Source organism: Gemmobacter nanjingensis, from assembly GCF_014652195.1.
Taxonomy (GTDB): domain Bacteria; phylum Pseudomonadota; class Alphaproteobacteria; order Rhodobacterales; family Rhodobacteraceae; genus Gemmobacter; species Gemmobacter caeni.
Genome location: NZ_BMYI01000005.1, coordinates 54894 through 110810, shown reverse-complemented (window position 1 = coordinate 110810; position 55917 = coordinate 54894). Strand labels below are relative to the sequence as shown.

56 protein-coding genes (2 of these 56 running past the window's edge) are annotated in these 55917 nt (G+C 65.8%); 19 read left to right on the top strand and 37 right to left on the bottom strand.

Features of this window, described 5'->3' with window-relative positions:
* Window positions 1–201, top strand: the end of a protein-coding gene (locus tag IE126_RS10655; protein WP_054302435.1) for an SDR family NAD(P)-dependent oxidoreductase. It extends 603 nt beyond the left edge of the window; only the last 201 of its 804 coding nucleotides appear in the window; its start codon lies off the left edge, out of view; the stop codon is at window positions 199–201.
* Window positions 202–204: 3 nt separating this feature from the next.
* Here IE126_RS10655 and IE126_RS10650 read toward each other — a convergent pair whose 3' ends face one another.
* Window positions 205–594, bottom strand: coding sequence for a hypothetical protein (locus IE126_RS10650; protein ID WP_189380945.1), 390 nt, complete (start codon window positions 592–594; stop codon window positions 205–207).
* A 115-nt stretch (window positions 595–709) separates the two neighbouring features.
* On the opposite strand from IE126_RS10650, the gene hemF reads away from it, so the two are divergent.
* Both hemF and IE126_RS10640 read left to right on the top strand, forming a co-directional pair.
* On the top strand, window positions 710–1570 hold the full coding sequence (hemF, locus tag IE126_RS10645) for an oxygen-dependent coproporphyrinogen oxidase (protein ID WP_189380944.1): 861 nt from the start codon (window positions 710–712) through the stop codon (window positions 1568–1570).
* Window positions 1571–1572: 2 nt separating this feature from the next.
* Window positions 1573–1911 (top strand): hypothetical protein, encoded by a 339-nt coding sequence (locus tag IE126_RS10640; RefSeq protein WP_189380943.1) that lies wholly within the window; start codon window positions 1573–1575, stop codon window positions 1909–1911.
* A gap of 32 nt (window positions 1912–1943) precedes the next feature.
* On the opposite strand, the gene IE126_RS10635 is transcribed toward IE126_RS10640, so the two are convergent.
* From IE126_RS10635 to panB, 5 genes are all read right to left on the bottom strand, one after another.
* Window positions 1944–3149 (bottom strand): aminotransferase-like domain-containing protein, encoded by a 1206-nt coding sequence (locus IE126_RS10635; protein ID WP_189380942.1) that lies wholly within the window; start codon window positions 3147–3149, stop codon window positions 1944–1946.
* Between the two features lie 86 nt (window positions 3150–3235).
* Window positions 3236–4138, bottom strand: coding sequence for a DMT family transporter (locus IE126_RS10630; protein WP_189380941.1), 903 nt, complete (start codon window positions 4136–4138; stop codon window positions 3236–3238).
* Window positions 4139–4142: 4 nt separating this feature from the next.
* The gene (gene hemE / locus IE126_RS10625) at window positions 4143–5186 is read right to left on the bottom strand and encodes a uroporphyrinogen decarboxylase (RefSeq protein WP_189380940.1); all 1044 of its coding nucleotides are present in this window, start codon (window positions 5184–5186) and stop codon (window positions 4143–4145) included.
* Window positions 5187–5278: 92 nt separating this feature from the next.
* The gene (panC, locus tag IE126_RS10620; RefSeq protein ID WP_189381044.1) at window positions 5279–6118 is read right to left on the bottom strand and encodes a pantoate--beta-alanine ligase; all 840 of its coding nucleotides are present in this window, start codon (window positions 6116–6118) and stop codon (window positions 5279–5281) included.
* Entirely contained in the window at window positions 6115–6954 is an 840-nt protein-coding gene (panB, locus tag IE126_RS10615; protein WP_108128961.1) for a 3-methyl-2-oxobutanoate hydroxymethyltransferase, read from the bottom strand. The genes panC and panB overlap by 4 nt, the downstream gene beginning before the upstream one ends.
* Before the next feature lie 175 nt (window positions 6955–7129).
* Here panB and IE126_RS10610 point away from each other — a divergent pair, with 175 nt between their 5' ends.
* Complete coding sequence (locus IE126_RS10610; protein WP_189380939.1) at window positions 7130–7480, top strand: cupin domain-containing protein; 351 nt, start codon at window positions 7130–7132, stop codon at window positions 7478–7480.
* A gap of 158 nt (window positions 7481–7638) precedes the next feature.
* Here IE126_RS10610 and IE126_RS10605 read toward each other — a convergent pair whose 3' ends face one another.
* The 5 genes from IE126_RS10605 to IE126_RS10585 all read right to left on the bottom strand — a co-directional run bounded on the left by IE126_RS10605 (window position 7639) and on the right by IE126_RS10585 (window position 13111).
* Window positions 7639–8601, bottom strand: coding sequence for a phosphotransferase enzyme family protein (locus tag IE126_RS10605; RefSeq protein ID WP_189380938.1), 963 nt, complete (start codon window positions 8599–8601; stop codon window positions 7639–7641).
* Window positions 8598–9875, bottom strand: coding sequence for an aspartate aminotransferase family protein (locus IE126_RS10600; protein WP_108129029.1), 1278 nt, complete (start codon window positions 9873–9875; stop codon window positions 8598–8600). The genes IE126_RS10605 and IE126_RS10600 overlap by 4 nt, the downstream gene beginning before the upstream one ends.
* A gap of 67 nt (window positions 9876–9942) precedes the next feature.
* Window positions 9943–11433 (bottom strand): tripartite tricarboxylate transporter permease, encoded by a 1491-nt coding sequence (locus IE126_RS10595; protein WP_108128963.1) that lies wholly within the window; start codon window positions 11431–11433, stop codon window positions 9943–9945.
* A gap of 8 nt (window positions 11434–11441) precedes the next feature.
* Window positions 11442–12056 (bottom strand): hypothetical protein, encoded by a 615-nt coding sequence (locus IE126_RS10590; RefSeq protein ID WP_054302447.1) that lies wholly within the window; start codon window positions 12054–12056, stop codon window positions 11442–11444.
* Window positions 12057–12178: 122 nt separating this feature from the next.
* Window positions 12179–13111: a tripartite tricarboxylate transporter substrate binding protein gene (locus IE126_RS10585; protein WP_189380937.1), complete on the bottom strand. Its 933-nt coding sequence runs from the start codon at window positions 13109–13111 to the stop codon at window positions 12179–12181.
* 119 nt (window positions 13112–13230) lie between these two features.
* On the opposite strand from IE126_RS10585, the gene IE126_RS10580 reads away from it, so the two are divergent.
* The 4 genes from IE126_RS10580 to IE126_RS10565 all read left to right on the top strand — a co-directional run bounded on the left by IE126_RS10580 (window position 13231) and on the right by IE126_RS10565 (window position 17591).
* Window positions 13231–14022 (top strand): IclR family transcriptional regulator, encoded by a 792-nt coding sequence (locus tag IE126_RS10580; RefSeq protein WP_158640679.1) that lies wholly within the window; start codon window positions 13231–13233, stop codon window positions 14020–14022.
* An 89-nt stretch (window positions 14023–14111) separates the two neighbouring features.
* The gene (locus IE126_RS10575; protein ID WP_189380936.1) at window positions 14112–15587 is read left to right on the top strand and encodes an aldehyde dehydrogenase family protein; all 1476 of its coding nucleotides are present in this window, start codon (window positions 14112–14114) and stop codon (window positions 15585–15587) included.
* Window positions 15572–16234, top strand: a complete 663-nt coding sequence (locus IE126_RS10570) for an HAD-IA family hydrolase (protein WP_108128968.1) — start codon at window positions 15572–15574, stop codon at window positions 16232–16234. Before IE126_RS10575 ends, IE126_RS10570 begins: the two co-directional genes overlap by 16 nt.
* A 4-nt stretch (window positions 16235–16238) precedes the next feature.
* Window positions 16239–17591, top strand: coding sequence for an aminotransferase class III-fold pyridoxal phosphate-dependent enzyme (locus tag IE126_RS10565; protein WP_108128969.1), 1353 nt, complete (start codon window positions 16239–16241; stop codon window positions 17589–17591).
* 54 nt (window positions 17592–17645) lie between these two features.
* On the opposite strand, the gene IE126_RS10560 is transcribed toward IE126_RS10565, so the two are convergent.
* Window positions 17646–20126 (bottom strand): FAD-dependent oxidoreductase, encoded by a 2481-nt coding sequence (locus IE126_RS10560; RefSeq protein WP_189380935.1) that lies wholly within the window; start codon window positions 20124–20126, stop codon window positions 17646–17648.
* 217 nt (window positions 20127–20343) lie between these two features.
* Between IE126_RS10560 and IE126_RS10555 the strand changes: the two genes are divergently transcribed.
* A complete protein-coding gene (locus tag IE126_RS10555) occupies window positions 20344–21117 on the top strand; it encodes an SDR family NAD(P)-dependent oxidoreductase (protein WP_189380934.1) in 774 nt (257 codons plus the stop codon).
* On the opposite strand, the gene IE126_RS10550 is transcribed toward IE126_RS10555, so the two are convergent.
* The 15 genes from IE126_RS10550 to IE126_RS10480 form a co-directional block, all read right to left on the bottom strand.
* On the bottom strand, window positions 21114–21869 hold the full coding sequence (locus IE126_RS10550; RefSeq protein ID WP_158640680.1) for an IclR family transcriptional regulator: 756 nt from the start codon (window positions 21867–21869) through the stop codon (window positions 21114–21116). The two genes, IE126_RS10555 and IE126_RS10550, sit on opposite strands and share 4 nt — an antisense overlap.
* Window positions 21870–22022: 153 nt before the next feature.
* A complete protein-coding gene (locus IE126_RS10545) occupies window positions 22023–23264 on the bottom strand; it encodes a Tm-1-like ATP-binding domain-containing protein (RefSeq protein WP_054302456.1) in 1242 nt (413 codons plus the stop codon).
* Window positions 23265–23809: 545 nt separating this feature from the next.
* The gene (locus tag IE126_RS10540) at window positions 23810–25489 is read right to left on the bottom strand and encodes a hydantoinase B/oxoprolinase family protein (RefSeq protein ID WP_170120553.1); all 1680 of its coding nucleotides are present in this window, start codon (window positions 25487–25489) and stop codon (window positions 23810–23812) included.
* Window positions 25486–27513, bottom strand: a complete 2028-nt coding sequence (locus IE126_RS10535) for a hydantoinase/oxoprolinase family protein (RefSeq protein WP_189380933.1) — start codon at window positions 27511–27513, stop codon at window positions 25486–25488. The genes IE126_RS10540 and IE126_RS10535 overlap by 4 nt, the downstream gene beginning before the upstream one ends.
* Entirely contained in the window at window positions 27514–28209 is a 696-nt protein-coding gene (locus IE126_RS10530; RefSeq protein ID WP_189380932.1) for an ABC transporter ATP-binding protein, read from the bottom strand.
* Entirely contained in the window at window positions 28196–28918 is a 723-nt protein-coding gene (locus IE126_RS10525; RefSeq protein WP_189380931.1) for an ABC transporter ATP-binding protein, read from the bottom strand. The genes IE126_RS10530 and IE126_RS10525 overlap by 14 nt, the downstream gene beginning before the upstream one ends.
* Window positions 28906–29841, bottom strand: coding sequence for a branched-chain amino acid ABC transporter permease (locus IE126_RS10520; RefSeq protein WP_189380930.1), 936 nt, complete (start codon window positions 29839–29841; stop codon window positions 28906–28908). The genes IE126_RS10525 and IE126_RS10520 overlap by 13 nt, the downstream gene beginning before the upstream one ends.
* A complete protein-coding gene (locus tag IE126_RS10515) occupies window positions 29838–30713 on the bottom strand; it encodes a branched-chain amino acid ABC transporter permease (RefSeq protein ID WP_189380929.1) in 876 nt (291 codons plus the stop codon). Before IE126_RS10515 ends, IE126_RS10520 begins: the two co-directional genes overlap by 4 nt.
* A gap of 41 nt (window positions 30714–30754) precedes the next feature.
* Entirely contained in the window at window positions 30755–32044 is a 1290-nt protein-coding gene (locus IE126_RS10510; protein WP_108128979.1) for an ABC transporter substrate-binding protein, read from the bottom strand.
* An 85-nt stretch (window positions 32045–32129) separates the two neighbouring features.
* Entirely contained in the window at window positions 32130–33506 is a 1377-nt protein-coding gene (locus IE126_RS10505; protein WP_189380928.1) for a hypothetical protein, read from the bottom strand.
* Window positions 33503–34084: an amino acid synthesis family protein gene (locus tag IE126_RS10500; RefSeq protein WP_108128981.1), complete on the bottom strand. Its 582-nt coding sequence runs from the start codon at window positions 34082–34084 to the stop codon at window positions 33503–33505. The genes IE126_RS10505 and IE126_RS10500 overlap by 4 nt, the downstream gene beginning before the upstream one ends.
* Window positions 34077–34913 carry a UPF0280 family protein gene (locus IE126_RS10495; RefSeq protein WP_189380927.1) on the bottom strand — a complete coding sequence of 279 codons (837 nt, stop codon included), beginning with the start codon at window positions 34911–34913 and terminating at the stop codon, window positions 34077–34079. Before IE126_RS10495 ends, IE126_RS10500 begins: the two co-directional genes overlap by 8 nt.
* The gene (locus IE126_RS10490; protein WP_189380926.1) at window positions 34913–36352 is read right to left on the bottom strand and encodes a 6-hydroxynicotinate reductase; all 1440 of its coding nucleotides are present in this window, start codon (window positions 36350–36352) and stop codon (window positions 34913–34915) included. The genes IE126_RS10495 and IE126_RS10490 overlap by 1 nt, the downstream gene beginning before the upstream one ends.
* Before the next feature lie 118 nt (window positions 36353–36470).
* Entirely contained in the window at window positions 36471–39125 is a 2655-nt protein-coding gene (locus IE126_RS10485) for a molybdopterin-dependent oxidoreductase (RefSeq protein ID WP_189380925.1), read from the bottom strand.
* Window positions 39122–39955 (bottom strand): FAD binding domain-containing protein, encoded by an 834-nt coding sequence (locus IE126_RS10480; RefSeq protein WP_189380924.1) that lies wholly within the window; start codon window positions 39953–39955, stop codon window positions 39122–39124. The genes IE126_RS10485 and IE126_RS10480 overlap by 4 nt, the downstream gene beginning before the upstream one ends.
* Before the next feature lie 161 nt (window positions 39956–40116).
* Between IE126_RS10480 and IE126_RS10475 the strand changes: the two genes are divergently transcribed.
* Window positions 40117–40539, top strand: coding sequence for a MarR family winged helix-turn-helix transcriptional regulator (locus tag IE126_RS10475; protein WP_229825397.1), 423 nt, complete (start codon window positions 40117–40119; stop codon window positions 40537–40539).
* Here the strand turns inward: IE126_RS10475 and IE126_RS10470 are convergent.
* Window positions 40523–41398: an SDR family oxidoreductase gene (locus IE126_RS10470; RefSeq protein WP_189380922.1), complete on the bottom strand. Its 876-nt coding sequence runs from the start codon at window positions 41396–41398 to the stop codon at window positions 40523–40525. The two genes, IE126_RS10475 and IE126_RS10470, sit on opposite strands and share 17 nt — an antisense overlap.
* A 176-nt stretch (window positions 41399–41574) precedes the next feature.
* On the opposite strand from IE126_RS10470, the gene IE126_RS10465 reads away from it, so the two are divergent.
* The 3 genes from IE126_RS10465 (at window position 41575) to IE126_RS10455 (ending at window position 44439) form a co-directional block, all read left to right on the top strand.
* The gene (locus tag IE126_RS10465; RefSeq protein WP_229825395.1) at window positions 41575–43053 is read left to right on the top strand and encodes an AMP nucleosidase; all 1479 of its coding nucleotides are present in this window, start codon (window positions 41575–41577) and stop codon (window positions 43051–43053) included.
* A gap of 146 nt (window positions 43054–43199) precedes the next feature.
* Window positions 43200–43487, top strand: a complete 288-nt coding sequence (locus IE126_RS10460) for an HU family DNA-binding protein (protein WP_054302470.1) — start codon at window positions 43200–43202, stop codon at window positions 43485–43487.
* 76 nt (window positions 43488–43563) lie between these two features.
* Window positions 43564–44439 (top strand): DMT family transporter, encoded by an 876-nt coding sequence (locus IE126_RS10455; RefSeq protein ID WP_189380920.1) that lies wholly within the window; start codon window positions 43564–43566, stop codon window positions 44437–44439.
* Here IE126_RS10455 and IE126_RS10450 read toward each other — a convergent pair.
* Window positions 44436–45044 carry a glutathione S-transferase family protein gene (locus IE126_RS10450; RefSeq protein ID WP_189380919.1) on the bottom strand — a complete coding sequence of 203 codons (609 nt, stop codon included), beginning with the start codon at window positions 45042–45044 and terminating at the stop codon, window positions 44436–44438. The genes IE126_RS10455 and IE126_RS10450 overlap by 4 nt on opposite strands.
* A gap of 68 nt (window positions 45045–45112) precedes the next feature.
* Between IE126_RS10450 and IE126_RS10445 the strand changes: the two genes are divergently transcribed.
* Window positions 45113–45814 carry a helix-turn-helix transcriptional regulator gene (locus IE126_RS10445; RefSeq protein ID WP_189380918.1) on the top strand — a complete coding sequence of 234 codons (702 nt, stop codon included), beginning with the start codon at window positions 45113–45115 and terminating at the stop codon, window positions 45812–45814.
* 39 nt (window positions 45815–45853) lie between these two features.
* Here IE126_RS10445 and aroC read toward each other — a convergent pair whose 3' ends face one another.
* From aroC to IE126_RS10425, 4 genes are read right to left on the bottom strand one after another with little or no spacing between them, the layout of a single operon-like run.
* A complete protein-coding gene (gene aroC, locus IE126_RS10440) occupies window positions 45854–46954 on the bottom strand; it encodes a chorismate synthase (RefSeq protein WP_108128990.1) in 1101 nt (366 codons plus the stop codon).
* Window positions 46955–47012: 58 nt separating this feature from the next.
* Window positions 47013–47951, bottom strand: coding sequence for an OmpA family protein (locus IE126_RS10435; protein WP_108128991.1), 939 nt, complete (start codon window positions 47949–47951; stop codon window positions 47013–47015).
* Window positions 47952–47953: 2 nt separating this feature from the next.
* Complete coding sequence (locus IE126_RS10430) at window positions 47954–48664, bottom strand: GNAT family N-acetyltransferase (RefSeq protein ID WP_108129032.1); 711 nt, start codon at window positions 48662–48664, stop codon at window positions 47954–47956.
* Window positions 48665–48675: 11 nt separating this feature from the next.
* On the bottom strand, window positions 48676–49395 hold the full coding sequence (locus IE126_RS10425; RefSeq protein ID WP_054302475.1) for a competence/damage-inducible protein A: 720 nt from the start codon (window positions 49393–49395) through the stop codon (window positions 48676–48678).
* A gap of 107 nt (window positions 49396–49502) precedes the next feature.
* Between IE126_RS10425 and map the strand changes: the two genes are divergently transcribed.
* Window positions 49503–50312 carry a type I methionyl aminopeptidase gene (map, locus tag IE126_RS10420; RefSeq protein WP_054302476.1) on the top strand — a complete coding sequence of 270 codons (810 nt, stop codon included), beginning with the start codon at window positions 49503–49505 and terminating at the stop codon, window positions 50310–50312.
* A 12-nt stretch (window positions 50313–50324) separates the two neighbouring features.
* Here map and msrB read toward each other — a convergent pair whose 3' ends face one another.
* From msrB to IE126_RS10400, 4 genes are all read right to left on the bottom strand, one after another.
* Window positions 50325–50762: a peptide-methionine (R)-S-oxide reductase MsrB gene (gene msrB, locus IE126_RS10415; protein ID WP_054302477.1), complete on the bottom strand. Its 438-nt coding sequence runs from the start codon at window positions 50760–50762 to the stop codon at window positions 50325–50327.
* Window positions 50763–50897: 135 nt separating this feature from the next.
* Window positions 50898–51272, bottom strand: coding sequence for a hypothetical protein (locus IE126_RS10410; RefSeq protein WP_054302478.1), 375 nt, complete (start codon window positions 51270–51272; stop codon window positions 50898–50900).
* A gap of 13 nt (window positions 51273–51285) precedes the next feature.
* Window positions 51286–52059: a DUF6478 family protein gene (locus IE126_RS10405; RefSeq protein WP_054302479.1), complete on the bottom strand. Its 774-nt coding sequence runs from the start codon at window positions 52057–52059 to the stop codon at window positions 51286–51288.
* 133 nt (window positions 52060–52192) lie between these two features.
* Window positions 52193–52828, bottom strand: coding sequence for a cation transport ATPase (locus tag IE126_RS10400; RefSeq protein ID WP_229825394.1), 636 nt, complete (start codon window positions 52826–52828; stop codon window positions 52193–52195).
* A gap of 164 nt (window positions 52829–52992) precedes the next feature.
* On the opposite strand from IE126_RS10400, the gene accD reads away from it, so the two are divergent.
* The 4 genes from accD to IE126_RS10380 form a co-directional block, all read left to right on the top strand.
* Window positions 52993–53907 carry an acetyl-CoA carboxylase, carboxyltransferase subunit beta gene (gene accD / locus IE126_RS10395; RefSeq protein ID WP_054302481.1) on the top strand — a complete coding sequence of 305 codons (915 nt, stop codon included), beginning with the start codon at window positions 52993–52995 and terminating at the stop codon, window positions 53905–53907.
* Between the two features lie 61 nt (window positions 53908–53968).
* Complete coding sequence (locus IE126_RS10390; protein WP_189380917.1) at window positions 53969–55246, top strand: bifunctional folylpolyglutamate synthase/dihydrofolate synthase; 1278 nt, start codon at window positions 53969–53971, stop codon at window positions 55244–55246.
* A complete protein-coding gene (locus tag IE126_RS10385; RefSeq protein WP_054302483.1) occupies window positions 55246–55686 on the top strand; it encodes a hotdog fold thioesterase in 441 nt (146 codons plus the stop codon). Before IE126_RS10390 ends, IE126_RS10385 begins: the two co-directional genes overlap by 1 nt.
* A 60-nt stretch (window positions 55687–55746) precedes the next feature.
* Window positions 55747–55917, top strand: partial view of an AEC family transporter gene (locus IE126_RS10380; protein ID WP_189380916.1) — the 5' portion only. It continues 756 nt past the right edge of the window; the window shows 171 of its 927 coding nt (coding positions 1–171); it begins with the start codon at window positions 55747–55749; the stop codon falls past the right edge of the window.

The window sequence follows — 55917 nt, the reverse complement described above, 5'->3', positions numbered from 1 at the left end:
CAGGCCGCCCTGAAAGATACCCCCGACTACCGGGAGGCGATCACCGCGGGCACGCCCATGGGTCGCATTGCCGCCGCCAGCGAACTGGCGGAAACGGTGCAGTACCTCGCCTCCGATGCCTCCGGCTTCATGACCGGGCAGGTGCTGACGGTGGATGGCGGGCGCAGCCTCGTCGATGCGGTAACAGCCCCCGCCCACTGATCCCTATTCGGGATACTGTGCCTTGCAGGCCGCGACCGAACTGCTGCTCTGCCTGACAAGCGCATCGCGCTTCGTCCGAAGCTGCCGCAGCTTCACCGCTTCGGCATCCAGATCAATGGCTTTCGGCCGCGTGCGCGTCACGTCGATATCATCCAGACACATCTGCGGTGGTGCGGGCTTGCCCTTCTCGTCCACGCCACCCGGCCCACAGGGCCGCCAGCGCGTCACCGTCGTGACGTAGGTTTCAATGGCATAGCCACGGCGCAAATTCTCTTCGGTTTCGGTGATCAGCCGCTCCACCACGCGCTGATCGCGGGTGACCTGGCGGATGCATTGCTCTTGCGGCGTGCCACAAGCCGCCAGCAGCGGCAGCAGGATCAGCAGACGTTTCATCACGCACTCCACTCTTTGCGCCAGCCTATCAGCGCCCGCCCGCACGGGAAATCCGATTCTGGCAGCCTGCGGACGAAGTTGATAGGAAGGGGCCGACCGCAGCGGAGAGCAGCCGATGACCGAGGATTTCGAAACCCGCAAGACACGCGCGGCAGACTGGTTCCGCAGCCTGCGCGACGAGATCGTGACCGCCTTCGAGGCGCTGGAAACCCGCTTTGGCGGCGATGCGGCGGGCCGGTTCGAGGTCACCCCCACCACCCGCGACAGCGGCGGCGGCGGGTTGATGAGCGTGATGCGCGGCGGCACGGTCTTTGAAAAGGTCGGCGTCAATATCTCCACCGTCCATGGCAGCCTTGGCGCGCGCGCGCAAAAGGCCATGGCGGCGCGTGGTGTGCCCGGCATGGCGGAAGATCCGCGCTTCTGGGCCAGCGGCATCAGCCTCGTGGCCCATATGCAGAACCCGCACACCCCGGCGGTCCACATGAACACCCGGATGTTCTGGACGCCCCATGCCTGGTGGTTTGGCGGTGGTGCCGATCTGAACCCCTGCATCGAATATGCCGAAGACACCGCGCATTTCCACGCCGCCCTGCAAGCCGCCTGCGATGCGCATGACGCGGGCTATTACCCGCGTTTCAGGGCCTGGGCCGACGAGTATTTCTTCATCCCCCACCGGGGCCGGGCGCGCGGGGTCGGCGGCATCTTCTATGACGATCTGAATACCGGCGACTGGGAGGCTGATTTCGCCTTCACCCGCGCAGTGGGTGCCACCTTCCTGCCCGCCTTCCTGCCGGTGACGGAACGCCGCCTCGGCACGCCTTCCAGCGCGGACGACCGCGAAACCCAACTCCGCCACCGCGGTCTCTATGCCGAATACAACCTCGTCTATGATCGCGGCACCAAATTCGGGCTGGAGACCGGACACAACGCCGATGCCGTTCTGATGAGCCTGCCCCCCGTCGCGAAGTGGTATTGAACATGACCGGCATTGTGGTGAAAGCGGCTTATGCGACCGTGGCGGAAGAGGACGGGCTGATCTTCGTGGGCTTCGTCGATGCGCGTGACGAAAGCTATGCGCTGTTCCGTCAGCCCAAGACCGGCGGCGCGCTCTGGTTCGAGGTGAATGACGAAGATTTCGGCGCCGAGGATGCCATCGAAACCGCCAGCCTTGGCCCGGACGGCCTGGCGCTGACCCTGCGCCCGACATCCGCCGGGCGCTTCGGCTATGCCAGCGCAGTGACGATCCGTCTGAAGAATTGCGAAGACGCTGAACCGGCGCTGAACCGCCTGCGTGGCATGGGGGTTCCCGGCCTGTGAAGCAAAGGGGGCTGTCTGCCCCCCGCGCCCCGTCAGCCGCGCAAAAGACGGCCGAGGCGGGCGATGCCCTCGTCGATTTTCTCTTCCTTCGCACAAGAAAACGACAGCCGCAGCGTATTGCGGTTTGACCCGTCCGCGTGGAAAGCGCCGCCGGGCACGAAGGCCACACGCTCTTCCGCGATGGCACGGGCCAGCAGGTCGGCGCCGTCCATGCCTTCGGGCAGCGTCAGCCAGATGAACATGCCGCCTTCGGGCCGGGTGAAGCGCACGCCTTCCGGCATCTCGCGATCCAGCGCCGCCAGCATCCGGTCACGCCGTGCGCCATAGGTGGCGCGCAGTCTGGCGACATGGCTGTCAAAGAGTTCGCGTGCCACGCGATCCGTGACGATCTGGCTCATCGTCGCTGAATGCAGGTCGGCCGCCTGTTTCATCAGTACCAGCCGCGAGATTACCTCGCGCGCGCCACAGACCCAGCCCACGCGCAGACCCGGCGCCAGCGTCTTGGAGAAAGAGCCGCAATAGATCGTGCGGGTATTTTCGATCCCGCCGGAGCGCTCGATATCCAGTGCAAGGATCGGCGGGATCGGTTCGCCATCGTAGCGCAGGAACTGATAGGCGCCGTCCTCGATCACCGCGACGCCCAGCGCTGCTGCCTGATCCAGCAGTGCCTCGCGCGCGGCGCGGGTCAGCGTCTCGCCGGTCGGGTTGCAGAAATCAGCGGAAAGATAGGCGAATTTCAGAGCCCCGCCAGCCTCGCGGGCCTCGGCCTTCTGCGCCTCGGGATCGGCGTTGGAGCCGGGGTCCAGCCGCACATACCGCGGCTCATAGGCGTTGAAAGCCCCCAGCGCGCCCAGATAGGTGGGCCAGGTAACCATTGCAGTGTCACCGGGTGACAGCATCAGTTTGCCCAGGTAATCCAGCGCCTGTTGCGAGCCCGAGGTGATGAGAATGTTCTCGGCCGTGCAGGGCACGCCGATCTTGCCCATTTCGGCCGCGATCCAGTCGCGCAGCGGCTTGTAGCCTTCCGATACCGAATATTGCAGCGCGGCTGCGGCCTGACTGTCGGCCATGACATCGGCAAAGGCGCGGGCGAAGGCATCAGCCGGGAACAGGGCCGGATCGGGAATCCCGCCGGCGAAGGAAATGATGTCGGGCTGGTCCAGCAACTTCAGCAGTTCCCGGATTTCCGACGCCTTCATTCTCGTGCTGCGGGTCGCCAGCACGTCGCTCCACTGCATGTCATCCTCCCTGACGCGATTCGGGGCGGAGGGTGCGCCTGACCGGCATACAAGTCAACAAGGCTGACCTGAATTGTGATCATGTTTCAGGGCGAGACCCGCATCAGCAAGGCAACCCCCAAAAGCAGCACGCCGATACCCGCCATCTGGCGCGGTGTGACGCGCTGGCGGAAGGCGAAGCGCGCGACAGCCAGAGCAAAGACCACTTCGGCCAGCGCCAGCGTCCGCACATTGGCAGCCGAAGTCAGCGAGAAGGCGATGAACCAGAAGGCCGAGGCCAGCGCGCCCAGAAATCCCGCCGCTAGCGAAGGCAGCCACTCGCGCAGGCTGCCCGCCAGCGCCGGGCGGTCGCGCAGCGCCAGCCACAGGCCCAGCACGCCGGTCTGGATCGCGAGTGACAGCACCAGCGTTGTCAGCGAGCGCGCCAGAAAGCCGCCCTCTGGCAGCGCGGTGATCCCACCACGAAAGCCGATGGCCGCCATACCGAAAGCCAACCCCGCCAGCAGACCCATCGCGGCGGGGCCAAGGCCCGTCAGCATGGCGCGGCCCGCGCCGGGCTTCAGCGTCAGGATCAACACCCCCACCACCGCGACACCGATGGCGCCCAGCATCGGCGCGGTCAGCGGGTCGCCCAGCATCGCCCAGCCAACCAGCGCGACCAGAACAGGTTCAACCTTCAGCCAGGCGGTCGTAATGCCGAAGCCCTGGGTCCGCATCACCTGCAACATCAGCGCGGTTGCGGCGATCTGTGCCAGCGATCCCATGGCCGTAAAGCCGATGGTACGCAGGGTCAGTGCGGGCAACGGCTCGCCCGACCACATGAGCGCGAGCCACAGGAACAGCGCGGCAAAGGGCAGACCGAACAGGAAGCGGACATTGGTCGCGCCCAGAGTGCCCAGACGCGCGGTCAGCCCCGACTGCGCGGCATTGCGCCCGGTCTGTGCCAGCGCCGCCGCCAGACCGGCCCAGGCCCAAAGCGGCAGGGCCATCGCCTTATGCCCCGCGAATGGTGTCGATCATCAGCCGCACATTCTCGGGGTCGGCATCAGGGGTGATGCCATGGCCGAGGTTGAAGATATGCGGGCCATTGCGGAAGGCCTCGACCACATGGCGGGTTTCGCGCACCAGCGCCTCGCCACCCGTCACCATATGGCCGGGGGCGAGGTTGCCCTGCACACAGCCATCGACCTGCACATGCGCGGCCCCCCATTCCGGGGTGACAGAGTTGTCCAGCGCCACGCAATCGGCGCCGGTGGCGCGGGCGAAACCGATATAGCCCTCGCCCGCCTCGCGCGGGAAAGCGATGATCGGCAGGCCGGGGTGGCGCGATTTCAGTTCTGCGATGATCCGTGCGGCGGGCTTCACCGCGAAGTCGGTGAAATCGTCGTCCTTCAGGCTGCCCGCCCAGCTGTCGAACAGCTTCACCACTTCGGCCCCGGCCTTCACCTGTTCCGACAGATAGTCGATGGTCGCTTCGGTGATCAGGTCGATCAGGCCCTGAAAGGTCGCGCGATCCGCCGCCTTCAGCGCATGGGCCGGACCCTGATCCCTGGTGCCGCGCCCGGCAATCATGTAGGTCGCCACCGTCCAGGGTGCACCGGCGAAGCCGATCAGCGTGGTTTCGCGCGGCAGGTCGCGCGACAGACGCCGCACGGTTTCATAGACCGGCGACAGCCGGTCATGGATGGCCGATGCGGGTTTCAGCGCCGCAAGCTCCGCCCCCGTGGTGATGGTGGACAGGCGTGGCCCCTCGCCGGTTTCGAACCACAGATCGGCGCCCAGTGCCTGACAGATCAGCAGGATGTCGGCGAACAGGATCGCCGCGTCAAAGCCATAGCGGCGAATGGGTTGCAGCGTGACCTCGGCGGCGAGTTCCGGGTTATAGCACAGCGACAGGAAATCCCCCGCCTCAGCCCGTGTCGCACGATATTCCGGCAGATAGCGCCCGGCCTGCCGCATCATCCACACCGGCGGCACCGGCAGCACCTCGCCCCTGAGGGCCCGCAGGATCAGCTTGTCGGTCTTGGCTTCGGTCATCTCGGGCGTCCTTTCCAGTTGCCCCTGACTTGCCCGGCAGGCGGGCGAAGTCAAGCGCGGCAGGGTGCCGCCCCTTTCGGCCCGGCGAACCGTCAGACCGGGATATTGTCGATCAGCCGGACATCACCGATGGTCGCCGCCACCAGAAGCCGCGCGGGTTGCGCGACCGATGTCGCGGGCTCCAGCATCGCCGCCGTGCGCAGTTCCAGATAATCCACGTCCGAAAACCCGGCGAGCCGCAGATCAGCCACCGCCTGCGCCAGAACCGGCGCGACCTCGGCCCCGCCCCGCAGGGCCTGCGCGGTTTTCTGGAGGATACGATGCAGCGCAGGCGCCTGCGCCCGGCTGAGGGGATCCAGCCGCACATTGCGCGACGACATAGCCAGACCATCAGGCTCGCGGATGGTTTCGCAGCCCACCACCTCGACCGAAATGTTCAGGTCGGCAACCAGCCGCTTGACCACCTGCAACTGCTGCCAGTCCTTCTGGCCGAAATAGGCGCGATCCGCCTGCGTCATGCCGAAAAGCTTGGTGACAACAGTCGCCACCCCCTCGAAATGGCCGGGGCGGCGTTCGCCTTCCAGCGGGGCGCTGACACCATTGACGATGACCTGCGAGGCAAAGCCCGCCGGATACACCTCATCCGGGCCGGGCGCGAACAACACGTCCACACCTTCCTCGGCCAGAAGGGCGGCGTCGGCAGCCTCGGTCCGGGGGTATTTCGCCAGATCCTCGGGGTTGTTGAACTGGGTCGGGTTCACGAAAACCGTGACGATCACCCGATCACAGCCGCGTTTCGCCGCCCGCACGAGGCTCAGATGCCCTTCATGCAGCGCGCCCATCGTGGGCACCACGCCGACCTGACGGCCATCGGCCTTCCAGCCGCGCACCCGTGTCCGCAACTCGGCGACAGTCCTGAGAATTTGCATCAGCCTTGCGCCCCCTTGGCCGGCAGAACATCGGCGAAGGCGTGCTCCGGCCCCGGAAAGGCCCGGTCGCGCACTTCGGCGGCATAGGCGGCCACCGCCTCGTCGGCGGTTTCACCGAAATTGGCAAAACGCTTCACGAATTTCGGGCGGAAATCGGTGAACATGCCCAGCATGTCGTCGACCACCAGCACCTGCCCGTCACAGCGCACCCCAGCGCCGATGCCGATGGTCGGGATGGTCAGCCGCTGAGTGATGCGCGACGCAAGCCCCTCGGGCACCTTTTCCAGCACGACCGAGAAAGCACCGGCCTCCTGCACCGCCACCGCATCCGCCATGACCTTCTCGGCCTCGGCGTCCCGGCCCACCACCTTGTAGCCGCCCAGCGTGTTTACCGCCTGCGGTGTCAGCCCGATATGCGCCATCACCGGCACGCCGCGCGACGTCAGGAAGGCGATGGTTTCCGCCATGTGCTGCCCGCCCTCCAGCTTCACTGCCGGGGCGCCGGTTTCCGCGATCAGCCGCGCCGCATTGCGGAACGCCTGCTGCGGGCTTTCCTCATACGATCCGAAGGGCATGTCGATCACCGCCATGGCCTTGGTCAGGCCGCGCACCACTGCCCTGCCATGCAGGATCATCATGTCCATCGTGACACCGATGGTCGATGGCAGGCCATGCAGCACCATGCCGAGGGAATCCCCAACCAGCGCCACATCGCAGTGACGGTCGACGATTCGCGCCATGGGCGTCGTATAGGCGGTCAGCACCACGAGGGGCGTGCCCCCCTTGCGCGACTGGATGTCGGCAGGCAGTACCGGGCGCAGAGGGCTTGATGCGCTCATGTCTCTCTTGCTCTCCCTCAAGAGGAACGTTGACCCCCTGTATAGCCGCCGCCCCTGTGCCGCGCCAGCGAAACATGCCCGCCGCGCCGCAGCAGAAATCCGGCTTGACCAAAGCACATGACGCGAGGCCAATGACGGGGCCACCAATTGCGCAAAGACCCGTCAGAGGACATCCATGAACCACCTGTTCAAATTCGACCGCACCGACATCACCCCCGAAACCGAGCGCCCGGACGCCGAAATCGTGCTGGCGGGCGATCCCGTCCACACGACCTGGAGTATGGAAGAGCGTGAGGACGAAGGCATCTACAGCGGCATGTGGCAGACCACGCCGGGCAAGTGGAAAGTGTCCTACGAGGAATGGGAATACGTTTATATCCACGAAGGCGTTTCGATCCTGACCGACACCGAAGGCAAGGCCATCACGCTGCGCGCCGGTGACCGCTGGCTGATCCGTCCGGGGTTCGAGGGCACCTGGGAATGCGTGGAAACCACACTGAAGGATTATGTGATCGTCATGCCGTAACAGGCGAAGGGCGGGCCGTAAGGCCCGTCCTTGTCACGGAAGGCCACTTGTTTCCGATGCGGAGGCAACGCCCACTTCGGTCGGTTGCACAAGGGATTTGAACCGCCCCGCAGGGCAGTGCCATGACATCCGCGGTTCCGGCGCCGGACCGGCGCATCTCAGGTCAGGTCTGCCGATACCGGAAACGCGTTGTGGTCCCGCAGACAGGCCGAACAAAGCACCCGCGCCTCGTCGATAAAACGAGTGTTTCGATCCGCGCCTCCGGGTTCCTGCATCCGTGGGACGATCCAGCCGACATAGGTTGCCGCCCTCAGCGCGATGAACAGGTCGATCAGCCCAAGATCCAGGGGCTTTCGGGCAAGGTAACCTGCCAGCAACGCGTCTTTGAGCGCGGGATAATCGGGTTCGCCCAGCGTCTTGAGCAGCACCGTCGCCAGATCGAACTGGCGGAAACCATAGCCCCCGTCATCGAAGTCAATCATCCGCACGACCGGACCATCGAGAAGGACATTCTCGCGCACGAGATCGGCGTGGATCAGGCCAAATTCGGGCGCGGCCGCAGACAGGCACTGCCGCGCAACTGCGCGGAAGGCATGAAAGATGGCCCGCGTCTGGTCATCCAGCGTCGGGTTTTCCCAGAACCTGCCCCAGACTGGCGCATCGCCCAGAAGCCCGTCGAAATCCCAGTGGCAGCGGCGAAAGCCCGGCGGCACCTGCCAGGCATCACAGGCCAGATGGAGCCGGGCAATCTCGGCCCCGAGCGCGCGGAAGGTTCCGGGCCGGTCGGGCAGATCCAGCGGAATGCGGCTTTTGCCCAAGGGGGTCCCCGGAAGCCAGGTCACCACATCCGCGAACCCTTCCCCGGCCCGTTCCAGCAGGCGACCGGACCGCGAGGGCAGCGGTGCGGGCACGCTGAGCCCTGCCCTGTCCATCGCGTTCAGCCAGTCAAGCTCTGACCGGAGTTCGACTTCATCGCGGTAGCCGGGGCGCTTGATCCGCAGTGCATACCGCGCTGCCGGTGTGGTGATGCGATACACTTGGTTTTCGCGCCCGGCGACAAAGACGCAATCCGCTTCCTGCAAGCCCCAAAGTGCGAGGGCCTCGCTGACGCGATCGGTCATGCTATCACCGGCGTTTCGGTCAGCACCTCGTCCAGCGTGGTCATCAGCAGATCCAGATGTTCCGCGCCGAAGGGCATGGGCGGCCGGATTTTCAGCGTGTTCTTGTGGCGACCGAGCTTCGACAGGATGATGCCCCGCTGACGCATCTTGTTCACAACAAGATCGGCATAAGCCGCCGCCGGGGTTCTTTCCTGCCGGTCCAGCACGAATTCCGCACCAAAGACCATTCCCGACTGGCGCACATCGCCGATGACAGGATGCCTGCCCGCCAGCTCGACGAGCCTTTGCTGTGCAAGCTGGCCGATCCGCGCCGCATTGGCCTGAAGGTTACGCTCCTGCAATTCGTCCAGCACCGCCATGGCAGCCGCGCAGCTGACGGGATTTCCACCGAATGTGTTGAAATAGCGGAAGGACTTGCGGAAACGCGCCATGATCTCGGCCGTCGTCACCAGACCCGCGACCGGATGGCCATTGCCCATCGGCTTGCCCATGGTCACCACATCGGGCGTCACCCCCTGGCGTTGATGCGCCCAGAAATGGCTGCCCGAGCGGCCAAAGCCGGATTGCACCTCGTCGCAGATCAGCAGGCCCCCGGCGCGGCGCACTGCCTCTGCCGCCGGGCGCAGCCAGCCCTCGGCCTGTGTCGGGAAACCTTCGTTCAGGAACAGCGGGCAGACGATCAGGGCTGCAAAGCCGATGCCCGACCGCTCCAGATCGTCGATCGCCTCCTGCACCTTCGCCGCGAAACGCTGCCCGTCCGGGTCGGCAATACGGTAACTGTCAGGCGCCTCGACATGGCGAAGATACTGACCAAGGCCAAAGCCCACCTCCGGCACATTGCTTTTCGACAGGTGGCTGACCAGCGTGGTGTTGCCGTGATAGGTGGCGTCGGTCGCGACGATTCCGCGCTTGCCCGTCATCGCCTCGGCCATACGCAGCGCGATATCATTCGCTTCGGACCCCGTGCAGGTCAGGATCGCTGTTTCGAGGGGGTCCTCACAGGTGGCGGTCAGCCGCTCGACATAATCGAGGATGCCTTCGTGCAGATAGCGGGTATGGGTATTCAGCGTGGCCGCCTGCTTGCAGATCGCCTCGACCACGCGCGGGTTGCAATGGCCGACATGGGGGACGTTGTTATAGCAATCGAGGTATTTGCGCCCCCCGGCATCCCACATCCAGACGCCCTCGCCCCGGACGATATGTACCGGATCGTCATAGAAGGTCGAAACATTCGGCCCGAGAAGGGCACGGCGGCGGGCAACAAGGTCGGTCATGGCATGGGCTTTCGCAGGCAGGTTCGGGCGCGCGGGCACTGACTGGATCAGGCGCCCGCGCATGAGGTCAGACCGGGGTGGCGTTGCGCTTCCTGCGCAGGCTGGTCCAGCCGAAGATCAGCAGGGCCCCGACGGCAAGGCCGATCAGTGTGGCCGAGATGGGGCGCTCGAAGAACACCATCATGTCCCCGTTCGACAGGCTCAGCGACTGTGCAAAACGCCATTCGAACAGCGGCCCCAGCACCAGCCCGATCACCATGGGGAAGGCAGGGATGTCATTGCGGATCATGATGCGCCCGACGATAGCGAAGACAATCATGATCAGCGCATCGCTGACGCGATAATTCTGCGTGTATGACCCGATCAGGGCCAGGATCATCACACAGGCCCCAATGAAGCGCGGGTTAAAGTTGGCCAGTTTCGTGATGTATTTCGTTGCGAACAGAAGGATCACGAGGATCAGGATGTTCGCAAGGAAAAGCGAGGCATAAAGGCCGCTTACGAAATCGGGATGGTCAACGAACAGCCGCGGGCCGGGAACGATGTTGTGGATCATGAAGACGGTCAGAACCATCGCCATCAGCGGGTCGGTCGGCATCCCCAGCGACAGCAGCGGGATCATCACGGTCGAAGTGCAGGCCGAGATGGAGCTTTCGGAAGCGATCAGCCCTTCCGGCGCGCCTTTCCCGAACGTCTCTGGCTTTTTCGAAAGGCGCTTCGTGATCGAATAGCTCAGGAACTGCGCCCCGAACTCGCCGACACCGGGCAGAAGGCCCATCGTCAGACCAAGGCCGACCGACCGGCCCAGAACCTTGGGATAGCGCAACGCCTCCAGCAGGCCGCGGAAACGGTTGGAATATTCCATGTTCACCGTCGGCCCCTTGCGGGAGGGCGAGGTCAGCAGGACAAAGCCCTGGCTCATGGCGAAAAGGCCGATGACGACCGGGACAAGCGGCACACCGCCCAGAAGCCAGCCCTGATCAAAGGTGTAGCGCTGCGTGCTGAACACGCTTTCCATACCCACCGTGCCAAGGAACATGCCGAAACCCAGTGACATGACCGCCCCGCCAACCTGATTGTAGTGGGCAAGGATCACCGAAGCGATGGCCAGAACGGCGATGGCCACATATTCCGGCGGGCCGAAGCTGGCCGCGACACCTGCAAGATAAGGGGCCAGAAACACCAGCGCCATGACCGAACAGATACCGCCGATGAACGAGGATGAATAGGCCAGCGACAGCGCACGATGCGCCTCGCCCCGCCTGGTCATCGGATAGCCGTCATAGGTTGTCAGCACGTTGACGGGTGTGCCCGGCACCTTGATGAGGATGGCCGGAATGGCCCCGCCGTACCAGGCGCCGCCGTAACAGCCCAGCAAGAGCGTGATGCCCGCCAGCGGTTCCAGTTGCAGCGAGAAGGGCAGCAGGATTGCCATGGCACCTGCGGGTTCAAGCCCCGGAATCGCGCCGACGGCAATGCCGCAGATCGCGCCGAGAAACAGGGCCAGAATGATCTGGATGGTCAGAATATGTTCGAAGCCGGCGATGACACTGTCCACGGGGAACCTCAGAGGTAAATGGCGACGGACCGGACGAACCAGTCCGGGAAGAACGCCGGGTAAAGCGGAGCCATCGGGAACCACACGCCCATCAATACGCGGAAGACCAGCACAACAAGAACGACGAACAGCGCGGCCTTCAGCTTCCATGCCGTGCTGCGCAGCCCCGCCATCCAGATCACCACCTGCATGAAGATGAAGGACGGCAGCGCAAAGCCGCCCCAGCCGACAGCAAAAAGATAGACGATGAATGCGGCTGAATACTTCAGCGCCGGACCAAGCGCGCCAAAAGCCCAAAGCGACTTCTGCCGGAAATCGGCACCGAACCCCGCAGCGCGGCCCGCACGGACCCAGCGCAGCGCCTCGAAGCCGCCCGCCGCGACGGTGATGGACAGCGCAAAGATCGGCCAGGTGGCAGGCTCGACCCACCACCCCTTGTGCATGGGGGCCGCGCGGGTCGCGACCGGCACCAGCAACAGCAGAATGCCCGCGAGGATGACGAAGACGAGCGCGATCAGCGATTGTGCTTCAGGATGGACGAATTCGGTGTGCTCCGGGTCGTCCGGCAAGGGCACACCATGCGGCACGGGCTCGAACCCCGATGCCCCTGGATCGGTGGACATGGCATCTCCATTGCGGCCAGCGGCCGCGCAGCCTGCTTTGCGGGTGGGAAAGGCGGGGCGTTTTCACGCCCGGCAACCTCCATATCTGCCAGGCCGCGCGAAGCGCCCGGCAGCATGTCACATTATTCCTGCATTTCCTTCACCAGCGCCTCTGCCGCGTTGTAGTCGGCATCAATGCGCGCCTTGGCATCGGCAGCACCCATCCAGTAGACACCTGCCCCGGTATTCTTCGCGACATCCTGCGCCTTTTCCGAAGCCATCGCCTTCTCGGCCACCGCCGCCAGCTTGTCGATGATGTCCTGCGGCGTTCCCTTCGGCACGAAGAGACCGTTCCACAGCGTGATGTCGAGGCCCGGCACCTGTTGGGACAGCAGCTTGACATCAGGCGCCAGGGAAAGCGGCTGGTCGGTATAGGCCGCAACCACCTTGACCTGATCGAGGCAGGGCAGAACCAGCGCCATCGACGTCGCCATCACATCGACATCCCCCGATTGCAGCAGCGTGCAATCCAGCAGGTCCGCCGGTGTATCAGCCGCAAACGAGAACCCCAGCCGCTTGGCCGCGGCGAAAGTCGCCATGGTGGGCACCACGTCATAGCCGAAATGCCCCAGTTTGACCGGGTTGTCCTTCGCATAGGCGGCAAGGCTCGCCATGTCGCTGTAAGGCGCATCCCCCCGCGCGACCAGCGCGAACGGATAGGTCAGGAAGATCCCCACGGGTTCAAACGTGTCCCGGTTATACGTCGCGACCTGCTTGATGACATGCACGGTGGGCACGTCGATCACGAAAGATCCCACGGTATAGCCGTCGGGCGTGGCCTGGGCCACGAAGGTCGCCCCCTCCACCGCGCCGCCACCGGGCCGGTTGACCACCTTGGCCGGAACGCCGGTTTCGGTGGTGAATTCATCCGCGATGATGCGGGTCAGCTGGTCCTCAAGATCACCCGGCGGCCAGGGCACGACCATCGTGACGGGGCGTTCCGGGTATTCAGCCAGCGCAGGCGCCGCAAAGGCGAAGGCCGCCAGACCTGCCAGAAACAGTTTCGTGGTGTACATCGTCGTCTCCCTGTGGTTTATTATTGACACCGACGGTTCAATGCTATTGATTGAGGTCTGGTCCGTCAACGAATTTGATGCCGTCCAGATGCCCGTTTTTGACGGGAAGGGAGCTCTCCATGTCCAGCACAGTTGCCAAAGCCCTGTCATTGCTCGATTTCTTTTCAGAATCCGAACCCGAGATCGGACTCTCGGAACTTGCCCGCCGGTCCGGCGTCGACAAGGCGACCGTGCATCGGATGCTGGTGGTGATGTGCGATTACGGGTTGCTGGAAAAACGTGGCGACGCACGGCTTTACCGCCTGGGCGCGGGCGTGCTGCGTCTGGCGCGGGTGCGAGAAACGGCTTTTCCAGTTTCCTCCGTCTTCCAGCACTCCCTTGATTCGCTCTCTGCGGCCCTTGGCGAAACGGCGCATGCCTCCCTTGTTTCCGGTCGCGCCCTTGCAACCATCGGGGTCAGCGAAAGCAATCGGGGCAGCCGCGTCTCGCTGGTGGCGGGGGAGATTCTGCCGCTTCACAGCACGGCGTCGGGCCTTGTGGTTCTGGCCTTCGCGCGCCCTGACTTTGTTGATCGCGCCCTGTCGGAGGCTTTGCTGGCCAAGACCTCACGAACCATCACGGACTCCAGCATTCTCAAGGCCCGCCTGCAGGAAGTGCGGCTGACCGGCTATGCCGAGGCCGACCAGACCAACGAGGATGACGTCTACGGCATTGCCGTCCCCGTCTTCGACACGGATGGAACTCCGGCGGGCGCGGTCGCCGTTGCCGTGCCCGCGCACCGCATGACCAGCGACCTGCGCCGTCAGACCATCGCCGCCCTGTTTGGCGAGGCGGAGAAGCTGAACTACGGCATCGGCGGGCGTCCGTCAGCCGAGTTTCGCGCAGCCGCAGCGCGCTTTGCCCAGTCCTGACGCCCCGCAACGCAACGTGCTGTTGACCCGTCACGATGATCGGTGCATGATAAACACCATTGGTGTAAATAAAGAACCGATGAGCCCTCATGACCTCGATTGAAAGCCTTCGCCGTTCGCCGCTCGCGCCGTTCTTGCACGTCATCAACGGCAAAAGGCAGCCCGCCTCGGATGGCGGCACGCGTATTGTCCGGTCGCCCATCGACGGCTCGGTCCTGACAACCTGCGCCAATGGCACCGCAGCGGATGCGGAAGCGGCCATCGCTGCGGCCCGCACAGCCTTTGACGACGGGCGCTGGTCGGATCTGTCTCCCGCCGCGCGAAAGAAGATCCTTCTTCGCTGGGCGGACCTTATCGAGGCGCGAGCGCTGGAAATGGCGGTTCTGGGTGTACGCGAGAACGGAACTGAGATCGGCATGGCGCTGAAGGCCGAGCCGCATTCGGCGGTGGCCACGATCCGCTATTATGCCGAGGCAATCGACAAGCTGACCGGCGAGGTCGCGCCGACCGACCCCGCCTTCCTTGGCCTTGTCCATCGGGCGCCCGTGGGCGTGGTGGGGGCCATCGTGCCATGGAACTTCCCGCTGATGATCGGCGCCTGGAAATTCGGCCCCGCTTTGGCGGCTGGCTGCACCATGGTCCTGAAACCTGCTGAAACCGCTTCGCTTTCATTGCTGCGCGTGGCCGAACTGGCGCTTGAGGCAGGCATGCCCGCCGGGGTCTTCAATGTCGTGACCGGCGAAGGGGCCATCGTCGGCGCCGCTATCGCATCTTCCATGGATGTTGACGCACTGGTCTTCACCGGCTCCGGCCCGACAGGACGCAGGCTGATGGAGGCCTCGGCACGGTCGAACCTCAAGCGCGTCTACCTGGAACTGGGGGGCAAGTCGCCGAATATCGTCTTCGCCGATGCGCCCGATCTGGACGAGGCGGCGAAAGTCTCGGCCCAGGGTATCTTCCGCAATTCGGGCCAGGTCTGCATTGCCGGGTCGCGCATCCTGGTCGAGCGCAGTATCCACACGGCCTTTGTCGAAAAACTGGCCGCCCATGCCGCCGCAATCAAGGTTGGCGATCCTCTGGACAATGCGACGCAGGCGGGGGCAGTGAACTCTGAACGGCAGCTGCTTCAGAACCTGGCTTTCGTCGACGAGGCGAAGGCAAACGGACGGAATGTCATCGGCGGTGCGCGTCTCTTGCAGGAAACCGGCGGCTACTACATGGCGCCTGCCATCGTCGCGGATGCAAGGCCCGAAGACCGCGTGTTCCGGGAAGAGGTTTTCGGCCCGGTGGTAACCGTGACGCCGTTCGACACAGAGGCCGAAGCCATCGCCCTGGCCAATGATTCGACCTATGGGCTGGCCGCGGCGGTCTGGACATCGAACCTGTCGCGCGCACATCGGATGGTGCGCAAGATCCATGCGGGCCTTGTCCATGTGAACACCTATGGCGGCTCCGACCTGACGGTGCCGCTGGGCGGCGTGAAGCAATCCGGCAACGGCCATGACAAGTCACTGCATGCCTTCGACAAATATCTCGATCTGAAAACCGTATGGGTAAAGCTGTGAGCCGCGCACTGGTGCTCGATTTCGGCGGGGTCATCTCGAAGACCCTGTTCGAGACGCATGCGCTTTCGGAGGCGGCTCTCGGCCTCGCCCCCGGCACGCTGGTCTGGCGAGGGCCGTTCGATCCCGGTCAGGACGCTCCGTGGCGGGCGATGCAAGCCGGCGAAATCACCGAACGCGATTACTGGGCGCTTCGGATGCGCGAGACAGGCGCATTGGTGGGCGAGCACTGGACCGAATTTCCGCAATTCGTGGGCCGTTTGCGGGGGGCGGATCCTGCCGCCGTCATCCGGCCCGAAGCGCTGGAAACCATCCGGGCCGCACAGGCAGAAGGTTTCCGCCTTGCGATCCTGTCCAACGAGCTGGACCTGTTCTACGGCAGGGATTTCCGCACGAAGTTGCCGTTTCTCGCGGACTTCGACCTGATCGTGGATGCGACCTATACGGGCATCCTGAAACCTGACCCGCGCGCCTTCCACCTTGTGACCGAAGGGCTTGCCTTGCCCGCCGATGCCTGCGTCTTTGTCGATGATCAGGCCAGAAACCTGCGCGGCGCGGCAGAGGTGGGCATGCCCCATGTCCATTTCGATGTCACCAAACCGGGCGACAGCTATGCGCGCGCCCTTTCCCTGTTACGCCAAGGAGATTGACCCCATGAAAGACTCCAATTTCCTCAAGGAAAACAACGCACGCCGTCTCTGGCACCCGATGACGCATCCCGCCGACAGCCTGGCCAATCCGCCCGACATCATCGTCGAGGCAGAAGGGGTGGAGATCATCGACATCGACGGGCACCGGACAGTCGATGCGGTGGGCGGGTTGTGGAACGTCAACCTTGGCTATTCCTGCCAGCCGGTGAAGGACGCCATCACCGCGCAGCTGGGCCGCCTGCCCTATTATTCGATTTTCCGCGGCACGACGAATGACAATGTCATCGAACTGGCCGAGATGCTGGCCGAGTTTTTCGCGCCGGACGGCCTGTCCCGCGCTTTCTATACCTCGGGCGGTTCGGACGGGGTCGAGGTCGCGCTGAGGCTGGCCCGGCAGTATCATAAGATCCGGGGCGAGGCGGGGCGCGTGAAGTTCCTCAGCCTGAAGAAAGGCTATCACGGCACGCATACGCTTGGCGCTTCGGTGAACGGCAATGCCAACTTCCGCACTCAGTACGAGCCGCTGATGCCGGGCTGCTTCCATATTCCGGCGCCCTACACCTATCGCAACCCGTTCAACGAAACCGATCCCGCGCGGCTGGCGCAGTTTTGCCTTGCCGCCATCGAGGACGAGATCAAGTTTCAGGATGCCTCGACCATCGCCGCCTTCATCATGGAGCCGGTGCTGGGCGCGGGCGGCGTGATCCCGCCGCATGAAAGCTTCATGCCCGGTGTGCGGGCGCTGTGCTCGAAATACGGCATCCTGCTGATCGCGGACGAGGTGATCACCGCCTTCGGCCGGACGGGCAGCAAGACCGGGTCGCGCCACTGGGGGGTGCAACCCGATCTGCTGGTTTCCGCCAAGGCGATCACCAACGGCTATTTCCCTTTCGGCGCGGTGATGATCTCCGACGCGGTTGCCGAGGTTTTCGAGAAGGATACTACCGGCAAGGGCGCGATCGGGTCGGGCTATACCTACTCGGGCCATCCGGTCGGGGCGGCGGCAGCGGTCGCCTGCGTGCAGGAGATCGAGCGCCAGCAGATCCACCTGAATGCCGGAGCGCGGGGCACCCAGCTTTTCGCCGGGCTTCAGGCGCTGATGGCGCGGCACCAGATCATCGGTGATGTGCGCGGCGGGCACGGCCTGATGTGCGCGCTGGAACTGGTAGCCGACCGGGCAAGCAAGGCCCCGGTCGACAAGAAGATCATTGGCAAAGTGCACCGCGCCACTTACGAGGCCGGGGCGATGGTCCGTGTATCCGGCAACAACATCATCCTCTCGCCACCGCTCGTGGTGACCGAAGCAGATGTGGCCAAAATCCTGTCCGCGCTCGAAGCGGGCTTCTCGTCACTGTAATCGCGCCTCCGGGCCAGAACAAAGGCCCGCCCTGCAAAGGGCGGGCCTTTCGCGTTACCCGCGCATCCTCGCGCCCTGTGGATCGTAGAACGGCGCCAGCCCGACCGTCAGCGGATAGAAGGCACCGGCGATCTGGACGGTAAAGCCACCCGCGTCCAGCCAGGCCTTGTCCACCCCTTCATCGCGGTGCAGCGAAGCAAGGCCAACCATGGCCCCCAGCCGGAAGCCCCAGTCGCCCGAGGTGACATGACCGACGATCCGGCCATCGCGCCAGATCGGTTCGTTATGGATCAGATAAGGCCCGTTCACCGCGTCAACGCCCTCGACACGCACCGAAACGGTGCGATGTCTGGTGGCGGGGCCACCCGCCTTCTGCTGCGCCAGTGCCTCGCGTCCAAGGAAGGCTTCGGCCTTGTTCAGCGCTACGGCAAAACCGAGGCCGGTTTCATAGGGCGTATCGTCTTCGGCGATGTCATGGCCGAAGTGGCGGAAACCTTTCTCGATACGGCAGGCGTTCATGGCGAACATGCCCATGTGACGCAGCCCCAACGGCTGCCCGACATTCAGGATCTCGTCATAGATCCCCGCGGAAAATTCGGCTGGCAACAGCAGCTCGAACCCCAGTTCGCCCAGAAAAGACCGACGGATCGCCCAGCCACGGGCGTAGGCAATGTCGATCTCGCGGGCCGCGCCAAAGGGAAAAGCCGCATTCGACAGGTCATCGTCGGACAGGGCCTGAAGAATTGCACGCGACTGCGGGCCATGCAGCGACAACAGGGCATAGGCCGAGGTGGCATCGAAAATCTCGAACCGCCACTCCGGATCGGCGTGATCGCGAATCCATCCCTGATCGCGCATCTGGCTGGGATGGCCCGTGATGACCATGAAGCATTCCGGCGCGATGCGCGTAACGGTCACATCCGCCTCGATCCCGCCCCGCATGTTCAGGAACTGCGTATAGACCGAGGTGCCTACGGCAACATCCATCTCGGCGCCGCAAACGCGATTGAGCGCGCGCACCGCATCCGGCCCCTGAACCTGGATCTTTGCATACATCGACTGGTCAATCAGCACAGCGGCATCGCGCGCGGCCAGACATTCCTGTTGCACCAGCCCCGACCACGCCTTCCAGCGCAGGCGTGGGGTTTCATCCCAACCGCGCTTTTCGGGGTCGTAATATTGCGGCATCTCCCAGCCAATCCGTTCGGCAAAGGTTGCCCCGGCCGCGGCCAGCCGGTCATGCAACGGTACGCGACGCACCCCACGGGCGGAATGGACCTGCCGCCCGGCCCAGCTGACCCCGTAATGGAACCCGACGGATTCCGCCGCGCGATCGCGGTTATAGCGCGTATTGCGCTGGAACGGATGCGCGCGGCGTTGCAGAAGCGGCCCCATCCCGCGCGAGGGCTGGCCGTCGATCAGCCATTCCGCCATGGTCAACCCGACACCGCCTGAATTGAGAATACCGTTCGAATTCATGCCGGTGGCGACAAACAACCCCTTCACCTCGCTTGTCGGACCAAGATAGGGGCGGCCGTCAGGGGTAAAGCTTTCCGGTCCGTTGAAGAAGGTCTGGATGCCAAGGTCACCGAGGCCCGGCATTCGGGAAAACATCCGTTCCAGTTCCGGTTCGACATGGTCCATGTCGAAAGGAAGCTGGTCGAACTCGAAGTCTTCAGGGATACCGCTCTGCCCATAGGGCTTGCCGTGTGCCTCGAAACCGCCGATCAGCAGCTTGCCGGTATCTTCTTTCCAGTAGGTCCGTTCTTCGGCGATGTTCAGGATCGGCTGATCCTTCCGCAGGCCCGCCAGGGGTTCGGTCACGATATAGAAGTGTTCGGTGGCATGCAGCGGCACCGTGACACCATGCGCCTTGGCAAAAAGGTGGCTCCACATGCCGCCCGCCAGCAGGATTTTCCCGGTCGCGATCACGCCACGGTCGGTGGCCACACCTGCGACCTTGCCATCACGGATCACGATTTCCGTGACCCTGGTCTGTTCAAACACCTGCGCGCCTTGCGCCCGTGCGCCCTTCGACAGGGCAACCGTCACGTCCAGCGGATTCACCTGCCCGTTCGAGGGGACGAAGAAGGCAGAGCGCACATCCTCCACCACGATCCAGGGCCATTTCTCTGACAGTTCATCGCGCGTCAGAAGGTAGGTCGGAATCCCCATCCGCACCGCATGGTCATGGCTGCGCAGCAGCTGTTCATGCCGCACCTCCCCCAGCGCCAGATTGATTGTCCCGTTCGGCTTGTAGCCGGTCGCCTGCCCGGTTTCGATCTCAAGCTCCGCGAAAAGGCGGGCAGTGTATTTGCCGAGCTCCGTTTGCGCCGTGCTGTCGCGCAATTGCCCCACGATCCCGGCGGCATGCCAGGTCGTGCCCGAGGCAAGCTTTCTGCGCTCCAACAGCACCGCCGGCACTCCGCGTCTGGCAAGGTGATAAAGCGTAGAAACCCCGACAATTCCGCCACCGATGATGACGACCGGCGCGCTGGAGGGAAGGTCGGATGATGTTGTCCTGGCGATATCCATATCAGGGTCCTTGCTGGCTGTGGCAGACGGGCGGATCAGTCACTGGGCGGGATTGGTTTACAATAATCACCTAGGGTGCATTATTTTTGATTCAGGCAGCCCCTGTCAAGCAACAATCTTCTGCCCGGCGGAGGCATCACATTGACTTTTCCTCAAGAAAAGCTATTATTGGTGATAATAATAAACCATAAAACTTGCTGCACCGGGAGAACGCTTCATGTCATCTGATGAAAGACCCGTCGCGCTGGTGACGGGTGGAGGAAGCGGGATCGGTGCTGCGATCGCGCGTCGCCTGGCTACCGATTACCGCGTTGTGATCTGCGGCCGCAGACCCGAACCGATCACCCGGCTGGCAGACACAATTGGCGGCGTCGCCCTGGTCTGTGACCTGAACAACCTTGCCGAGACGCGCGGTCTGCCCGACCGGATCATCGAACGTCTTGGCCGTCTGGATGCGCTGGTGCTCAATGCCGGGATTGTCGCGCCCGCGCCCGTGGCGGAGATGTCGCTGGACGACTGGCAGGCACAGCTGACGGTCAACCTGACCTCCCCCTTCGTGCTCGCGCAGGCCGCCCTGCCCCATCTGCTGCATCGGCAGGGCAGGGTCGTCGGGATTGCCTCCGTTGCCGCCCATGCAACCGGGATGGGTCTTTCGGCCTATTCGGCCTCAAAAGCCGGTCTGATCCGCCTGATCCAGTCGCTTGCCTTCGAGAATGCACGCCACGGCCTGCGCGCCAACGCGGTGTCGCCCGGCTGGGTCAGGACCGAGATGGGTGACATGGAGATGGCTGAACTTGGGGGCAGCGCCGAGGAAGGCTATGCACAGGTAACAAAACACATCCCACAGCGCCGCGCGGCAGATGCCTCGGAGATCGCGGGTGTGGTGGCCTTCCTGCTGTCTGACGCCGCGAGTTTCATCAACGGAAGCGTCGTCACCGCAGACGGCGGCGGCCGGACCGTAGACGCAGGCATGCTGGCCTTCGACAGCTAGGCGCCGGATCTGCCGCCCAGCTGACGGGTCACCTGCTTGGCTGCGGCGCAGACCAGCGCGCCCGCCCGTGCAATCGCCTCGCCATCCATGCGCGAGCTGAGCCCCGCCACAGCCACGGCCCCGATCACGCGCCCGCTGGCATCGAAGAATGGCGCCGCGACCCCGACGGTATCGGCCTCCAGCGTGCCATGCGCCACGGCAAAGCCATTCTGCCGCGCGGCATCGACCCGCTGGCGCAGGTCGCGCGCGTCAACCGGCGTCGTTTCGGTGAACTGCTCGAAACGGGTGGCCTGAAGAATCGCCTCGCCCTGTTCGGCATCGGCAAAGGCACAAAAGACCTGACCCGAGGCTGAGGCATGGAAAGGCAGGCTCGCGGAAGGATCGACAAAGACGCGGGTGGAGCGTTGGGGTTCACTGACCCCGATTGTCAGCATGCCTTCGCTGGCGCCCAGGCTCGCATGTGCAGTTTCCCCGCTGTCCGTCGAAAGCTGGGCCAGAACCGGCGCCAGAATGGCCGTGATTGGCACCGACGCCTCGCGCACCTGCGCAAGGCGCAGCGATTCCGGTCCAAGCCGGTATTTTCTGGTGGCGGGCATCTGTTCCAGCAGACCGTTCCGGGCCAGCGCGGTGAGGATACGATGCACGGTCGCCTTGTCCAGGCCGGATCGCCGTGTAACGTCGGCAAGCCCAAGCTCCGGCTCCGCGACGGTGAAATAGCGCAGCACGGCCAGGGCGCGATCAACGCTTTTCATCACCTTATTCGGGTTTACCTCTTCCCTGCTCTGCATCGCCACCGATCCCTGCTGCCTGCACTGGCGTATAGGATATTAAACCGGACCGGCGAATTCAAACCCCAGCTTTGGGCAGGGGGCGCAGCCCCGTCGCATCGAGCCCCCCCGCCCGGATCAGGCGGCCATGCGGATCGTGCCATCCGCCACCCAGGCATCAATGATCGCCAGCACTTCCTGCGCAAAAGCGGCGTCATTGATGTGGCAGTCAAGCTCGCGCAGATCGACCGGCGCCGCGACCGCCTTGCGCACCTCATCAGCCATCGCGGCCAGTCCGTCGGGATCATGCGCCGCCTGCCCCTCGCGATCCCATTCCTCGACCCCGTGCAGCGGCATCAGGAATTTCACGGGCGCTGTGGCCTTCGAAAGCCGTTCGGCAATGTCGCGGATCAGCGCCCGCCGTTCGTCGCCTGACAGAGCCGACGACACGATGAGCCGGTTATGCGCGTGGAAGGGCCGGTCGGCATAGGCGTCGGGAATGGCTTGCCATCCTGCGAAGTCAATCAGGTCGGTGCAGCCCGGCGCAACGATCTGCGGCACGCCGGCCAATCCGGCATTGGTCAGCCTGTCCTTGCCCGCATGGGCGACCGACCCCACCATCAGATTGCCGACCTCAGGCAGCGCGAGATCCAGCGCGACGGCGAAATAATCCTGCCGCGCCAGCGCCTCGAAGGCCATTCCCCCCATGCCGGTGGCATGAAACACCGCCACTTCAAATCCCCGTTCTTCCAGAGGTTCACGCAGGTATTTCATGTATTTAAGGCAGGATGATCCAAGGCTGGTCATCCCGACGACCGGCCGGTTACGTCGGGGCTGCTCCACCGCCATCGCGGCGCCCAGCACGGCCCCAGCGGCCTGCGAAAGCGACGACCGGCAGACCGAGTTCAGCCCGTAAAGCCCGCCGGCCCACAGGATCATCTGGATATCGGGCGACAGCCGGTCGGTGGGGATCAGGGGCGAGAATGACACCGTGGAGACCACATATTTCGGCACGCCCAACGGCAACGCCTGACAGCAATCCAGCACAAGATCGGTGCCCATCGTGCCGCCCAGCCCGATCAGGCCGTCGATCTTGCGCTCGGCATAAAGCTGGGCGGTAATGCGGCTGGCACCTGCCGCCATGATCTGCATGGCAAGATTCTCGTCGCCCGCATTGATCACATCCCCGATCGACTTACCCGCCGCTGCGGCGACCTGATGTTTCGAGACATCGGTGGGGTTGGACGGATCACCCAGCACGCTGACATCCATCGAAAGCACCTGCCCCCCCATGCGCCGGATGCTATCGGCGACATAGTGCAGTTCCTGATCCTTCGTGTCGTAGGTTCCGATCACCAGAATGGTTTTCGTCGCAGCCATAAATTCTCCTGTTGGTCCAAGCACCGGACTGCGGGTTGCCCCCGTCTCTGCCCCGGCACCACATCTGGCATTCCGGCACCGGCACGCCCGACCGATCTGGTCTGCCACGCCACCGCTACCCTCGTGCTTCTCCGGGTCTCTCCTCACGCCCACCCGACTCGGGCGCTTCAATATCATCACCTGAGATGCACATTCGTTGCATTTGATACCGTTTTCTGTCAAGCCTCGCTTGGTTGAACAGTCGCAAACAGCAAGCAAAACGCGCCTTACGACGAAAGGCCCGCCCAGGGCTCCTGAAACGGCACAGCATAAGGCAGCAACCACTGGCCACGCTGGCCTTGGCCAGTATGCCCGCAGAATGCGGACCCTTCCCGGGCGGACAACCTGCCCTGCCGGGCCAAGCGCGTCAGCCAGACTCGTTTGAACATGCGCAGAACGCCTGACCTATGGCGGGCAGGTCACGGACGCGCGCTTGCGCCGTCTCGCGTCAGATCACGGTCAACACCCGCAACAAGACCTGTCGAAACACCCGCAAAGCCGGTTCGCTACCCCTGCCCCCGTCCACGGGCTGCCGCCTCATCCTTGTAGCGCCCCAGGCGCAAATCCTCGGCCACCGCTCCGGGGGCCCGCGTGGCGGGGTCGCCGTAGCCGCCACCGCCAGGGGTGCGGACACGGACGCGGTCACCCGGCTGCAACGGCACATCCTGCGCCTTGGACAGATGTGGCGGCACCCAGACCTCGGTGCCCCGGATCACCTCGACCCGGTTCACCCCGCCATCCTGCCCGCCCAGCACGCCCTGAGGCCCGCTGCGCCCATGATCCATCACAAAGCTCGCCCGGGCCGTGCCACGCCGGAGTTCGATCTCGTAATCCAGCCCGAAGCCACCCCGGTGCCGCCCCGCCCCGCCCGAGCCTTCGTGCAACGCGTAGCGGCGGTACAGCACAGGGAAGTTCTGCTCCATGATCTCGACCGGCGGCGCCTTGGAAATGCCGATGGTGGAACAGCCGTTTGACAGCCCGTCATGGTCGGCATTGCCGCCGTAACCGCCGCCGGAAATCTGATACATCACATAGTCACGGCCCTTTTCCGGGTCATGCCCGCCAAGGCCGAAATTGCCGCTGGTCCCGGCCGGTGCGGCGGTCACCTTCTCGGGCAGCGCCTGCACCATGGCAGCAAAGACGGCTTCGGCGATGCGCTGGCTGACCTCGGCGGCGCAGCCCGATACGGGGCGCGGGTAATGGGCATCAAGGAAGGTGCCTTTGATGCCCCGCACCTCCAGTGGTTCAAAAGCGCCGGCGCTGATCGGCACATCGGGAAAGATATGCCGCATCGCCAGATAGACCGAGGACAGCGTGGTGGCGCGGACCGAGTTCATCGGCCCGGCACAGGGCGCCGACGACCCTGTGAAATCGAAAACCAGCCCGTCTTCGGCCTTTGCCACCGAAAGCGCGATTTCCAGCGGTTCGTTCACCACACCGTCGCTGTCCACCCAGGCTTTCGCGGCATAAGTCCCGTCGGGCACCAGCGCGATATTCGCGCGCATCTGCCGTGCAGCCAGCGCCCGCATCTCGGCAATCGCCCCAGCCACGGTATCGTCCCCGTAACGGTCCATCAGCGCACCCAGCCGTTCGGCCCCGACCAGAAGCGCCGCCGCCTGTGCCTTCACATCCCCGATGCGCTGGCCGGACACGCGGATGTTGGAACAGATGATCTGCCAGATCTCGCGGTCCATTTCCCCCCGCTTGAACAGCTTCACCGGCGGCAGGCGCAGCCCCTCTTGCTCTGCCGCCGTGGCCGAGGCGGAAAAGCCACCGGGCACCGCGCCGCCGGTATCAGGCCAGTGGCCAGTGTTCGACAGCCAGCACCACAGCCGCCCGCCCCGATAGAAGGGCAGCGCGAAGCGCACATCCATCAGATGCGTGCCGCCAAGGTAGGGATCATTGACGATATAGATGTCGCCGGGCTCAGGGGCCGCTGTCTCACCGCGGGCAATGCGCCCTATCAGGTGGCGGGTGGAAAATTGCATCGTGCCCACGAAAACCGGCAGCCCCCGCGCGCCTTGCGCGATCAGGCTGCCATCTTCCGCCGAATAGATACCATCGGAACGGTCATCCGCCTCGGCAATGACGGGCGAGAAGGCCGCGCGCGAAAAGGTCAGGTCCATCTCGTCGCAGACCTGCTGCAACCCCGCCTGAATGACGGCGAGTGTCACCGGATCAATCATGCGCAGCCTCCGATTTGCAGGATCAGATTGCCCATCGCATCCGTCGCCATCCGGTCACCGGGGGGCAGAAGCGTCGTCGTATCCATCTGTTCGATGATGGCGGGACCATTCAGCGCCGCATCGGCGGGCAGCCATTCGCGGCGGTAGACCGGCACATCCTGCCAGCCGCCGAACCAGACCTGCCGCCGTCCCGTCAGGGCGCCCGCCAGATCGCGCCGCCCCGCCGGGTCGATCAGGCGCGAGAGGTCCAGATCAGGGCGGCGGCCGATAATGCTGCAATTCAGGTTCACCAGATTGGCACGAATCTCCGGCAGATCGACACGGAACCGGGCGTGATAGGCGGCCTCGAACCGCGCCTGAAGATCGGCGCGCGAGGGGGTGCCATCGGGCAGCGGCACACGCAGAAGATGGGTCTGCCCGACGAATTGCATATCTGCGGAAAACTCGGCCTCCACCCCGGTCAGCGCCACCTCCTCGGCCGCGATCAACGCCCGGCCCTGCGCCTCTTGCCCCTCCCAGAGGGCATGGACCTCCGCCATATCCACCGTATCCAGCGGGCGGTTCACCGTGCGCACGAAATCGTGGCGCAGATCGGCCACCGTGCAGCCCAGCGCATTGGTGATCCCCGGCCGCGCCGGGATCAGCACACGCGGAATGGCGAGTTCGCGCGCCAGTTCCGCCGCATGCAGCGGCCCCGCCCCGCCAAAGGCGAACAGCGCGAAATCGCGCGGGTCCGCCCCCATGGAGATCGACACCATACGAATCGCCCCCGCCATATGGGTATTGGCGATGCGCAGCACCGCCTCGGCCGCCGCCTCGACCGACAGGCCCAGCGGACGGGCGATCTGATCATCCATCGCGGCGCGGGCGGCTTCTGCCGCCTGGCCAAAGCGTTCGGTAGGCAGGCGTCCAAGGATCAGGTTCGCATCCGAAATCGTGACCTGCGTGCCCCCCCGGCCATAGCAGACCGGGCCGGGCATCGCGCCCGCGCTTTCCGGCCCGACCCGCAGCATCCCCGCCGCATCGACCCGCGCGATGGAGCCACCACCGGCGCCGACAGTGCGCACATCCACCATCGGCACATGGATCGGCATGGCATATTCCACCTCGATCTCGTTCGAGACCGGCGGGCGCGCATCGCGGATCAGCGCCACATCGGTGGAAGTGCCGCCCATGTCATAGGTGATCAGATTGGCCATCCCGGCGCGCTGCCCGGTATAGCAGGCCGCCATGACGCCGGATGCAGGGCCGGACATCACGGTCTTCACCGCTTCACGCGAGACATGGGCTGCGCTGACCATGCCGCCATTGCCGTTCATCACCAGAAGCTCAGCACGGTAGCCCCTGCCCTTCAGTTCCGCCGCGAGGCGCGAGACGTAACGCTCCAGCAAGGGCTGCACCGCCGCGTTCACCGCCGCCGTCACGCCGCGTTCAAACTCGCGGCTTTCGGACAGCAGTTGATGCCCGGCGGTGATATAGGGCGTGGGCCAAAGCTCGCGCGCGATCTCCAGCGCGCGCAGTTCATGCGCGGGATTGGCGTAGCTATGCAGGAAGTGCATCACCAGACTTTCGCAACCCGCCGCCACCAGCGCGGTAATGGCGTCGCGCAACGCAGCCTCGTCCAGCGGGGTGATCACACGGCCCTCGGCATCCATCCGCTCAGGCACTTCCAGCCGCAGGTCGCGCGGGATCACCGGCACGAAGCGGCCGGTCATGCCATAGGGCTGCGGCCGGGTGCGGCGACCCAGTTCCAGCACGTCACGGAAGCCTTCGGTGGTAATCAGCCCCGTGCGGCAAAGGTTGCGCTCCAGCACCGCGTTGGTGGTGGTCGTGGTGCCATGCACCACAAGCGCCACCTGCGCCAGGTCGGCCCCGGCGGCATCAAAGGCCGCCATCACCCCATGCGCCTGATTGTCCAGCGTCGTCGGCACCTTGGCCAGACGCACCGCGCCCGAGCCGGGATCGAAGATCACCAGATCCGTGAACGTCCCCCCGACATCGACCCCTGCAACCAGCCCGGCCATCTACACCCCCACCCAGGTTGCGAATTGCGGTGATTGCGGCGTCAACCCATGGGCCGGCAACACCTCGGTCACCCGGCCCTGCGCCATGAAGGCCACGCTGTCCGCGACCTCCAGCACCGCCTCCACCCGCTGTTCCACCAGCACCACGGCGACGCCCGTCGCCTTCAGCTTCAACACGGTGTCGCGGATCAGCCGGATCATCGAGGGCTGCAACCCCTCTGTCGGTTCGTCCAGCAGCAAGACCTTGGGCTCCAGACACAGCGCGCGGGCCAGCGCGAGCATCTGCTGTTCGCCCCCCGACAGCGTGCGCGATTGCTGGTCCAGCCGTTCACGCAGGCGGGGGAACAGGTCCAGCACATGCTCGCGCACCGCGCGGCCCTTGCGGCGGGTCATCAGCCCAATCTCGATATTCTCGGCCACGGTCAGCGGCCCGAACAGCCGCCGCCCCTGTGGAACCAGCGCCACGCCATGACGCGGCACCTCATGCGCGGGCAGGCCATGCAGCGCCTCGCCATCCAGATGGATGGTGCCCGAGGACGCCCGCAACTGGCCCATGATCGCGCGCATCAGCGTGGTCTTGCCCGCGCCATTGCGGCCCATGACGCAGGTGACCTTGCCGGGCGCGGCGCCAAGGCCCACCCCATGCAGCACCGGCGCGCCGCCATAACCTGCGGTCAGCCCCTCAATCACCAGCATGGGTGCCCCCCAGATAGGCGTCCTGCACCGCCCGATTCGCGCGGATTTCGGCCGGCAGGCCCGAGGCGAGCACGCGCCCCTGATCCAGAACCGTGATCCGTTCGGCCAGCGCCATGACCACATCCATGTTGTGTTCGATCAGCAGCACGGTCGTTTCCGGCACCAGCCCGCGCACCAGCGCCATGAAGCCCTCGATCTCGCCCGCCGCAAAGCCCTGCGTCGGCTCGTCGAGGATCAGAAGCCGGGGATGCAGCGCAAGGCCCATGCCGATCTCCAGCAACCGCTGGTGCCCGTAGCTGAGCGTTCCGGCAATTTGCGGCAGCAGATCCTCCAGCCCGACCCGCGCCGCCGCCTCGGTCACCGCGCGGGGCAAGTCGCGGGGATGACCACGCTGCACCGCCAGTGCGAGGTTGTCGAAGACCGAAAGCCCGGCATAGATCGCGGTGATCTGGAAGGTATAGCCGATGCCGCGCCGCACCCGTTCGTGCGCGGGCATATGGGTGATGTCGGTGCCGTCAAAGCGAATGGTCCCGGCATCCGGCACCTGCCGCCCGGACAGCAGGCTGACCAGCGTGGTCTTGCCCGCGCCGTTCGGCCCGATCAGCGCATGGATCTCGCCCGCGTTCAGCGCCAGATCGACGCCATCCACGGCCTTCAGCCCGCCAAAATGCCGCTTCAGCCCCTCGGCCTGCAAGATCACGGAAGCCATGATACCAGCCCCCTTTCCCGCAAGCTGCCCAGAATGCCCTTCGGCGCGAACAGCACCAACACCAGCAGCGCGCCCCCGGTCACGGCCAGTTGCACCGTGGTGTGGCTTGAGGCGAGGTCGATCAGATAGAACATCAGAACGGCGCCCAGAAGTGGCCCCAGGGTCACCCCCGCCCCGCCCAGCAGAACGTAAAGCAGCGGCAGGATGGAATAGGGGATGGTCGCGAAGGTCGCGCCGACATAGCCGAACATCACCCCGTAAAAGGCCCCCGCCGCCCCGGCGTAAAGGCCGGACAGCACCATCACCCCCAGCTTCACCGCAAAGGGGTTGTAGCCCAGCATGCGGCTGCGTTCCTCGTTCTCGCGCATGGCGACCATGACGCGGCCAAAGCGCGACCGCACCAGCGCCAGATTGCCCATCAGCGCGACCGCGAACAGGCCCAGCGCCACCAGATAGCGCGGCCCCTCTGCCGCAAGGTTCAGCCCGAAAGCCACCCGCCCGGCGGCGGGCACCGGGAAACCTTCGTCCCCGCCGGTGACCGCACCGAAATACAGCAACGTCAGATACCCCGCCTGCGCGAACATCAGCGTGACGATCATCAGGCTCACCCCGGCGGTGCGCAGCGCCAGCAGGCCGGTAAAGGCGGCCATGGCCGCCCCGGCCAGTGTTCCGATCAGCAAAGCAGGCGCGGCGGTCAGCCCAAAATGCTGGATCAGCAACCCCGCACCGAACATCCCCGCCGACAGGAACAACGCGTGGCCAAGGCTCAGAAGCCCCGTATAGCCGAAGGCAATGTTATAACCCATGGCAAAGACCGCCAGCACCATGATCCGCGCCAGATTGGCGTGATGATAGGCGGGCAGCACGAAATGCAGCGCCAGCAGCAGGGCCAGAACCGCCAAATGCAGCGACAGCGCCCTCATGCCCGCGCCCCGAACAGGCCCTGCGGGCGGAACACCAGCACCAGCGCCACCGCCAGCGTTGCCACGATCTTGGCCAGCGTCGGCGTGAAGAACATCGAGACGATGCCATCCGACAGCCCGATCAGCAGCGCCGCGATCAGCGTGCCGCGGATGGACCCCAGCCCGCCGATGATGACGACGATGAAGCTCAGGAGCAGCGGGTCATGCCCCATCAGGTAATGCGCCTGCTGGATCGGCACGATCAGCACCGCCGCCACGGCGGCCAGCGCCGCGCCCAGCGCGAAGGTGCCCGCATAGACGCGATCGACATTGATCCCGAAGGCGCGGGCGGTGTTGCGGTCCACCTGCGTCGCGCGCATCACCAGCCCCGCGCGGCTGCGTGTCATGAACAGCCAGACCGCCAGCAGGACCAGCCCCGCGGCGATCACCACGAACAGCTTGTAGCCCGAATAGCCGAACCACGGGAATTGCAGCCGCAGGCTGAACGGCGCCTCCACCGCTCGGGCATCAGGGCCAAAGAAGCTCAGCGCCCCCTGTTGCAGGATGTAGGAGATCCCGATGGTTGCCACAATGGTCGCCTCGGGGTCATAGTTCAGGCGCTTGAGGATTGCGGTATCGGCCAGCGCCGCCACCGCGCCCACCACCAGCGGGCACAGGATCAGCGCCGCGACAAAGCCCAGCGGGGCCGAGGGCACCGCCTGCACCACCACCCAGGCCAGCACGGCGCCCAGCATGAAGAACTCGCCATGCGCCACATTCACCACGCGCATGACCCCGAAGGTGAGGCTCAGCCCCACGGCGCTCAGCGCCAGCACGGCGGCCATCACCATGCCCTCAAGCGAGGCCAGCAGAAGAAACGGTCCTGTTCCCATATGTCAGCGGCGGGGACTTGAACGCCCCCGCCTGTCCCCTTTCAGAAGCTTTGCGCGGTGTAATCCACCGCATCGGGATACATGCCGTCCTCGATCGAGGTCGCATGCACCCGCATCAGCTTGCCGCCCTCGACCTTCGAGATGAATTGCTGGCCGAACACCTGATGGGTCTTGCCGTTGAAGGTCTTGGCGCCCTGCACATGATCCAGCCCGGCGTCGAAAGCCGTCATCGCCTCGATGGCCTCGACGAATTTCTGCCGGTCGGCGGTGGATTGATAGCCCGAGGCCTCCATTCCCTTCTTGATGACGAACAGCGTTTCCCAGCAGGAAAACATATGGGCATAGGTCGACACATCCCGCGCATCGCTGACCGAAGCGCCGTTGTCATCCACCCCGACGGCGGCGCGATAGGTGCTTTCCCATTCCGGCGCATCCGCCTGTTTCACCCGGCAATGGCCTTCCCAGAAATGCGTGCCTTCCAGAAACTCCAGCCCGGGTGCTGCGATATCCACCGCCTCCAGGCTGTCGATGAAGCCAAAGATCTGCGGACGGGCGCCGCTGCCGTAGAACTCGCCCAACTCCTTCACGAAGGTCAGGACGGCGGGGCCGACCATGACATGATAGAGCACTTCGGTCTCTGCCGGGATCTGCGGCAGATAGCGGGTGAAGCTGGTCTCGGTCGGCGGGATAGCGATCTGGGCGATCACCTCGCCGCCCTGCGCCTTCACCGCCTCGGTGAAGAAATCGCGGTGGTCATGGCCGAAGGCATAGTCAGGGAAAACCATCGTGACCTTCTTGCCGAGGTTCTGCATGACCCAGGGCGCCATGGAGCTGACCTGCGCGCGCACATCGGTAATGCCCGGTTGCAGCGTCCAGCGGTTCAGCATGCCGCTGGCAACGTGATAGCCTTCGGAGCAGACCAGATAAGGCACCTTCAACTCGCCCGCGCGGGGGGCAGAGCCGATGACGACATGGCTGAACAGCGGCCCGAGGATCAGGTCGCACCCGGCCTGCGTCGTCAGCTTTTCCACCACTTCGGCGCCGCGTTTGGGGTCGGTGCCGTCATCCTCGAACACGATTTCGACCGGGCGACCATTGATGCCGCCCTGATCGTTCAGGAGCTTCAGCGCCGCTTGCGTGGTGCGTTCATACCAGCGGCCATAGGCGGCGCCGATTCCGGTGCGGTGGAGCTGGAATCCCAGCTTGATCGGGGCCGAGGATTGCGCCTGCACGAAGCGGGGCGCCGCGCCCAGCATCAGCGCGCCCCCGGCGGCAAGGCCGCCCAGAACGGTGCGGCGGTTGGTCTTGAGGCCTGCGAGGTCGGTCGTCATTATCGTCTCCCCTGTTGGCCGGGCGTGCTGCCCGTATGATTTGTATGCCTGCAAATAAAAACAGCATTATTTGCAATGACTTGTTTCACACCCCCCTGGGCGAGGACAAGAGCCAGAGTCCAAGAACCGTGTATCCTACCATCAGCGCGGTCATCGGCAGATGCGCGATGGCGCGGGTATCGCCCAGCCGCGCCGACAGGTGCAGTGCCAGCAGCAACGCCAGAAGATGCGCGCCAAGGATCAGGGCGAACTGGCTGTTCCAGATCGCCGTCATCGCCGCCTGATCGGTCAGGAAGCCGAAGCCCACGAAGAACGGCTCCAGCCCCAGGAGCGCGTCCCCCCGGAAGAACGGGTCATTCATCGCCGCCAGCACATACTGACCCGAGGTCAGCAGCGTCACCAGATAATGCGCCGCGTGATAGCCCGCCGCGATGGCAAGGAAGGCCAACATCGCCGGCCCCGCACTTGCCCAGAACGGCCCGGTGTGTCGCCCCAGCCGCCGCCCCAGCGCCAGTGCACCCAGAATGCTGCCCGCCGTCAGCGCCCAGACCGCCAGCAGACCCAGCGTGTTCACCCCCTGCACGGCGGATCGGCCAGTAAATTCCAGCGGGTTCTCGCCGATCAGCGCCATCCAGAAAAAGGTCTCCATCAGCCCGTCGAAGGTCAGCCCGGCCAGCGCCAGCGTGACGAAGATCACGGCCGAAGGCGTCAGCGGCGGCAGGCGCAGGATCTGCGTGCCGGGCAGGCCCGCGTAAAGCCGCGCGCGGCGGCCATCGATCTCCAGCCAGAGGGGTGCGATCCGGGCGAGGAAACCAAGGTAGAGGGTCATGAACTCGCCCTCCTGCACCCAATGCTCGCCCTCCAGCACCGCAAGCAGGAACACGACCAGCCAATAAGCCCCGATCACCTGCGCCAGCACCAGCGGATCATCGGGTGACAGCGCGACAAGCTCGAACCACAGGAAGGCCAGCAGCCCCGCCACAGCAGGCCAGTGGCCAAGGCGTGAAAGGCCGATGCCTCCGGTGCGCCCGATCAGATGCCGCACCAGCCGCACAGGCCCGGTCCAGGGGTTCAGGGCCCGCCACAGGTTACCGAAGATCAGCGAGGCCAGCGGCAGCGCCACCCAGATCCCGGTCCAGAACACCAGTGTCAGCAGGTTGTGCATCGGGTCGCGCGTGCCGGTGAAGCCAAGAAATACCAGCCCCATCAGCGCCAGAAAGCTGAGATAAGAGGTCAGCGTTTCGGGCAGCAGCACGGGCCGTTCCAGCACCAGTCGCGCCCGGAAAACCGGCAGCCGCCGCGCGGCCCCGCCCCAGAGCGCGGTCAGAACCACAACAGCCGCCGCCCCGGCCATGTAGTGCCCGGTCGGCAGCGTCAGGATGATCGACGGCGGCAGCGCACAGGCCAGAGCCCCCGCCGGGGCGAGGGCAAGACCAAGCGCAAGGCCGCCGCGCCGGATCATCGCAGCCCGTCCTCCCCCTTCACCTGATGCACCTCCAGGCCGCCCATCCGGGCATGGATGCGCGGCCCCTTGGCCATGACGAGGATGAAGGCGATCTCGTCCGGCTTTGGCGCATCGGGAACCGAGACCTCCATCGCATCGAAATGGCTGCGGACATAGGCCGCGTTGATATGGCCGATCGGAATGTCGATGCTGGCACCCATCGGCCCCAGCTTCTTGGTCGAGGGCACGATGGCGCGGCTTTCGCCGAGCCGCTCGCGCATCGCATAGCCGCCCGGAACGTGCCAGAGCGCGCCATGCTCCAGCTCGCCCCCTGCGCCGACGATGGCGCCCTTGCCATAGGCGTCGATCCCCTCGCGCCCGCCCAGCGCGGCGATCAGCCGGTCGGTCATGGCAAGACCCAGCGATTTCAGGTCATCCATCGCCGCTTGCAGGTTGGGCTCAAAACGACCAGCAAAGGGGTTTTTCACCACCGCAACAACAGCGCCGCGCAGGCGCGGCTGGTCGGGCACGGGGCCGCCATCGTGGCGGATCTCTTCTGTCAGGGTCACGATCTTGCGGATGGGAAAATCAGCCAAGGCAGGGCTCCGGCATGGGGGCCAGCAGCGGCTGGCCGAGGGTTTGCAGGCAAGGGTGGAGGAAAAGCGCCGCTCCGGCAATTACTTCTGCGGCGATCAGGCGCCGGGCAAGCGCCGCCCCCCGCGCCAGCGCCAGCGCAGCCTCTGTCGCGGTCAGGGGGGCGACCGAGGTCGTCACCGGCAGATCGCCAAGGTCGCTGTCGTGTCTCACCTGCCGCGCAGGCAGACGGGTGATGCCGGGGTGGCCCGGCAGGTCCACCGCATTGGCGATCATCGTCGCGGCGGCATCGGCGGCGGCGGCGCTGGCCGCGAGCACCGTGACGGCATCGGCAATGCCAAGCGACTGGCTGCGCCCGCGCCAGCCCGACGTGGCGATGCCGCGCACCGGATCGGCGTGATGGATGGTCACGCGCGTCTCGCTGCCCGCAATGGCGGCACTGTAACTCGTGCCGGGCGTCAGATGCAGCGCGATGTCTCCGCCATTGTTGACATGGGCGCGGGTCAGGCCGGGACGCGGCATCACCGCCAGCACCGTCTCGGCCACCGCCCCGGCCACTGCGGCCATCGGCGTGATGAACGCCGGGCGGTGCGGGGCGACGGCCCGCGCCATCCGCCGGGCGGTCGCGCCGCGCAGCGGCCGCGGCGAGGCGCTGCGCAGGGCGGGAAGCTCGGCCACCAGTTCATCCAGCAGCGGCGCGAAACGGGCGCTGGCGGCACTGAAAGCCGCCTCCACCGCCTCGGGCGTGCCATCGGCGCCAAGGATCAGGTCCATCGGGCCATGATGCAGATGCAGGCGCCCATCGGGCAGGCGGCGGGCTTCAGCCGGCATCACACCTCTCCCTTTGGCAGGATGCGCGCGGCGGTCGGGTATTCGCCGCCGTCGCGCAGGATGTCAGGCAGCTCGCGGATCGCGTCAGCATGGCCACCCAGCGCCAGATAGGCGTCGCGCGGCAGGGTGAACTCCAGCGGTGCCACAAGCGCGGGGGTCGGCACATAGCCGAAGGCACCGGGCGGCAGCGCCGTCACATCCACCATGAAGGTGATACCACCGCCGGGCCAGATGTAGCATTCAGCCCCGCCTGCGGTCAGCACGGTTTCCCCCGCCTGCACCGAGCGCGTCAGCCGCACCGGGTTGCGCGTGACACCCGCGCGCAGGCTGCCCCCCGCCCCGCCCATGAACAGCACCGTGCAAAGCGAGGGTTCGCAGTTTTCCGCGATCAGGTCGACGGTTGCGCGCAGCGCCTCGGGCAGCGGGGCGGGGCGCGGGGTCAGGCTGTCGTCAAGGACATAGAACCCCCAGTCCTCGCCCGTGGTGGAAACCATCAAGAGACGCAGGCCGGGCCGCGCGCCCTTCTTCGCCTCCCACGGGCCAAGGATTTCAAGCGGGTCGGTCAGCCGGGTGCCGCCCCAGCCAAGGCCGGGGTCCGAGACGCGGAAATAGCGGCCGGGCGTCGAGCGATGCCCCTTGATGCGGATGCCGCTGGGCGGCCAGCCGATCACCTTGCCCGCCTGATGTTCCGACACCACGCCGGTGATGTGGTCGTCAACCACCACCACCTCGTCCACCAGCCCCTGCCATTGCGCGGCGAACATCCCGATGGTGGCCGAGCCGCAGCCGACACGCATCCGGTGTTCGGGCTTGCCATCCACGATCGGCGCACGGCCTGCCTGCACGATGACGGTCGAGCCGCCGTCGATCGCCAGTTCCACCGCCTCGCGGTTGCAAAGCGCCAGCAGGGTGGAACAGGTCAGCCGCCCCTCGGGTTTGGAGCCGCCGGTGAGGTGATGCACCCCCCCCAGTGACAGCATCTGCGATCCATATTCGGCCGTGGTGACATGCCCCACCGGCTCGCCCCCCGCGCGGACCGTGGCGCCCTCGGGGCCAAGGAAGCGGTCGGTGTCGATCTTCACCTTGACGCCGCAGTAGGAAAAGATCGCCTCTGTCACCACGGTCACCATGTCCGCGCCTTCGGGGCGGGAGGCGATGATGAAGGGCGCGGGTTTGAAATCCGGGTAGGTGGTGCCTGCGCCGATGGCAGTGACAGTCGTATCCGCCGGGGTCAGCGCGCCGTCCCAACCGGCACCTGCGAAGGGGATGACCGGCGTTCCGGATGCCAGAGCCTGCGACAGCATCACCAGGGGATCAGTGCGGACGATGCGACCCGAGTCATTGGCATAGCGGTCGCAGGCGCCGGTCTGGCCGGGGGCGATGTAGCACATCACCGGGCAGGCATCGCAGCGGATCTTCTCGGGCGCGGCGCTGGTCATGGCATGGCCTCGGATGGCGAGGTTCGTGGGGGCTGTCTGCCCGTCGCCGGTCGGGCTTGAACCGATGGCGCCCAACCGGCGACCCCCGAAGGATATTTTTGCCAAGATAAAAGCAGGTTCATTCCCGGCACCCCTTAATCGCCGTGCGCAGCCGGTGCGGCAGCACCGGAACACGGGTCAAGGTGATGCCGGTGGCGTGGCGGATCGCGTTCAGGATCGCAGGCGCGGTGGGGATCAGCGTGTGTTCGCCCAACCCCTTGGCACCGAAGGGGCCTTCCGGGTCCGGCACCTCGATCAGCAGGCTTTCTATGGGCGGCACGTCCGAAGTGGTAGGAATCAGGTAATCATGCAGGTTCTCGGTCCGGCCGGGCAGATATTCTTCCATCAGCGCAAGGCCGATGCCCTGCGCGATACCGCCCTCGATTTGCCCTCGCGCCAGCAGCGGGTTGATGGCGCGGCCAAGGTCATGCGCCGCAGTGATCTTCAGGAGCCGCACCGTCCCCAGCGCGGCATCGACCTCAAGTTCCACCATCTGCGCGCCGAAGCCATAGACGGCATAGGGGATGCCCTGCCCGTTTTCGTCCAGAGCCGCAGTGGGCGGGTCATAGCTTTCCTCGGCCATCAGCACATAGCCGAAGGGGTCTTCCGGCAGCGCGGCAAGGCTCAGCCGCGCGGTCTGGCCGTTTTCAGTGCCGGTCAGCGTGACGCCCTCCAGCGCCAGCCGCGCGCCCTGCCCCATGTTCAGCCGCCGCAAAATCTCGGCCCGCAGCGCGGCCCCAGCCGCCTGTGCCGCGCGGCCCGAGACGAAGGTCTGCCGGCTGGCTGAGGTCTTGCCCGCATCCGGCGTCAGCGCGGTATCGGGGCCGATCAGGCGCAAGGCGGCCAGCGGCAGGCCCAGCGCCTCTGCCGCGATCTGCGGGATGACGGTGTTGGACCCCTGCCCGATGTCGGTCGCGCCCTGATGCAGCACCGGCACACCCGCACGGGTCAGGCCCAGCCGCATGGTCGAAGGATTGGGCAGCGAGGTATTGCCGCAGCCATACCAGCAGGTCGCCAGCCCCACTCCGCGCCCCGGCACCTGCGCCTCGGCCAAGGCGCGCTGCCAGTGCGGGCGCAGCGCGGTCAGGCATTCATGGATGCCCGGCGCGGCGAGGCGCTGGCCTGTGACGGTTTCGTCGCCGGCGCGCAGGGCGTTGCGCAGCCGGAACTCCAGCGCGTCGATGCCCGCCGCCTCGGCCAGCCGGTCGATCAGCGTTTCCGACAGCAACATCGCCTGCGGCACGCCGAAGCCCCGGAAGGCGCCGGAAACCGGACCATGGGTATGCACCGCCCGCGCCTCGGCCGCATAGGCGGGCATCCGGTAGGGACCGGAGGCATGGACCGGCACGCGATTGGCCACCGTCGGCCCCCAGCTTGCATAGGCGCCGGTGTCGAAACTGCCGTCGAAGGTCATGCCCGTCAGTCGCCCTTCGGCATCGCAGCCCAGCGCCGCGCGCATCCGCCCCGGATGGCGCTTGGTGGTGGAAGTCATGCTTTCGCTGCGGCTGTAGGTCATCCGCACCGGCTGCCCGGTGCGCAGCGCCACCAGCCCGATCAGCGGTTGCAGGCTGACATCCAGTTTCGAGCCAAACCCGCCCCCCACCGCCGAGGGCAGGATGCGCACCCGCTCCGGCGGCAGGCCCAGAACGGCGGCGGTATCGTCGCGGTCCATCACCGGCGCCTGGGTGCAGGCACGGATGCAAAGCGTGTCGCCTTCCATCCAGGCTGCACCCGCCTCGGGCTCGATATAGGCATGTTCGACGAAAGCGGTCTGCATCTCGCCCTCGACCACGAAGGCGGAATCCGCCAGCGCGGTAGCGGCATCGCCGCGCCGCACACGGCCCGCAATCAGGATATTGCCGGGACGCGAGGGATGGACCAGCGGCGCGTCCGGCGTCTCTGCCTCTGCCATCGTGACCGGCGGCAAGGACTGCCAGTTGACCGGGAAGCTGGAAAGGTCTGGTTCCGCCCCATCCTCGAAAGCCACCAGTGCCACCGCCTCGCCCCGAAAGCGGGCGGTGCCCTCGGCCAGCGCGGGTTGGTCTGCGAAGGCCGGGATGACGCCAAAGGCATTGCGACCGGGGATGTCGGCAGCCGTGAACACCCGTGCCTGCTGCGCCGCGGCCCAGGCCGCCAGATCGCCGAAAGTGAAGCGCGCATGCGGATGAGGCGACCGGATCGCCCGCACCACCAGCCCGCCCTTCTGCCAGACATCGGCGCCGAACAGATCGCCCGCGACCTTGGCCGCGCCATCCAGCCGGGGAATGGCCTGCCCCACCCGCCCCTCGGGCGCAGCGGGCGGCGGCGTGGTATCGCAGACTGCCGTGATGATGGCCTGATAGCCGGTGCAGCGACACAGAACACCGCCCAAGGCGGCCTCAGCCTCGGCGCGCGAGGGCGCGGGGTTCCGGCGCAGCAGCGCCAGCGCCGTCATCAGCATACCGGGGGTGCATATGCCGCACTGTGCCGCACCATGGCGCAGAAAGCTGGCGCGGAGCGCGGTCAGCAGCAGATCGTCGGCCTCGATGGTGGTGACATCGCGGCCCTTGGCGCGGGCGGTGGGCGTGAGGCAGGCGCAAACCGGCGCGCCATCCAGCAGCACGGTGCAGGCGCCGCAATCACCGGCATCGCAACCTACCTTGGTGCCGGTCAGCCCCGCCTCCTCCCGCAGCGCATCCGACAGGCGTCGGGTGGTGCCGCTGAGGGAGACAGGCTTGCCGTTGACGCAGCTCATGCCACCGCCTCCATCATCGCGCGGCGGGTCAGTTCTGCCGCCGCCTCCAGCCGATAGGCGGCGCTGCCGCGCACGTCGTTGATCGGGTCAAGGTCAGCGGCCAGCAGATCGGGCGTGATGCGCGCCAGTGCCTCGGCCAGCGGCAGACCCCGGCAGGCCGTTTCCGCCGCTGCCAGACGACGCGCGGTCGGCGCACAGGCCCCGGCGGATAATGCAAGCTCGGCAATCACCCCGCCCTCCAGCCGCAGCCGCGCCGCCACCATGGCAATGGAGATCACCAGATGCGCCCGCGCACCCAGCTTCTGAAAGGCCGACCGCCCCGCCAGCGCCTTGCGCGGCAGATGCAGGGCCAGCAGCAGTTCATCCGCCGCCAGCGCGGTTTGTCGCGCGCCGGTCAGAAATTCGACCAGTGGAAGGCGGCGCGGGCCACGGGGCGAGGCAAGCTCCAGCTCCGCCTCCAGTACAAGCAGCGGCGGCGCACCATCGGCGGCGGGCGAGGCATTGCAGAGATTGCCACCCACCGTGCCTGCATTCTGGATCTGCCACCCACCCACCTGCCGCGCCGCCTGTTGCAGGCCCGCACAGGCGGGCGGCAAATTGGCAGCGGCCAGAGCGGACCATGTGACCCCCGCGCCGATACACAGCCCCTCGGGGGTTTCGCGGATCTCGGCCATCCCCGGCAGCGCGGTCAGGTCCAGCACGGCAAAGCCCAAAGCCTGTCTCTGTGTGGCGGGATAAAGATCCGTCCCACCCGCCAGCACACGCCATCCGCCCGCGGCCAGAAGGCCAAGCGCCTGGTCAAGCGTATCGGGGCGCGCGTAATCGGTCACAAACGGCCTCGCGGGTTGCGGGTCGGGGCGGGAACGGCGTGTAGATTGTTTGTATGCAAACATCCTGCGGCGATCTGCCGCCCGCTGTCAACGATTTTGATGGCAAGGGTTTTGATGGCAAAGCGCTTGCCCCCGCCGCCCCCCGCCGCTATCGGAGAGGGGTGAGCGAGGAAACCGGACCCTATGTGCTGGACGATCAGGTCGGTTACCTGCTGCGGCGGGTGACGCAGCGCCACCTTGCGATCTTCTCGCAGCACATCCCCGAAATCACCGCCATGCAATTCGCCTGTCTGGTGCGGCTGCATCAGCAAGGGCCGCTGAGCCAGAACCACCTCGGCCGCGCCGCCTCGATGGATGCGGCAACGGTGAAGGGCGTGGTGGGCCGCCTGGAAAAGCTGGGCCTTGTGACCCGCGCCGCCGATCCGGGCGACAAACGCCGCCTGACCGTCACACTGACCGAGGCGGGCGCAGCACTTGTCTCTGCGCGCTATGCCGACGGGCTGCGCATCAGCGCCGCCACGATGGAACCGCTGAACCGGGCAGAACGGGCGCACCTTATGGCGCTCCTCAATCGCCTGACCTGAGGTGTTCGGCCAATAGCGCCGCCAGCCCTTCCCGGTAGGTCGGATAGGCAAGCTGCACGCCAAGATCGCGCTTCATCCGGTCATTCCGCACCCGCTTGCTTTCGGCATAGAAACTGCGGGCCAGCGGCGTCATCTCGGCCTCGTCGATCGGCACGACCGGCGGCAGGTCCACTCCCAGTAACTCGGCCGCATGGGTCAGCACGTCCTGCGGCGGCGATGGGTCGTCGTCACAGACATTGTAGATCGCCCCCGGCTCGGGCCGGTTGATCGAAGCGTCCAGCACCTGCGCGATGTCCTCGACATGGATGCGCGAGAAATATTGCCCCGGCTTCACAATCCGCTGCGCAGTGCCGTCCCTGACCTTGCGGAACGGGCCACGACCGGGGCCGTAGATCCCGGCAAGGCGGAAGATATGCAGGTGCAGACCCTGCGCGGCGGCCAGCGCCTGCCAACCGGCCTCAGCCGCGACGCGCTGATGGCCGCGCGTGGTGCCGGGCGTCAGGGGTGTCGTCTCATCCACCCAGCCGCCCGCGTGATCGCCGTAGACCCCGGTGGTGGACAGATACCCCAGCCAGCGCAGCCCCGGCAGCGGCCGGTCGAACGCCTCCGGCGCCGCCGTCAGAACCGGATCGCCCGCCGCATCCGGCGCGGCGGAAAGCAGGATATGGCTTGCCCCCGCCACGGCTCCGGCCAGATCGACGCCGGGCCAGATCAGCGGCGTTACGCCCTCTGCCGCCATGGCCGCCGCGCGGTCGGCACTGCGGGTGGTGCCGGTGACCAGCCAGCCCTGCGCCAGAAGCCGCCGCGTCAGTGCCCGCGCTGAATAGCCGTAACCGATTGCCAGTAAATGCCGTTCCATCCTGCCCCGCCCTTCCCTTTCCCCCGTTTTCGGCCCTGTCGCCGCCCTTGGCAAGCCGTGGCGGCGCGACCGCATGTCACGCGGCTTTCACCAGCCTGCGTTAGCGCCCCCATAACAGACTTGATTTGCCCCCCGGCAAAGGTGCAAAAAGGGCGATCAAAAAAATGGAAAAAGATGTGACGCAGTTTACCGAAACGCAAAACGCGCCGGCCGATCCGGCGCAGGAATATTTCACCGATCCGACCGCCGCCGTTGACCGGCTGCAAGACCTTTACGATGCCGCCGTCGCGCATCTGACCGCCGGTTTCAATGCTGTGATGCAGGGCAACCGCCCCGAGACGCGGCTGCGCGCCTGCTATCCTGAGATCCGGCTGGTCACCACCAGCTTTGCCAAGGCGGATTCGCGGCTATCGTTCGGCCATGTGGCCCAGCCCGGCACCTATGTCGCCACGATCACCCGGCCCGACCTGTTCCGCAACTACCTGATCCAGCAGCTTGGCCTGCTGATCGAAAACCACGGCGTGCCCATCGCCATCGGCCCGTCGCAAACCCCGATCCCGGTGCATTTCGCGCTGGCCAACCGCCCCGGCGTTCTGGTGCCGCAGGAGGGCGTGCTGGACTTCCCGCTGCGCGACGTGTTCGACGTGCCGGACCTTGCCACCACGAACGACGACATCGTGAACGGCGTGCTGACCGAGTATCCCGACGGCTCGCGCCCGCTGGCGCCGTTCACAGCGCAAAGGGTGGATTACTCGCTCGCGCGGCTTTCGCATTACACCGCGACCGATGCCGGGCATTTCCAGAACCACGTCCTGTTCACCAACTACCAGTTCTATGTGGATGAATTTGAGGCCTATGCCCGCAAGGTTCTGGGTGATCCGGCCTCGGGCTATTCCTCGTTCGTGGCGCCCGGCAATGCCGAGATTACCACGCCTAACGGCGATCTTGTGGTGCTGCCCAAGATGCCGCAGATGCCGACCTATCACCTGAAGCGCCCCGACGGGCAGGGCATCACGCTCGTCAATATCGGCGTCGGCCCCTCGAACGCCAAGACCGCGACCGACCATATCGCCGTGCTGCGCCCACATGCCTGGCTGATGGTGGGTCACTGCGCCGGCCTGCGCAATTCGCAAAGCCTTGGCGATTTCGTGCTGGCCCACGCCTATCTGCGCGAGGATCACGTTCTGGACGACGATTTGCCGATCTGGGTGCCGATCCCGGCGCTGGCGGAAATCCAGATCGCACTGGAGCGCGCGGTGGAACATGTGACCCAGTTGCAGGGTTACGAACTGAAACGGATCATGCGCACCGGCACGGTTGCCACCATCGACAACCGCAACTGGGAACTGCGCGACCAGTCCGGCCCGGTGCAGCGGCTCAGCCAGTCGCGCGCCGTCGCACTGGACATGGAAAGCGCCACCATCGCCGCCAACGGCTTCCGCTTCCGGGTGCCCTATGGCACGCTGCTCTGCGTCTCGGACAAGCCGCTGCATGGCGAGCTGAAGCTGCCCGGCATGGCAACCGATTTCTACCGCAGTCAGGTTGCGCGCCATCTGCTGATCGGCATTCACGCCATGGAACAGTTGCGCGACATGCCGGTTGAACGTATCCACAGCCGGAAGTTGCGCAGCTTCGAGGAAACCGCCTTCCTGTAACGCTGCGATGCAGCAGCGCGGCAGGGCGCGCATCCCGGCATTCTGGGCTTGCACTTTGCCGCGAAAACCTGTGTAGCACTGTCCATCAATGCCCCGAGGGGCTTATTCTCCGCCCAAAGGCGGGGACAAGACCAAAGGAAAGAAAAATGTCGAAACCGATGACCAAGACGCAACTCGTGGCCGCCCTGTCCGAAGCCATGGGCGCCGACAAGAAAACCGCCGGCACCGCGCTGGATGCGATCGCCGCCATCGTGGCGCGTGAAGTGGCTGCCGGTGGCGCCGTCACGCTGCCGGGCCTTGGCAAGGTAGTCTGCCGCGCCCGCCCGGAACGTCAGGTGCGCAACCCGGCCACCGGCGAAACCGTGACCAAGCCGGCCGACAAGCAGGTGAAATTCACCATCGCGAAAGCGCTGAAAGACAGCGTGAACGCCTGATCGGCCCCGCGCCGTTCGCCAAGGCCGCCCACGAGGCGGCCTTTTTCTTGCGCCCTTCCTTTGCCCGGATTGCCCCGTGAACCTGCGCGCCCTTGTCACCGGCCTGTGCTTCGCCCTGATCTGGTCTTCGGCCTATGCCGTGGCCCGCATCATCGTGGCCGAGGCGCCGCCGCTGTTGTCGCTGGCGCTGCGGTTCAGTATCTCGGGCGTGGTTGCGGTGGGCATCGGCCTGCTGCTGGGGCAAAGCCTGCGCCTGACGCGGGCGCAATGGCGGGCAACGCTGATCTTCGGCCTGTGCCAGAACGCGCTGTATCTGGGCCTCAACTTCATCGCGATGCAGTGGATCGAGGCATCTCTGGCCGCGATCATCGCCTCTTCCATGCCGCTGATCGTTGCGGCCCTGGGCTGGGCCTTCCGGGGGGAGCGGCTGTCACCGCTGGGCGTACTGGGCCTTGGCCTCGGTTTCAGTGGCGTGGCGCTGATCATGGCGGCGCGGCTGACCGGCGGAGCCGACCCGCTGGGCGTGGTCTTCTGCCTTGCCGCCGCGCTGGCGCTGGCCACCGCAACGCTGACCCTGCGCGGCGCCGCTTCGGGCGGCAATCTGTGGATCATCGTCGGGCTTCAGATGTGGGTCGGGGCGGCGGTTCTGTGGGTCGCGGGCGGGCTGCTGGAAAGCTGGCACCTGCCGACGAACCCGCAATGGATCGCAGCGATGACTTATCAGATCTTCATGCCCGGCATCGCGGCGACGGTGCTGTGGTTCGCGCTGGTGCGCCAGATCGGCGCGGTGAAGGCATCGAGCTTTCACTTCCTCAACCCGTTCTTTGGCGTGGCCATCGCGGCCGCGCTGCTGGGCGAACAGATCCGGGCCACCGACATTGCCGGGGTCGTGGTGGTCATGGCCGGTATCCTTGCCGTGCAGCGCGCCCGCGAGACCCGCGCGCGGCCCTAACCCGCCATCAGCGCCGCATCCCGCGCCTGCATCGCTGCCACCGCCGGGCGCGCCTGACACCGCGCCACCCAATCGCGGATCGCCGGGTCGTCCGGCGTCGCCTCGCGGAACCAGGCATAAGGCGAATGCACTAGCAGATCGACCGCCGAATAGCGATCACCCAGCAGCCACGGCCCGCGCGCCAGCGCCGCCGAAATCCGCGCCGCCACCTCATCTGTGCCGCGCCATGTGGCGGTGAAGGCCGGATGCGACAGCCCGCTGCGCGCCACGATCAGCGCGGGTTCCATGACTGCACCATACCAGAACAGCCAGGTAAGAAAGGCGCCCCGCTGCGGATCGCCAGGCCGCGGCGCCATGCCCCCCTGTGGGAACAGTGCCGTCAGATAAAGCATGATGGCCGCCGTTTCCGAGATCAGTGTCCCGTCATGGTCCAGCAGCGGCACCTTGCCCTCGGGATGCGGGTTCGCCGCATCCGGCCCGCCGGAACCGTCAAACCGGCGGATCGTGACGGGACGCAGCGCCACCTCATCCCTGATCCCCATCTCCTCGATCAGGGTCAGGATGCGCGAGGAGCGCGAATTGGGCGCGTGACAGAGGGTCAGCATGGCAGGCTCCTTTTCTTTCTGCATGCCCCTGTTATGCTGCACCCCTCCTGACGAAAGCTGTCAGCATCATGGCCCGATCCGACCGCCTGTTCCGCCTGCTGGATGCCCTGCGCCGCCTGCCGCCGCCCGCGACAGCCGCGCGGCTGGCAGAGGAACTTGAAGTCTCGCCGCGCACGCTTTACCGCGACATCGCCAGCCTGCGTGCGGCAGGAGCGCGGATCGAGGGCGAGGCCGGAGTAGGCTACACGCTGACCGAAGATCCGGCCCTGCCCCCACAGATGTTTACCCGGATGGAGGTCGAGGCGCTGATGCTCGGGCTGGCCGAGATCCGCCTTGCAGGCGACCCGGCACTGGCCCGCGCGGCTGAAACCGCCGCCGCCCGCATCATCGCCACCCTGCCCGAAAGGGTGCAGCGGCAAGCGCTGCATGCCGCACAGGAAATCTACCGCTTCGAGCCGCGCCAGCCCGCCCCGCCGCATCTGGGCCTGATCCGTGAGGCGATCTGGGCCGAATGCGCGCTGGACCTGCGCTATGAGGATAATGCGGGCCAAAGCAGCCAGCGCCGGATCTGGCCCCTGTCGGTGGTCTGGCTGGACAAATCACTGATGCTGCTGGCCTGGTGCTGTTTGCGCAACGACTTTCGCCGATTCAAGCTGCACCAGATGTCAGATGTCACGCAAAGCGACGAAAGCTTCCGCCCCCGCCGCGTGCCGCTGCTGCGCGCGTTTCACACCCGCCTGCGCGGTCAGGGCAAGGCGCAAATTCGTTGATCAACGAATTTGCAAATCTTTTCGCAAAAGATTTGCGCCTCACCCGACGGTGCCGCGCACACCGCCGGTCTGGCCGCGATCCAGCAGCAGGTGATCGAGCAGCACGCAGGCCATCATCGCCTCGCCCACCGGCACGGCGCGGATACCGACGCAGGGATCATGGCGGCCCTTGGTGATCAGTTCGATCTCCTCGCCTGCCTGATTGACCGTCTTGCGCGGCGTCAGGATCGAGGAGGTCGGCTTCACTGCAAAGCGCACCACCACATCCTGCCCTGTGGAAATACCGCCCAGAATGCCGCCCGCGTGGTTCGACAGGAATTCCGGCCCGTTCGGCCCCATGCGCATCTCGTCGGCGTTTTCCACCCCGGTCAGCGCCGCCGCCGCCATGCCCTCGCCGATCTCCACCGCCTTCACCGCGTTGATCGACATCATCGCCGCCGCCAGATCGCTGTCGAGCTTGCCGTAAAGCGGTGCGCCCAGCCCCGCAGGCACGCCGGAGGCCACAACCTCGATCACCGCACCCACCGAATTGTGGTTCAGCCGCAGGTCATCCAGATAGCCGGCCCAGCCTTCCGCCGCCACAGCATCGGGACACCAGAACGGGTTCCTCTCGATCTCGGTCGCATCGAACCGGCTGCGGTCGATCCCGTGCGGGCCGACCTGCACCATATAGCCGGTGATGGTCAGCCCCGGCACCAGCGCGGCCAGCGCCGCGCGCGCGACGCCCCCTGCCGCCACCCGTGCCGCGGTTTCGCGGGCCGAGGACCGGCCACCGCCGCGATAATCGCGCAGGCCATATTTCAGATGATAGGCCAGATCGGCATGGCCGGGGCGGAAGGCACGGGCGATGTCGCCGTAATCCTTCGACCTCTGGTCCGTATTCTCGATCATCAGCTGGATAGGCGTGCCGGTCGATCTCCCCTCGAAGACACCCGAGAGGATCTTCACCGCATCGGCCTCTTGCCGCTGGGTGGTGAACTTGTTTTGGCCTGGCTTGCGCCGGTCGAGCCAGTGTTGCAGCGCCGCCGCCCCGATCTCCACCCCCGGCGGGCAGCCGTCGACCGTGGCGCCCAGCGCAGGGCCATGGCTCTCGCCCCAGGTGGTGACGCGGAACAGGTGACCGAAGGTGTTCAGGCTCATGGGCGCACTCCTTTGCGCAGTGCCTTTACGCCAAAGCGCGCGGCGTGGGAAGGCGCCGCTATTCGGTTGAGGTCAGGATCGCCTCGACCCGCCGGTTCGCCATCCGCCCGGCTTCGGTCAGGTTGCTGGCGCGGGGTGCCAGATAGCCCACGCCCTGCGCCTCGATCCGCGCACCATCGGCCCCGGCGGCGATCAGCGCCTGCCGCACCGCCGCCGCGCGCTGCTTCGACAGCGCCAGATTGGTGGCGAGATTGCCCGAGGCATCGGTATGGCCGACCAGAGCGATGCGCCGCGACGGGTTGGCCGCCAGCCAGTCGGCCAGCGCCTGCAAGGCCGGATTGCCCGCGGTTTCCAGCCGGGCCGCGCCCGAGGCGAAATCCAGCCCCTCCAGCACCGCATGGCCCTGTCCCTCCAGCGCGGCACCGATATCCGGGGCCTCACCCGGAACACCCGCGGGCGGTGTTTCGGCTTCGCCAAGGTCAACAGGCTGCAACCCGGTTTCCTCTGCGACAGCGCCGGGCTGAACCCGCGTCATCTGCACAAACCCCGAGGCCTGCGACCGGCTGACCATCAGGCTCAGCACCTCATCCCCCTTCGCCGCGGCGAGATAGCGGAAATCGCCCAGATCGACATGCATGTCCGGCTCGGTCATCAGGAGCAGATCATAGCGGAAATCGAAGCCGCCACAGGCATCGGTTTCGCATTCGTAAAGCACTTGCCAGCCCGCCGCCTGCAGCTGTTTGCGCAGGGGCGCGAGCAGGTCCAGCGTGGATACAGGACCGGCGATGCGCCAGGCCACCTGTTCAACCGTCCCTTCTGCCACACGGGTTTTGACCCGACCGTCCTGCCACGGGCCGAGCGGCATCCGGTAGCTGGCGCCGGGTTCCGTGATGCGGGCGGTCTCGGTCGCCGGGCCGGGCAGGCGCAGCGACAGCGGTGCCGCAGCCATAGCACCCGGCAGCAGCGCAAGCGCCAGCCCAAGGCAGAACCGCCGCATGGTCAATCCCTCAGCCGGTAGTGATAGCGCCCGGCCTCGACCATACCCAACCGCGCGTAAAGCGCGCGCGCCGGGGCATTGGCCTCGGTCACCACCACGGCGAAGGTGGTAGCCCCCTGCATCACCGCCCAGCCCGCCGCAGCCCGCATCATCACCGCCGCCGCACCGCGCCGACGCATCGTCACCGGCACTTCCAGCGCATGCAGCATCGCAACCGGGCCAGACACCGCGACAAAGGCGGCACCGGCAGGCGTGTCATCGGTCCGACCAAGGATCGCCACTTTCGGCCCCGATACCCGATCCATCACCGCCAGGCGGGCCGGGCCAATGCCCCCGGCCGCCCAGATATCGGCGGCAATCGCAAGCGGCGGCCAATGCAGGAAAGCCGCCATGCCGCTGACCGGCTGCGCCAGATCCTCGGCAGGGGCGGCATAGGCCACCACAGGGTCATTGATCCGGTAGCCCCGTGCGTCCAGTGCCGCATCCAGCGCGGCATCGCCTGCGCGGATCAGGAAGAGGTGCTTCTGCCCCAGCGCGGTCATCGCGGTTTCGGCCTGAAGCAGATCGGCTTCGGTCCAGGCCCCCTCCGCCGTGGTTGCCGACACCCTCTGGCCACCGCCCTGCCCGTCGCGCAGCCGCCACGGACCTTCAACGAAGCTGCGGGCGGGCGGCCATGTCGTCTCCATCACCCCGGCGAGCCCTTCCGGTGTCAGAAGCCCGCCCATCACGAGAACAACGCGCAAAGCTTGGTCATCGCCGCATCCAGCTGCGCCGGGTCGGTGCCCCGGATGACCAGATTGGTGCCATGCGCACCGTTCTGGATGAACGGATAAGACCCCATCGAGAGGTCGGGGAATTCAGCCGCCAGCGCGGCGAAAGGCCCCGCGATCTCGCCCTCGCCACGATTGACGCGCAGCGACTGGCTCAGCAGCGGCTCCCCCCCGGTCAGTTTGGGCAGCACACTTGCCACCATGGCCTGAAAGATGTTGGGAACGCCCGCCATCACATGCACATTGCCCAGCGTAAAGCCGGGCGCTGTGCTGACCGGATTGTCGATCAGGGCTGCCGTATCCGGTATGCGCGCCATGCGCTGCCGGGCCGTGTTGAACTCCAGCCCCGCGCGGTCGTAATGCGCCTGCAACAGCGCCATCGCATCGGCGCGATGGCTGATACCCAGACCGAAGGCCGCCGCCACCGCATCGGCGGTGATATCGTCATGCGTCGGCCCGATGCCGCCGCTGGTAAACAGATGATCCCAGCGCCCGCGCAGATCATTCACCGCCTCGACGATGGCCGCATGGTCATCGGCCACCACGCGCGCCTCCATCAGCCGGATTCCGCGCTGTGTCAGTTCCCCCGCAAGATAATGCGTATTGCTGTCGCGCGTGCGCCCCGACAAAATCTCGTCGCCGATCACCAGCATCGCGGCTGTGGGGTTGGTCATGACGGTCTCCTTGACGATCCGCGACGCGCCTGCCTGAACACGCCCGGCTCTGGCCTTTTGCTGCCCGAGGCTTTATCTAGACGCAAGCCTTAAGGAAAGGATACCCCGTGAAAGAGACTCGCGGCCGCGTGACCAAGGATGGCATCCGCATCTATGACCTGGCCGATTTCGCCGGGATGCGCGCCGCCGGGCAGGTGGCGGCCGAGATCCTCGACGCGGTAATCCCGCTGGTGAAACCCGGCGCGACAACGGGCGAGCTGGATGAGTTCATCACCGCCGAGGTTGAACGGCACGGCGTGATTTCGGCCACCATTGGCTACAAGGGCTATCGCCATGCCTCGTGTATCAGCGTCAACCATGTGGTCTGCCACGGCATCCCCGGCAACAAGGTGCTGGCGGATGGCGACATCCTGAATATCGACGTCACTGTCATCGTGGATGGCTGGTATGGCGATACCAGTCGCATGTTCGTGGCAGGCAATCTGGGCCGTAAGGCGGAGCGGCTGATCGAGGTCACGCACGAAGGTTTGATGCGCGGCATCGCGGCGGTAAAACCCGGCAATACCTTCGGCGACATCGGCAACGCGATCCAGACCTATGTCGAGGCAAGCCGCATGTCGGTGGTGCGCGATTTCTGCGGCCACGGCCTTGGCCGGGTGTTCCACGCCCCGCCGAACGTGCTGCACTACGGCCGCGCGGGCAGCGGTGCGGTGCTGGAAGAAGGCATGTTCTTCACAATTGAACCGATGGTGAACCTTGGCCGCCCCGAAACCAAGGTGCTGGCCGACGACTGGACTGCGGTCACCCGCGACAAGTCACTTTCGGCGCAATACGAGCATTCGGTGGGTGTGACGGCAGAGGGCTGCGAGATCTTCACCCTGTCCCCCGCCGGCAAATTCTTCCGCACCTGGGCGTGAAGCGACCAAGGGTTACACCCGGTCGAGCCAGTCGCCATAGCCTTCCGCTTCCATCCGGTCCTTCGGGATGAAGCGCAGGCTGGCGGAATTGATGCAGTAGCGCAGCCCGCCCATTTCGCGCGGACCATCTGGAAAGACATGGCCCAGATGGCTGTCGCCATGGGTTGACCGCACCTCGGTCCGGATCATGCCATGGGTGGTGTCACGCAGCTCCACCATATGCGCCTCGTCGATGGGACGGGCAAAGGCAGGCCAGCCACAACCGCTGTTGTATTTGTCAGCCGAAGAAAACAGCGGTTCGCCCGATACGATATCGACATAGATGCCAGGCTCGAAATGATGGTCATAGGCGCCGGTGAACGGACGCTCGGTGCCATTTTCCTGCGTGACGCGATATTGTTCGGGGGTCAGCCGGGCGACGGCCTCGGCGGTCTTGGCAAAGCGGGACATGCGGCCTCCTGATCCTGTCGGGGTGAATCTGGTCACCCCGGCCGGAAAGTCCAGAGCCCGCAAATTGCTTTGAAGAAATTTGCAAAAGTTTTCAGAAAAACTTTTGCCCGCGCCCGGCAGACGCGGTGGCGTGCCTCAGCCCGTGGTTTCCAGGCAGTGCCGCCGGAAAGCGCGTTTCAGCATGTCGAGTTCGGCGCGCAGCAGGTCAACTTCGGCCCGCAGGTCATCCTCCATCGCCACCCCGGTTATGATGGTGAAATGGCCCAGCTTGTCGCCCGTGATGGCATCGCGGAACAGGAAAGTCTGCACGCCCTCGGTCAGCACCGAAGCGGGGATGGGCAGGCGCACCGCATAATGGCCGGGCTGACCGGGCACTTCGGTCACGCTCAGCCCCGGCAGTTTCTGCTCCAGATGCAGCACTTCCAGCGCGGGCGCGCCGCCCTCGGCCGTCAGCAGCCCCTCCCAGACCCCGGCCCGGACTTTCGTCTTTGTCAGCTTGGCCTCTGCCATGGCAGGCGTCCTTTCAAATATCCGCGCGGGGCCGCCGTGACAGCGTCACGTCGCGCAGGATGATCTGGTTCATCTCCGGACCTTCAAAGATCAGGTCGATCCACATTTTCTCGACGCGTTTCTCGCTCATCTTCGTATAGGCGAGGTCGAATTCGACCATGACCTCTTCTTCGGCAAGCGGAAGTTCGCGCACGATCTGTTCGACGTTCGGGCCATGCCGCACGTTGAGACGGGCAAAGATTTCCAGCGGCTTCTCCATCTCAACGATCACGTCAAGCCGGATCAGATGGCGCAGGCGCAAGCCCTGCACCGACTCGGGCGGCAGGTCGAGCACCAGCGACAGGAACGAGCCGTCAAAGCGGAACACATCCATCCGCAGCCCGAAGGGGGCAAGATCGGCCTCGCGGGTGTTGCGCACCTGCCGCACGGTCAGTTCCGAGCGGCGGCAATCGTGGAACAGCGTCGCCCCCTCGCAAACCGGCTGTTTGGAAGGGACAGAGGAAAAGCCCGGCACCGGAATTTCGCCCTTCCACAGGTCAGGGCGCCAGACCCAGTCGGACCCCATGGGTTTGCGCAAGGCGTTGGAGCCGATCACCGGCAGGGCGAGCCGGTGTTCCGCAACATGGATCACACGGTCCAGCTGGCGGCGCGCGGCGCGGGCACGGCCCCGCAGGTCGCGCAGCTCTTCCAGCCCCATCTGCGTGGCGCGATCCGCCCATCCCGCCCAACGCCGTTCGAACCGGCGCTGGATCAGTCGGTCGAGAAGATTGTCGAGTTTGTTGCCCATGTCACCGTTGATGATGCACCGGACGGTCCGCACCGCCGGTTAAACCGTTTCATGCCAAGAAACGATTCGTTTATCACCCTAAATAATTAAGAACGCCACCCCAAGCCGCCGGAATTTCGCGCCTTTTCGTCCCTCAGCCTGCCGGCTTGCCCGCAGGATTGGCACGCTGCACCGCCCTGACGAAAGCTTCCAGCAGGGCCCGGCCTTCAGCGCGGTCCAATCCGCCCTGTCCGGCGACCCCGGTGACCGACAGGCTGACCAGCCGTCCGCGCAGCGTCAGGATGGCGCGCCAGCTTTCCGGTTGCATGGTGGCCCCCCTGGCACCGCGATCCTCGAACCGCAAAAGGAAGGCACCGGGAATGCCCAGCGCCTGATGCACGGTCACGTCCCCGGCCCGTCCGCGACGGCTCAGCGCCGCCCGACCGCGATCAGACCGGAAAAACGCTGCGAGTTCCCGCCCGCCCGAGGCAACATCCAGCCCCGCAGCAGATCCAGCCGCCCCGACGCTGGCGGTGAGAACCGCCGGGTCCTGCGTCGCGTCCCCCGCACAGCGGCCCAGCAGCAGCACCGCGCTGTCGGCACGCTCCACCACCGAGGCCGGTTCGATGCAGTAGCCGGTCGGTGCCGCCACCGCGACTTTCGCGGCGGTCACGACGCGCTGCCGGTAGTCCCCCGCAGGCCCGGTTGCGGGCATGACGCAGCCTGCAAGCAGCAGCGCGGCGGCAGCGAACAGGGTGGGAAGGCGAAAGGGGCGCGAAACAGCGGTCAAGGCACAGCTCTCCGGAAAACCGGAACGTCATACTGCGCGCGCCACAGCCGGGCAAGCGGGAGCGCCACGACCACCCGCCCCGTCGGCAAGACAGCGCGCGCGATTGCAATTCGGCCCCTCGCGGCTTATTTCGGAACGCGACCGAGAAAGAGGGGCCTGCCCGTATGAACTGGATCAGCAACTACGTCCGCCCGAAGATCAACTCGCTGTTCTCGCGCCGCGAGGTGCCCGAGAACCTGTGGACGAAATGCCCCGAATGCGGGACGATGCTGTTTCACCGCGAATTGGCGGAGAACCTGAACGTCTGCACCCATTGCGATCATCATATGGCGATCACGCCGCGCGCGCGCTTCAGCGCGATGTTCGACGGCGGCATCTTCGTCGAGGTGAAAGTACCTGAGCCGGTCGCAGATCCGCTGCATTTCCGCGACCAGAAGAAATATCCCGAACGCATGAAGGCCGCGCAGAAAGCCACCGGCGAAAAGGATGCCATGCTGGTGGCCGAGGGCGAGATGCTGCGCACCCCGGTTGTTGCCGTGGCACAGGATTTTTCCTTCATGGGCGGCTCGATGGGCATGTATGTCGGCAATGCCATCGTGGCAGCGGCTGAACGGGCCGTGGCGCTGAAGCGGCCGCTGATCCTGTTTTCCGCCGCCGGTGGCGCCCGGATGCAGGAAGGTATCCTGTCGCTGATGCAGATGCCGCGTTCGACCGTGGCGGTGCAGATGCTGAAGGAAGCGGGCCTGCCCTATATCGTGGTGCTGACCCATCCGACGACCGGCGGCGTGACGGCCTCTTACGCGATGCTGGGCGATGTGCAGATTGCCGAGCCGAATGCGCTGATTTGCTTCGCCGGGCCGCGCGTCATTGAACAGACCATCCGCGAAAAGCTGCCCGAGGGTTTCCAGCGCGCGGAATATCTGCTGGATCACGGCATGCTGGACCGGGTGACCCATCGCAAGAAACTGCGGGAGGAACTGGTCACCATCCTGCGCATGCTGACCGGGCAAACGCCCGCCGTGCATGGCGACCTGCCCCCGGCGCAGCCGGTGGAACAGCCCGCCCCTGCGCAGGGCTGAGCTTTCGCGGGCCAGAACTGGCCCGCCCCTCCCCCTTCAACATTCCGCCTTCGAGGCCGCGATGACCGATACCAGCCGCTCCGACGCGATTCTGGCGCGTATGATGGAGTTCCACCCCAAGATCATCGACCTCACGCTTGACCGGGTGCACCGGCTTCTGGCGGCCTTGGGGCATCCCGAACGGGCGCTGCCGCCGGTGATCCATCTGGCCGGGACCAATGGCAAGGGTTCGACCCAGGCCATAATCCGCGCCGGGCTGGAGGCCGACGGCAAGCTTGTCCACGCCTATACCTCGCCGCATCTGGCGTGGTTCCATGAACGTATCCGGCTGGCGGGCGAACTGATTTCCGAAGAGGCGCTGGCCACGCTGCTGGATGAATGCGTCGCGGCGAATGGCGGCGAGGAGATCACGTTTTTCGAGATCACCACCTGCGCCGCGCTGCTGGCGTTTTCCCGCACCCCAGCGGATTACACGCTGCTGGAAGTGGGGCTTGGCGGGCGGCTGGATGCGACGAATGTGGTGGATCGCCCGGCGCTGACGGTGCTGACGCCCATTTCCATCGACCATCAGCAATATCTGGGCGAAACCCTGCCCGAGATTGCTGGAGAAAAGGCCGGTATCCTCAAACGCGGCGTGCCCTGCGTGGTCGGCCCGCAGGAAGATGCGGGGCTGGACGTGATCGAGACGCGCGCCGCCCGGCTGGGGGCGCCGCTTCTGGTACATGGCCAGCACTGGCATGTGACCACCGAACGCGGGCGGCTGGTGTTTCAGGATGAAACCGGGTTGCTGGACCTGCCGCTGCCCAACCTGCCCGGCCCGCACCAGATCCAGAATGCCGGGGCGGCGCTGGCCGCGCTGCGTCATCTGGGCGCGTCGGAGACCGCCTGCGAGGCGGCAGTGACCCGCGCCTTCTGGCCCGCCCGGATGCAGCGTCTGCGTCAGGGTCCGCTGGTCGATCTGGCGCCGGGGGTGGAGCTGTGGCTTGACGGCGGCCACAACCCGGCGGGGGGCGAGGCCATTGCCGCAACGCTGGCCGCCATGTCTGCGCGTCCGACCTTCGCCATCTGCGGTATGCTGAACACCAAGGATATCGGCGGCTATCTGCGTCCGCTGGCGCCGCATCTGGCCGAGTTGCATGCCGTCTCGATTCCGGGCGAGAAGAATACGCTGCCTGCCGAAGTGACCGCCGAAGCCGCGCGCAAGGCGGGCATCGTGGCCGCAGAGGCCGAAAGCGTGGGCGCGGCGCTGGCCGGAATCGCCGACCGCAACCCGCAGGCGCGGGTGCTGATCTGTGGTTCGCTTTACCTTGCGGGTACGGTGCTCAAGGACAACGGCTGATGGAGCCGCAGGCGCTTGCCGAAGCCTGCGCCGCAACCATGTGGGCGGGGGACGAAGCCAACCGGACCCTTGCCACACGGCTGGCCGAGGTGGCGCCAGGCCGAGCTGTGATGTGCCTCGATCTGGGGCCGCAGCATCTGAACAGCCATGGCATCTGCCATGGCGGGTTCATCTTCGCGCTGGCCGACAGCGCCTTTGCCTATGCCGCCAACAGCCATAACGTGCCGATGGTGGCACAGGTGAACCAGATCACCTTCGTCAGCCCGGCGCGTGGCGGCGAGACGCTGACCGCCACGGCGACCGAGCTGTCACGCAGCGGTCGCAGCGCGATTTATGACATCATGGTCACCGGCGGCGACGGGCGGCTGGTGGCGACCCTGCGCGCCAATGGCCGCAGCCTGCCCGGCCAGCATATTCCCGACGCGCAGACGCAAGGCTGAACCCGCCTTGCATCCGCCCGCGCGGCGTGAAAGCTTGGGCCAACGCTCGGACCCCGGAACATGCTGCCGATACTTGTGAAAACCCTGCCCTTCTTCGCCCTGATCGCGGTGGGGTATCTGGCTGGCCGGAAACGGTTCTTCCCGCCCGAAGGCGTGGCTTGGCTCACCAAATTCGTGTTCTACTTCGCGCTGTCGGCCATGTTGTTCCGCTTTGCCGCGAACCTGAGCCTT

Excerpts from the sequence above, each read along its gene's own strand:
- IE126_RS10490 (WP_189380926.1), bottom strand. The coding sequence starts at position 36,352 with ATGACCAGCGCCGCGCCCGAGAAGATCCGCTGCGATGCCTGCCCGGTG.
- IE126_RS10385 (WP_054302483.1), top strand. The coding sequence starts at position 55,246 with ATGGAGCCGCAGGCGCTTGCCGAAGCCTGCGCCGCAACCATGTGGGCG.
- IE126_RS10530 (WP_189380932.1), bottom strand. The coding sequence starts at position 28,209 with ATGCTGGTGATTGAGGGGCTGACCGCAGGTTATGGCGGCGCGCCGGTG.
- panB (WP_108128961.1), bottom strand. The coding sequence starts at position 6,954 with ATGAGCGCATCAAGCCCTCTGCGCCCGGTACTGCCTGCCGACATCCAG.
- accD (WP_054302481.1), top strand. The coding sequence starts at position 52,993 with ATGAACTGGATCAGCAACTACGTCCGCCCGAAGATCAACTCGCTGTTC.
- IE126_RS10560 (WP_189380935.1), bottom strand. The coding sequence starts at position 20,126 with ATGGATATCGCCAGGACAACATCATCCGACCTTCCCTCCAGCGCGCCG.
- IE126_RS10450 (WP_189380919.1), bottom strand. The coding sequence starts at position 45,044 with ATGCTGACCCTCTGTCACGCGCCCAATTCGCGCTCCTCGCGCATCCTG.
- IE126_RS10565 (WP_108128969.1), top strand. The coding sequence starts at position 16,239 with ATGAAAGACTCCAATTTCCTCAAGGAAAACAACGCACGCCGTCTCTGG.
- msrB (WP_054302477.1), bottom strand. The coding sequence starts at position 50,762 with ATGTCCCGCTTTGCCAAGACCGCCGAGGCCGTCGCCCGGCTGACCCCC.
- IE126_RS10630 (WP_189380941.1), bottom strand. The coding sequence starts at position 4,138 with ATGGCCCTGCCGCTTTGGGCCTGGGCCGGTCTGGCGGCGGCGCTGGCA.
- IE126_RS10600 (WP_108129029.1), bottom strand. The coding sequence starts at position 9,875 with ATGACCGACCTTGTTGCCCGCCGCCGTGCCCTTCTCGGGCCGAATGTT.
- IE126_RS10570 (WP_108128968.1), top strand. The coding sequence starts at position 15,572 with ATGGGTAAAGCTGTGAGCCGCGCACTGGTGCTCGATTTCGGCGGGGTC.
- IE126_RS10515 (WP_189380929.1), bottom strand. The coding sequence starts at position 30,713 with ATGGGAACAGGACCGTTTCTTCTGCTGGCCTCGCTTGAGGGCATGGTG.
- IE126_RS10390 (WP_189380917.1), top strand. The coding sequence starts at position 53,969 with ATGACCGATACCAGCCGCTCCGACGCGATTCTGGCGCGTATGATGGAG.
- hemF (WP_189380944.1), top strand. The coding sequence starts at position 710 with ATGACCGAGGATTTCGAAACCCGCAAGACACGCGCGGCAGACTGGTTC.
- IE126_RS10460 (WP_054302470.1), top strand. The coding sequence starts at position 43,200 with ATGTCGAAACCGATGACCAAGACGCAACTCGTGGCCGCCCTGTCCGAA.
- IE126_RS10610 (WP_189380939.1), top strand. The coding sequence starts at position 7,130 with ATGAACCACCTGTTCAAATTCGACCGCACCGACATCACCCCCGAAACC.
- hemE (WP_189380940.1), bottom strand. The coding sequence starts at position 5,186 with ATGACCGAAGCCAAGACCGACAAGCTGATCCTGCGGGCCCTCAGGGGC.
- IE126_RS10580 (WP_158640679.1), top strand. The coding sequence starts at position 13,231 with ATGTCCAGCACAGTTGCCAAAGCCCTGTCATTGCTCGATTTCTTTTCA.
- IE126_RS10545 (WP_054302456.1), bottom strand. The coding sequence starts at position 23,264 with ATGGCTGCGACGAAAACCATTCTGGTGATCGGAACCTACGACACGAAG.
- IE126_RS10410 (WP_054302478.1), bottom strand. The coding sequence starts at position 51,272 with ATGGCAGAGGCCAAGCTGACAAAGACGAAAGTCCGGGCCGGGGTCTGG.
- IE126_RS10590 (WP_054302447.1), bottom strand. The coding sequence starts at position 12,056 with ATGTCCACCGATCCAGGGGCATCGGGGTTCGAGCCCGTGCCGCATGGT.
- IE126_RS10540 (WP_170120553.1), bottom strand. The coding sequence starts at position 25,489 with ATGATTGATCCGGTGACACTCGCCGTCATTCAGGCGGGGTTGCAGCAG.
- IE126_RS10505 (WP_189380928.1), bottom strand. The coding sequence starts at position 33,506 with ATGATCCGGCGCGGCGGCCTTGCGCTTGGTCTTGCCCTCGCCCCGGCG.
- IE126_RS10470 (WP_189380922.1), bottom strand. The coding sequence starts at position 41,398 with ATGGAACGGCATTTACTGGCAATCGGTTACGGCTATTCAGCGCGGGCA.
- IE126_RS10555 (WP_189380934.1), top strand. The coding sequence starts at position 20,344 with ATGTCATCTGATGAAAGACCCGTCGCGCTGGTGACGGGTGGAGGAAGC.
- IE126_RS10495 (WP_189380927.1), bottom strand. The coding sequence starts at position 34,913 with ATGCCGGCTGAAGCCCGCCGCCTGCCCGATGGGCGCCTGCATCTGCAT.
- IE126_RS10650 (WP_189380945.1), bottom strand. The coding sequence starts at position 594 with ATGAAACGTCTGCTGATCCTGCTGCCGCTGCTGGCGGCTTGTGGCACG.
- IE126_RS10525 (WP_189380931.1), bottom strand. The coding sequence starts at position 28,918 with ATGGCTTCCGTGATCTTGCAGGCCGAGGGGCTGAAGCGGCATTTTGGC.
- IE126_RS10605 (WP_189380938.1), bottom strand. The coding sequence starts at position 8,601 with ATGACCGATCGCGTCAGCGAGGCCCTCGCACTTTGGGGCTTGCAGGAA.
- IE126_RS10520 (WP_189380930.1), bottom strand. The coding sequence starts at position 29,841 with ATGAGGGCGCTGTCGCTGCATTTGGCGGTTCTGGCCCTGCTGCTGGCG.
- IE126_RS10405 (WP_054302479.1), bottom strand. The coding sequence starts at position 52,059 with ATGGGCAACAAACTCGACAATCTTCTCGACCGACTGATCCAGCGCCGG.
- IE126_RS10425 (WP_054302475.1), bottom strand. The coding sequence starts at position 49,395 with ATGACCAACCCCACAGCCGCGATGCTGGTGATCGGCGACGAGATTTTG.
- IE126_RS10640 (WP_189380943.1), top strand. The coding sequence starts at position 1,573 with ATGACCGGCATTGTGGTGAAAGCGGCTTATGCGACCGTGGCGGAAGAG.
- IE126_RS10585 (WP_189380937.1), bottom strand. The coding sequence starts at position 13,111 with ATGTACACCACGAAACTGTTTCTGGCAGGTCTGGCGGCCTTCGCCTTT.
- IE126_RS10635 (WP_189380942.1), bottom strand. The coding sequence starts at position 3,149 with ATGCAGTGGAGCGACGTGCTGGCGACCCGCAGCACGAGAATGAAGGCG.
- IE126_RS10485 (WP_189380925.1), bottom strand. The coding sequence starts at position 39,125 with ATGAGCTGCGTCAACGGCAAGCCTGTCTCCCTCAGCGGCACCACCCGA.
- IE126_RS10550 (WP_158640680.1), bottom strand. The coding sequence starts at position 21,869 with ATGAAAAGCGTTGATCGCGCCCTGGCCGTGCTGCGCTATTTCACCGTC.
- IE126_RS10535 (WP_189380933.1), bottom strand. The coding sequence starts at position 27,513 with ATGGCCGGGCTGGTTGCAGGGGTCGATGTCGGGGGGACGTTCACGGAT.
- IE126_RS10575 (WP_189380936.1), top strand. The coding sequence starts at position 14,112 with ATGACCTCGATTGAAAGCCTTCGCCGTTCGCCGCTCGCGCCGTTCTTG.
- IE126_RS10510 (WP_108128979.1), bottom strand. The coding sequence starts at position 32,044 with ATGACGACCGACCTCGCAGGCCTCAAGACCAACCGCCGCACCGTTCTG.
- aroC (WP_108128990.1), bottom strand. The coding sequence starts at position 46,954 with ATGAGCCTGAACACCTTCGGTCACCTGTTCCGCGTCACCACCTGGGGC.
- IE126_RS10435 (WP_108128991.1), bottom strand. The coding sequence starts at position 47,951 with ATGCGGCGGTTCTGCCTTGGGCTGGCGCTTGCGCTGCTGCCGGGTGCT.
- IE126_RS10445 (WP_189380918.1), top strand. The coding sequence starts at position 45,113 with ATGGCCCGATCCGACCGCCTGTTCCGCCTGCTGGATGCCCTGCGCCGC.